35 protein-coding genes are annotated in these 44,165 nt (G+C 58.3%); 12 read left to right on the top strand and 23 right to left on the bottom strand.

From position 1 onward, the window contains the following. Window positions 1-76: 76 nt before the first annotated feature. From DWA01_RS07190 to DWA01_RS07165, 6 genes are read right to left on the bottom strand one after another with little or no spacing between them, the layout of a single operon-like run. The gene (locus DWA01_RS07190; protein ID WP_114285164.1) at window positions 77-1,093 is read right to left on the bottom strand and encodes an Ldh family oxidoreductase; all 1,017 of its coding nucleotides are present in this window, start codon (window positions 1,091-1,093) and stop codon (window positions 77-79) included. Window positions 1,094-1,108: 15 nt separating this feature from the next. Beyond that, window positions 1,109-1,765, bottom strand: coding sequence for a DUF3726 domain-containing protein (locus DWA01_RS07185; RefSeq protein WP_235008455.1), 657 nt, complete (start codon window positions 1,763-1,765; stop codon window positions 1,109-1,111). Beyond that, on the bottom strand, window positions 1,753-3,456 hold the full coding sequence (locus DWA01_RS07180) for a hypothetical protein (protein WP_235008454.1): 1,704 nt from the start codon (window positions 3,454-3,456) through the stop codon (window positions 1,753-1,755). Before DWA01_RS07180 ends, DWA01_RS07185 begins: the two co-directional genes overlap by 13 nt. 60 nt (window positions 3,457-3,516) lie before the next feature. After that, entirely contained in the window at window positions 3,517-5,076 is a 1,560-nt protein-coding gene (locus tag DWA01_RS07175; protein ID WP_114285162.1) for a BCCT family transporter, read from the bottom strand. Window positions 5,077-5,117: 41 nt separating this feature from the next. Further along, window positions 5,118-6,110 (bottom strand): membrane dipeptidase, encoded by a 993-nt coding sequence (locus DWA01_RS07170; RefSeq protein ID WP_114285161.1) that lies wholly within the window; start codon window positions 6,108-6,110, stop codon window positions 5,118-5,120. Continuing rightward, entirely contained in the window at window positions 6,110-7,561 is a 1,452-nt protein-coding gene (locus DWA01_RS07165; protein ID WP_114285160.1) for an aldehyde dehydrogenase family protein, read from the bottom strand. Before DWA01_RS07165 ends, DWA01_RS07170 begins: the two co-directional genes overlap by 1 nt. 108 nt (window positions 7,562-7,669) lie before the next feature. Here DWA01_RS07165 and DWA01_RS07160 point away from each other — a divergent pair, with 108 nt between their 5' ends. The 3 genes from DWA01_RS07160 (at window position 7,670) to DWA01_RS07145 (ending at window position 13,979) form a co-directional block, all read left to right on the top strand. Then, a complete protein-coding gene (locus DWA01_RS07160) occupies window positions 7,670-8,572 on the top strand; it encodes a LysR family transcriptional regulator (RefSeq protein WP_114285159.1) in 903 nt (300 codons plus the stop codon). A gap of 1,055 nt (window positions 8,573-9,627) precedes the next feature. Beyond that, the gene (locus tag DWA01_RS07150; protein ID WP_114285157.1) at window positions 9,628-12,075 is read left to right on the top strand and encodes a GcvT family protein; all 2,448 of its coding nucleotides are present in this window, start codon (window positions 9,628-9,630) and stop codon (window positions 12,073-12,075) included. 356 nt (window positions 12,076-12,431) lie between these two features. Then, window positions 12,432-13,979 (top strand): alkaline phosphatase family protein, encoded by a 1,548-nt coding sequence (locus DWA01_RS07145; protein ID WP_114285156.1) that lies wholly within the window; start codon window positions 12,432-12,434, stop codon window positions 13,977-13,979. Between the two features lie 357 nt (window positions 13,980-14,336). Here the strand turns inward: DWA01_RS07145 and DWA01_RS07140 are convergent, their stop codons facing one another. From DWA01_RS07140 to DWA01_RS07120, 5 genes are all read right to left on the bottom strand, one after another. Next, the gene (locus DWA01_RS07140) at window positions 14,337-15,353 is read right to left on the bottom strand and encodes an ABC transporter ATP-binding protein (RefSeq protein ID WP_114285155.1); all 1,017 of its coding nucleotides are present in this window, start codon (window positions 15,351-15,353) and stop codon (window positions 14,337-14,339) included. Beyond that, window positions 15,350-16,351, bottom strand: a complete 1,002-nt coding sequence (locus tag DWA01_RS07135; protein ID WP_200832516.1) for an ABC transporter ATP-binding protein — start codon at window positions 16,349-16,351, stop codon at window positions 15,350-15,352. Before DWA01_RS07135 ends, DWA01_RS07140 begins: the two co-directional genes overlap by 4 nt. Continuing rightward, window positions 16,348-17,544, bottom strand: coding sequence for an ABC transporter permease (locus DWA01_RS07130; protein WP_114285166.1), 1,197 nt, complete (start codon window positions 17,542-17,544; stop codon window positions 16,348-16,350). Before DWA01_RS07130 ends, DWA01_RS07135 begins: the two co-directional genes overlap by 4 nt. A gap of 5 nt (window positions 17,545-17,549) precedes the next feature. Next, window positions 17,550-18,554, bottom strand: a complete 1,005-nt coding sequence (locus DWA01_RS07125) for an ABC transporter permease (RefSeq protein ID WP_114285154.1) — start codon at window positions 18,552-18,554, stop codon at window positions 17,550-17,552. Window positions 18,555-18,666: 112 nt separating this feature from the next. After that, on the bottom strand, window positions 18,667-20,709 hold the full coding sequence (locus DWA01_RS07120; RefSeq protein WP_114285153.1) for an ABC transporter substrate-binding protein: 2,043 nt from the start codon (window positions 20,707-20,709) through the stop codon (window positions 18,667-18,669). A gap of 453 nt (window positions 20,710-21,162) precedes the next feature. Here DWA01_RS07120 and DWA01_RS07115 point away from each other — a divergent pair, with 453 nt between their 5' ends. Then, on the top strand, window positions 21,163-21,414 hold the full coding sequence (locus DWA01_RS07115; protein ID WP_136057682.1) for a hypothetical protein: 252 nt from the start codon (window positions 21,163-21,165) through the stop codon (window positions 21,412-21,414). A gap of 651 nt (window positions 21,415-22,065) precedes the next feature. Here the strand turns inward: DWA01_RS07115 and DWA01_RS07110 are convergent. After that, a complete protein-coding gene (locus tag DWA01_RS07110; protein WP_114285151.1) occupies window positions 22,066-22,947 on the bottom strand; it encodes an alpha/beta fold hydrolase in 882 nt (293 codons plus the stop codon). 316 nt (window positions 22,948-23,263) lie between these two features. Here DWA01_RS07110 and DWA01_RS07105 point away from each other — a divergent pair, with 316 nt between their 5' ends. The 6 genes from DWA01_RS07105 to iolG all read left to right on the top strand — a co-directional run bounded on the left by DWA01_RS07105 (window position 23,264) and on the right by iolG (window position 29,243). Continuing rightward, window positions 23,264-24,292, top strand: a complete 1,029-nt coding sequence (locus tag DWA01_RS07105; protein WP_336470001.1) for a LacI family DNA-binding transcriptional regulator — start codon at window positions 23,264-23,266, stop codon at window positions 24,290-24,292. Window positions 24,293-24,426: 134 nt separating this feature from the next. Further along, the gene (locus DWA01_RS07100) at window positions 24,427-25,263 is read left to right on the top strand and encodes a TIM barrel protein (protein ID WP_114285149.1); all 837 of its coding nucleotides are present in this window, start codon (window positions 24,427-24,429) and stop codon (window positions 25,261-25,263) included. A 44-nt stretch (window positions 25,264-25,307) separates the two neighbouring features. Further along, window positions 25,308-26,252: a sugar ABC transporter substrate-binding protein gene (locus tag DWA01_RS07095; protein WP_114285148.1), complete on the top strand. Its 945-nt coding sequence runs from the start codon at window positions 25,308-25,310 to the stop codon at window positions 26,250-26,252. 106 nt (window positions 26,253-26,358) lie between these two features. Continuing rightward, window positions 26,359-27,381: an ABC transporter permease gene (locus DWA01_RS07090; RefSeq protein WP_114285147.1), complete on the top strand. Its 1,023-nt coding sequence runs from the start codon at window positions 26,359-26,361 to the stop codon at window positions 27,379-27,381. Window positions 27,382-27,416: 35 nt separating this feature from the next. After that, window positions 27,417-28,178: an ATP-binding cassette domain-containing protein gene (locus DWA01_RS07085; RefSeq protein WP_235008453.1), complete on the top strand. Its 762-nt coding sequence runs from the start codon at window positions 27,417-27,419 to the stop codon at window positions 28,176-28,178. A 63-nt stretch (window positions 28,179-28,241) separates the two neighbouring features. Continuing rightward, window positions 28,242-29,243 carry an inositol 2-dehydrogenase gene (gene iolG, locus DWA01_RS07080; protein ID WP_114285146.1) on the top strand — a complete coding sequence of 334 codons (1,002 nt, stop codon included), beginning with the start codon at window positions 28,242-28,244 and terminating at the stop codon, window positions 29,241-29,243. 429 nt (window positions 29,244-29,672) lie between these two features. Here iolG and DWA01_RS07075 read toward each other — a convergent pair whose 3' ends face one another. The 10 genes from DWA01_RS07075 to DWA01_RS07030 all read right to left on the bottom strand — a co-directional run bounded on the left by DWA01_RS07075 (window position 29,673) and on the right by DWA01_RS07030 (window position 39,650). Further along, the gene (locus DWA01_RS07075; protein ID WP_114285145.1) at window positions 29,673-30,698 is read right to left on the bottom strand and encodes a trans-3-hydroxy-L-proline dehydratase; all 1,026 of its coding nucleotides are present in this window, start codon (window positions 30,696-30,698) and stop codon (window positions 29,673-29,675) included. Between the two features lie 9 nt (window positions 30,699-30,707). After that, complete coding sequence (locus DWA01_RS07070) at window positions 30,708-31,811, bottom strand: cis-3-hydroxy-L-proline dehydratase (protein WP_114285144.1); 1,104 nt, start codon at window positions 31,809-31,811, stop codon at window positions 30,708-30,710. Window positions 31,812-31,821: 10 nt separating this feature from the next. Beyond that, window positions 31,822-32,823: a 4-hydroxyproline epimerase gene (locus DWA01_RS07065; protein ID WP_114285143.1), complete on the bottom strand. Its 1,002-nt coding sequence runs from the start codon at window positions 32,821-32,823 to the stop codon at window positions 31,822-31,824. 11 nt (window positions 32,824-32,834) lie between these two features. Then, entirely contained in the window at window positions 32,835-34,082 is a 1,248-nt protein-coding gene (locus DWA01_RS07060) for an NAD(P)/FAD-dependent oxidoreductase (RefSeq protein WP_114285142.1), read from the bottom strand. A gap of 63 nt (window positions 34,083-34,145) precedes the next feature. Next, complete coding sequence (locus tag DWA01_RS07055) at window positions 34,146-35,576, bottom strand: aldehyde dehydrogenase family protein (protein ID WP_114285141.1); 1,431 nt, start codon at window positions 35,574-35,576, stop codon at window positions 34,146-34,148. 67 nt (window positions 35,577-35,643) lie between these two features. Continuing rightward, window positions 35,644-36,603 carry a dihydrodipicolinate synthase family protein gene (locus DWA01_RS07050; protein ID WP_114285140.1) on the bottom strand — a complete coding sequence of 320 codons (960 nt, stop codon included), beginning with the start codon at window positions 36,601-36,603 and terminating at the stop codon, window positions 35,644-35,646. 137 nt (window positions 36,604-36,740) lie between these two features. Then, window positions 36,741-37,463: an amino acid ABC transporter ATP-binding protein gene (locus tag DWA01_RS07045; protein ID WP_114285139.1), complete on the bottom strand. Its 723-nt coding sequence runs from the start codon at window positions 37,461-37,463 to the stop codon at window positions 36,741-36,743. Beyond that, window positions 37,460-38,122: an amino acid ABC transporter permease gene (locus DWA01_RS07040; RefSeq protein ID WP_114285138.1), complete on the bottom strand. Its 663-nt coding sequence runs from the start codon at window positions 38,120-38,122 to the stop codon at window positions 37,460-37,462. Before DWA01_RS07040 ends, DWA01_RS07045 begins: the two co-directional genes overlap by 4 nt. 12 nt (window positions 38,123-38,134) lie before the next feature. Then, on the bottom strand, window positions 38,135-38,794 hold the full coding sequence (locus DWA01_RS07035; protein ID WP_114285137.1) for an amino acid ABC transporter permease: 660 nt from the start codon (window positions 38,792-38,794) through the stop codon (window positions 38,135-38,137). A 55-nt stretch (window positions 38,795-38,849) separates the two neighbouring features. After that, entirely contained in the window at window positions 38,850-39,650 is an 801-nt protein-coding gene (locus tag DWA01_RS07030; RefSeq protein WP_114285136.1) for a transporter substrate-binding domain-containing protein, read from the bottom strand. A gap of 147 nt (window positions 39,651-39,797) precedes the next feature. Between DWA01_RS07030 and DWA01_RS07025 the strand changes: the two genes are divergently transcribed. Further along, window positions 39,798-40,457, top strand: coding sequence for a GntR family transcriptional regulator (locus DWA01_RS07025; protein WP_114285135.1), 660 nt, complete (start codon window positions 39,798-39,800; stop codon window positions 40,455-40,457). Between the two features lie 489 nt (window positions 40,458-40,946). On the opposite strand, the gene DWA01_RS07020 is transcribed toward DWA01_RS07025, so the two are convergent. Beyond that, on the bottom strand, window positions 40,947-42,701 hold the full coding sequence (locus DWA01_RS07020; protein WP_114285134.1) for a class I SAM-dependent methyltransferase: 1,755 nt from the start codon (window positions 42,699-42,701) through the stop codon (window positions 40,947-40,949). Between the two features lie 38 nt (window positions 42,702-42,739). Here DWA01_RS07020 and DWA01_RS07015 point away from each other — a divergent pair. Beyond that, window positions 42,740-44,165: tetratricopeptide repeat protein (locus DWA01_RS07015; RefSeq protein ID WP_136057681.1), on the top strand; the 1,426-nt coding region annotated here is incomplete at its 3' end.

The raw sequence follows: 44,165 nt of genomic DNA, 5'->3' as shown, positions 1-44,165 counted from the left end.
GGGCAAGTGGGCAAGTGGGTGTTTGTCCCGTAGCGGGCGCGCCACGACAAATCGAAGAAGCTGTAAAATGCAGGTGTTAGTGCGGCGGCAGCAACCCGCGGATTTTCTCCAAAGTGGCCGTGTTGACCGCGACGCCTTTTTCGGCGGCCTGGATTCGTTTTGCGGCCCGGCCGTCTCCGGGCGCCCGGGCGCCGTCCTGATCATGCATCGCGCTGAGCAGCGCCGTCATCCGGGCAGAAAAATCACCCCCGGAGGTGCCCGCCGGATCAATGGCGATAAAAAACTGACCGGTTTTGGGCGGGCCGCCGGCAGTGCCGGAAAACGGGCTGGCGTTGATGCCCAGGGTCGCACCGGTCATTGCGGCGGCCATCATTTCCACCATCAGCGCAATACCAACGCCTTTGTAGCCGCCGGAGGGTGCCATTGATCCTTTAAGGCCCGCAGCCGGATCGGTTGTGGAGTTGCCGTCCACATCCAGTGCCCAGCCTTCAGGAATGGCCTTGCCCTCGCGAGCGTGCTTCATGACCTCAGATTTGGCGATGGTGCTGGCGCTCTGGTCGATCAGAATGGCGACCTGGCCATCCGGCCCGGGCGCGGCAATTGAGATCGGGTTGGTGCCCACGACCGGGGTCTTGCCACCGGACGGCGCGATTGACGCCGGTGCATTGGTAAAGCCAATGCCCAGCAGCCCGGCCTGGGCCAGAACCTGAGTATGGCAGCCCAGCACACCGCAGTTATAGGAATTGTTGATCGCCAACACTGCGACGCCCTGTTCGCGCGCCAGCGGGATCAGCGTTTCAAAGCCCAAAGCGATGGCGGCGTGGGCAAAACCTGTGCCCGCATCCACCGTCACCACAGCCGGGCGCGGCCGGGACAGAACCGGCGTGGCTTTTCCGTCGACTTTGCCGCAGGACACATGTTCGGCATAGATCGGAATATAGGCCAGACCATGGGAAGCCACACCATCGGCTTCGGTCATCGCCGTGGCGGCGGCCAGTGGCGCAGCATTTTCCGGTGAGGTCCCGGCCGCGATAAGTCCGCGCAGGGCCAGGTCTTCGATTTCAACCAGTGTCAGTATCTCTGTAGCGGTCATTTTTGATCCGTTCTTTCAGTCATTGTCATTCAGACCGGCACCCGCGCCGAGACGGCGTGACGCGTCCGTCGCAGGCGCATAGGTGCGCTGCGCAAATACGCCAAGCCGGCGCCAGCAGGCCTCCGCCACACTGGCGCGCATTACCGGCGCTGCGGGTGTGGTCATTTCAGTTGGCGCAAAGCAGCGCAGTTCAACCGCATGGGCGGCCAGAATATCGTCGCGCCTGCCCCGGGCGCAAAGCCGGTGGCCATCTGTCGTCAGGCGGACATCGCCCCAGGTCACCGACACAGCCGCACCGAGGCGCAATGCCGCGCCTGCCGCAAAGGGCACTACCAGCAAGGGCTGGCTGACACCCCGCATCACGATGGTTTCATCATTTTCCATCTTTACCGCGCTGTCGCTCATTGCCGCGCCGGCCGTGATCGGACACAGGCGCCCAGCCGGCGCGTACCATGTGTTCTCAAGCGTAGCGGGAGTCACCCCTGCGCGCGGTTTCTGATCATTCAGCTCCAGCAAATCGGCAAGCAGTTCCGGCCCGGGGTATCCGTAGGCCGCCAACCAGCGGGTGCCTTTGGCAGCCTCTTCACACAGCCCCCAGGACAGGCCGCCACCGCGCGCGGCGCGTTTGCACATGGCTTCAATTTCGTTGAGGGAATGGCTCACGACCCACATGTCCTTTCTGTCGGATAGACCCAGAAATCAGCATCGAGGGTCGCCAGTTCTTCCGGGTATGGCGCGTTGGGATACATGCAGATCCGCACCCAGCGGTCCGAGCGCGGATCAAAATGCACCGCGCCAAAGAACGCCAGTTTACAGCGCAGCATGTCGATCGGCAGCACGTCGCTTGAAATGGTGTTGTCGCGGATTTCCGCATAGGGCGCCCGGTTGACGATCTGCACCCGGCGCACCGAGTGACGGTGTTCCGGATGGCGCAGCAAAAACTCGGCAACACTGGTGATATCGGGCCAGTGTGCCAGAGACTGATACAAGACCGCCGCATCCCGCCCCGGGGCCAGCGGTTGCTCATAATCCGCGATTGGCTCTTCGAACCTATCCCCCAGCCGGGGTTCCAGTTTTTCCTCTGAAACATACCAGGCCCGGGCGCAGTTCCGCGGCAGGCTCCAGTCGATGTCCAGCGCCCAGGCGTAAGACTGTTCGATGATTTCTTTCAGCCGCCCCAGTGGCATCGCGCCGGCAATGCGGAACGTGGCTGTGTTGTCCGCCGCCATATGGTCAGCCAGATCATCCACAAGGGCGCCGTAGGGCTCCAGCAGTAAGGAGGCCAGACATTCCTGCCCCTCCAGTGAAAGATGTGCCCCGGCCCAGTTGAAAAGTCTGTTCCAGGGCTGGTCACCGCTCAGGTCGAGCGTGTCCACATGGGCGCCGAGCCGGGTCAGATCTTCGCGAAACGCCGTCAGTTTTACGGTCTGCGCTTCATGATCTGAGTGCCAGTTTACTGCCGATTGAGCTGAGCGCCGCAACAAATCTCTGAACAGTGCAACCTCACTCTCACTGGCATGATCGAGGCGACGCACCCGCGCCAGCGCTTCTTCGCGCGCTTTGATCCAGTTGTTGAACAGAACAGGGTGGTTCAGCAGGAACGGCGCCATGCCAAGACCGGTAGAATTGCCGATGCCCATGCTGCGGGCAATATCGGGATCAAGGGTCGCGGCCTGGCCGCCAGCGCGCATATGGGCCATGTGCTGCACCAGATCACGCACAAAAGCGCGGGTCAGAAACACCGACAGCATTTCGACCTGAAACGGGGTGGCAAACTCGGGGCGGTCTGCGATCATTTCGCGATCCGCCGCGCCCAGTTTGCCGGATCCGTAAACCGCGGTGGTGCGCATCAGGTAACCCACAGCGTCAATCTGTTCCAACGCGGGCTGGCTGCCAGCGGCCAGTGAAGCGACCACATGTTCCCACAGGCGCACGGATCGGTTGGCCCGCGAGACGGAGAGCTCAGAGCCGCTGACGCGGCCAGCCTCCTGCAAGGGAATATTGGCCCGCAACCGCGCGATGTCGCCAGCGGACGGAATACCGTCAAACAAGGTGAAGGTCGCATCCCAGGCTTCAGCGATCACCCGGTCAGAGCGCTGGTCTGCCGGCAGGTCATGCGCGAAGGCAATCAGCGAATAACTGCGCTCCGGCCCGCGCGCAGTATAGACTGCATGACCGGTGCCGGCTGCGTCAATTTCAAATTCCGGCCGCTCGAAAGACCAGGCCTCCCGGGCCATACGCCGGGTCAGGACACGCATGAACGACAAGCGGGACTGATGGAAAGATCCCAAACGCGCCAGCCGCATGACCAGCGCCGGGTCCCGCGCTTCGATCATTTGTGGTCCCTGCACTATCGTAGTCATTCTGCTCTCCCCAGGCATCAAATACCGGGCGGAAAAGAAGCGCCGCCCGGTGGTCTCCGTTTATTGTTCTTTGGCTGTGGCCAGCTCTTTGCCTTTGGCCAGCGTGATGCGCAGTGCATCCCACAGTGAGGGCAGCAGAATGAAGGATACCGGCACAGCTGTGATGACGATAAAGCTCTGCAGCTTGGCAACACCGCCCGACCCGACCGAAATCAGGATGATCGCCATCAGCCCCATCGCAACGCCCCAGAAGATGCGCACAGGCATTGAGGGCAAGTCGTTCTGGCTCATGATAACTGAAATACAGTAGGTCATCGAGTCACCGGTGGTGGCGACAAAGATGATTGTCAGGATCAGGAACAACAACGAGACCAGGAAACCAAGCGGCAGTTGACCGGTAATCGCCAGCAGCGCGGCAGGCAGGTTAAAACCTTCAAACGCTGTGGACACCGAGCCGGGGTTCGCCAGTTCAAATGCAATGCCGGAGCCACCGACGATGGTGAACCAGAAGGTGGTGACCACTGGTGCGACCAGCGACAGCATGATGATGATCGAACGGATCGAACGCCCGCGCGACACCCGCGCGATGAACATCGCCATCAGCGGACCATAACCCATGAACCAGCCCCAGAAGAACACTGTCCACCAGCCAAGCCAGCCCGGAGCGCCAAAAATACCCGCTTCGCCACGGTAGAGCGCCATGTCAAAGAAGCTGCCGATGTAGGTTGCAAAACCCGAAAAATAGGATTTGAAGATAAACGCGGTCGGACCCGCAATCAGCATGAACAGCAGCAGAGCGCCGGCCAGCACAACGTTGATCCGGCTGAGCAGCTGAATGCCCCCCCTCAGGCCGGTCATCGCTGACAGCGTGTAAATCGCGACCAGACCGGCAATGACCAGCGCCTGAGTGGCGAAACCGTCGGGGATACCAAACAGATCGTTCAGACCATAGCTGACCTGCAGCCCGAGAAAGCCAATCGGACCAACGGTTCCGGCCACAACGGCGATGATGCTGGCCGCGTCCGCAAACAGGCCAATCGGGCCGTTGATCGCTTTGTCGCCAAAGAGCGGGTACAGCAGTGTGCGTGGCGCCAGCGGCAGACCTTTTTCATAGTGGTAATACATCAGCATCACCGTCGAGAGCGAGCCGAGGATCGCCCAGGCGAGGAAGCCCCAGTGCATAAAGCTTTGTGCCAGGGCAGGGTTAATCGCCGCCTCGGAGCCTGCTTCGGCGCCAAACAAGGGCGGCGAGGACAGGAAATGTGCCATTGGCTCACCGGCCGCCCAGAACACGCCGCCGCCAGCAAGCAGCGTACACATGATCATCGAGCCCCACTGAAATACAGTGAATTCGGGCGTGGCCAGTCCGCCCATAATCGCTTTGCCACCGGGCAGAACGCAAAGGACCAGACCAATCAGGAAGGTCGCCAGCAGCAGTACCTGCCAATAGAGACCGAAGTAAGTGGCCGAGAAATTAAACCCCCAGTCCACCATGGCGGACAGCGTATCAAGGCTGAACAATGCCATCAGGCAAAACAGGGCAATAAAGCCCCCCGAGATCATGAAAAGCGGTTTGTTCACCGAACTCTTTTCACCTGTTTCAATCGTGGTATCCGTCATGGTTTCCTCCCTGGTGACGGTGATGCGGCTTATGCGGCCGCTTATTCGTGCTGCGCTGTTTCCCCAGCGGCACAAAAGTTCGTCTCGTAAAAATTGTGCCAGTTGCGCCCCATGATTCCGGCCAGATCCGCGCCTTCAAACCCGACGGCCCGCAGACCATTTTCGAGTTTGCCAAAGTCGCGGTTGTCGTTGAACCAGGCGGGCATCGGCGGGAAGCCCGGCGCAGCGGCGGAGCCTTCGCCGTAGTCAATTTCTTTGCTCCAGCGCCCGACACGCATCCATTCAACCACGCTGTCCGGCTGGTCCTGACACAGATCGGTTCCGATGCCAAAATGCTCCGCACCGAACTTGTCGACGGTGCGCGCGATCATCTCGCAGAAGCTCTCCAGGGTGCAGTCAGACTTGTTCTGCAGGTGATGTGGATAGAGCGAAAACCCCATCATGCCGCCGTTTTCCGTCACCGCGCGGATGACATCATCCTTTTTGTTGCGCAGTGCGGGCGACCAGTCATAGGGATTGGCATGGGTGATGGCGATCGGGCGCTCTGAAATGTCGGCGGCCTCAATGGTTGAACGGTCCGCCGAGTGGCTCATATCGACCACAAGACCCACGCGGTTCATCTCTTTTATGACCTGTTTGCCCATCCGGGTGATACCGGTATCCTCGGCCTCATAACACCCGGTCGCCAGCAAGGACTGGTTGTTATAGGACAGCTGCATGAAACGCGCACCCAACGTGTGTACGATTTCCACCAGGCCGATATCGTCTTCGATCGGGCTCGGGTTCTGGAAGCCAAAGAACACCGCAGTGCGTCCGGTTTCGATCGCCTGGTCCACGTCGCTGGCCCACTGGCCTTTCATGATCAGATCGGGATATTGTTCAAACCAGCGGTTCCACTGCTCAAAATTCAGCACCGTCTCACGGAAATTCTCGTGATAGGCGATGGTGACGTGGATCGCGTCCACGCCGCCTTCGCGCAGTTGACGGAAGATCTTTTCCGACCAGTTGGCATATTGCAGATTATCAATCCGCATTACACGGGTAACCCGGAGGAGATGTAAGCCGTTTTGACTGTGGTGTAGAATTCTGCTGCGTAACGGCCCTGCTCGCGCGGACCATATGAGCTGTCACCACGGCCTCCAAAGGGCACATGGTAATCCGTGCCGGCGGTGGGCAGGTTGACCATGACACAGCCGGTTTTCGCATTGCGGCGGAAATGGGTGGCGCGGGCCAGGCTGGTGGTCACTATGCCGGACGTCAGCCCGAACTTTGTGTCATTCACCAGGTGCAACGCTTCGTCATAGCTGCCCACTTTGATCACGGCGGCAAGCGGGGCAAACATTTCTTCCCGGTTGATGCGCATGTCGTTGCTGGTGCCGGCAAACACGCCAGGCGACATGAAATAACCGTCCGTCGCCAACTGCAGACGCTCGCCACCACAGAGCAGCTCAGCGCCCTCGGATTTGCCAAGCTCAACATAAGCCAGGTTTTCGGTCAGCTGCTGTTCAGAGACGACCGGACCAATCTGGGTACCTACTTCCAGCGCGTGACCAACCTTCAGAGCGGAGGCCCCGGCGACCAATTTTTCCACAAAAGCATCATGCACGGTTTCATGCACGATCAGACGTGACGAGGCGGTGCACTTCTGACCCGTGCTGCCAAAGGCCCCACCAAGTGCCAGTGCCACCGCCAGATCAAGGTCCGCGTCGTCCATCACGGCCAGCGCATTTTTGGAGCCCATTTCCATCTGCACCTTGGTCAGGTTCTGAATGGCAGCAGCGGCAATGCCTTTGCCCACAGGCACTGAGCCGGTAAAGGAAATCGCGTTGATTTTGGGGCTTTCGACCAGGCGTTGGCCAATGGTGCTGCCGGCGCCCATAACAAGGCTGAACAGACCTTTGGGGATGTCCTGACGGTTGATGATTTCGCTCAGCGCGACAGCCGACGCCGGCGTCATGTTGGCTGGTTTCCACACCACCGCATTGCCATAGGCCAGCGCGGGGGCGATTTTCCAGGACGCCGTGGCCGTCGGGAAGTTCCAGGGCGAGATGATCGCGACAGTACCCACGGCTTCGCGCCGCACGTCGATTTCGATATCGGGACGAACGGAATCCGCAGTCTCGCCCATCTGCCGCAGCGTTTCTGCAGCGTAATACGTAAAGAACTGGCCGGCGCGATAGACTTCGCCTTTGCCCTCGGCCATCGGCTTGCCTTCTTCCCGCGCCAGCAATGTGCCGAGCTCTTCTGCCCGCGACATCATCTCGGTGCCAATCGCCATCAGCACATTATACTTGCGCTCAATGCCGTAAGCTTCCCATTCGACCTGAGCGATGCGGGCCTGATCCAATGTTGCGTCCAGCTGATCCGCAGAAGCCTGCGCGAACATGCCGACAAGATCGGACAGATCAGACGGGTTGCGGTTTTCGATTTCACTTTCACCAGCCAGCCATTCACCAGCAATAAGGTTCAGTTTTGTCTCGGTCATAGGGGCACTCCGTCGGTCTGCAATCAATTTTGTTGCGCTTAATATGGACTCGGCGCCACGCTTCAGTCAAAATCAAACAAATGAAGTAAATTTAAGAAGAATTGAAATATGGCACTCAAAATTGAAATGCTGCGTTGCTTTGCAACCGTGGCCCGTCATGGAAACCTGAGCGATGCCGCCGGGGTGCTCGGACGCACGCCGTCGGCGGTGTCGATGATGCTCAAACAGCTGCAAGACCATCTGGGCGAGCCCTTGTTTGAAACCGACCGCAAGAACAAGCTGACCGCGCTGGGGCAGTTTGTATTTGAGCAGGCCGACCACGAGCTGCGCCAGTTTGACAACACAGTTCACGCCATTGAGGGCTATGCCCGCGCCAAACATGGCCGGGTTCGTGTCGCCACGGTGCCCTCGGTGGCAGGCACCATTCTACCGCAGGCAATTTCAAATTTTCTCAATGAATTTCCACTGGTACACATCGAAGTCCGCGACATGGATTCCGCTTCAGTCCTGCGCGAACTGTCCCGGGACCGGGTCGATATTGGCATCGCCTCTGCCGGTGTATCCGCCGGGGCGCTGCATCGCCAGGATCTGATGTCTGATGCCTTTGGGCTGGTGTGCCGCGCGGATGATCCGCTGGCAGCCACCAGGGATCCTGTCTGCTGGGAAGAACTTGGCTCCCATCGATTTATTGCCAACGACCTGTCGCGGTTGATTGTGTCGCCTGCCTTTCACGAAATCCACGCGCGTGCCACGCTGTCGGCCCAGAATGTCACCTCGCTTCTTGCCATGGTACGGGCAGGTCTGGGGGTTACAATATTGCCGGAAATGACGGTGCGCCTGCTGCGCGCACCAGACATTATTTTCCGTCCCCTCGCCGAAGCCAGTACCGAACGCTTAATTCAGGTTCTGAAAAAGTCCGACAAACCGGCCTCCCCCGCCGCCCGTGAGCTGGAACGCGAGATATTCGCCGCCGCCGCCGCCCTGCGGGCAGCCGAACGTGCTGGCACATGACGCGACGCCTCACGGTTGAATTTCTGAGTTCCCCCGATTTCCCTTTGCGTTGTCTGACTCCGGTGCCTGAGCCGGTGCAAACCGCCATTGAAACCACATGGTCTGGCCATTTGGGAGCAGACGCGAGGCCGTATTTCCTCCGGTATCCGGCCGGAAATTCCTCGGAGCACCCCCTTCGGTTTCAACTGAAATAGCCTGAACACCGACCAATTCTGACGCTTGGGACCGTAAAAACTTTGTTGCAACAAGTCTGATTTATCGCCTGGCGGCACCCAGACAACAACTTTGAACTTTGGTGTTTCCCTTGACTATAGTTGGCCAGAACACCTGCCAGAATCTGTTGTCATCACCCCACAAACAGCGGCATTCTCAATGCTCAGTTTGGCCCGGGTGGTTTCAGATGAATGGGCCTGTTGCATCATGATGGAAACCAGCCCGGCATCCGGGGAAAGCGCACCCTTTATGACTGCGGGATAGATTACATCCGAATCCGGGGGGCAGCTGATCGGTCCTGCATAGGCGGCGAATTCCGCGTGGCGATTTTTTTCAGGCCCTGCCCCGGTAAACCGCTTCATTTCCTCATGGCAAAAACGGTCGCGAGTGTGCGCATCTGGGGATGGACTCACAATATAACCTGGGAACAACAAGATAACCTGGGAACAACAAGCGACTTGAAGATCAAGCCAGCAGGTAGCGCGGCCAGTGGCGAGGACAGATTGATTGCGATGGCTGGTCCAGCAGTGACTATGCGTGCCGCAGCATTCCGGGTTGCCGTTTCTCCGGCACCGCCCCCCCGACACTCAATGCGCTGGACTGGGCAGCATATCAGCACCATGATCTTTTTCGCCGGGAAGGTTGCCACAAATGTCTGGACGCGCCTCCCTGTGCGGCGTCAGATACCTCACCTGTGTTACTCCGGATTGGACGAAACCACCGCGTGCCGGAGCACCGCAACGGACTCTGGTGACTAAATGAAACACTGAATTAGGGCTTCCGGATACGGGGACTGCCCGCTCCGCTCTGCTGAAACATCGCGAAAGACCGAAGGAAAATATATGTCCGGATTACCATCGACAGCTCGGGTCGTTATCATCGGCGGAGGCGTCGTTGGCGTGTCCGCGCTCTACCACCTTGCCAAGGCGGGCTGGAGCGACTGCGTGCTGCTGGAAAAGAACGAGCTGACCGCCGGTTCCACCTGGCATGCGGCGGGTAATGTGCCAACGTTTTCAACTTCGTGGTCGATCATGAACATGCAGCGTTATTCGACCGAGCTCTATGCCCGCCTGGGCGAAGAGGTGGATTATCCGATGAACTACCACGTCACCGGATCGATCCGGCTGGCACATAACAAAGAGCGGATGCAGGAATTTGAACGGGCCGCCTCCATGGGCCGTTATCAGGGCATGGAGATCGAGATCCTGACCCCGGAGCAGGCCAAAGAGCGTTATCCCCTGCTGGAGACCCACGATCTGGAAGGCGCGCTGTATGATCCGCATGATGGCGATATTGACCCGGCGCAGCTGACCCAGGCGCTGGCCAAAGGCGCGCGTGACATGGGAGCAAAAATTCAACGCTTCTGCCCGGCCACCGGCGTCACCCAGCATGAAGACGGCAGCTGGACAGTGCACACCGAAAAGGGCGACATTGCGTGTGATTATGTGGCCAACGCTGCAGGCTATTATGCCCAGCGCGTTGGTGAATGGTTCAAGCCCTATGGCGGCCGCACCGTGCCGATGATGGTGATGAGCCACCAGTACCTGCTGTCCGAAGAAGTTCCCGAGGTCGAAGCTCTGACAAAGGAACGTGGAAGCAAATTGCCGCTGCTGCGCGATGTCGACAGCTCCTATTACTTGCGGCAGGAAAAACACGGCTTCAACCTTGGCCCTTATGAGGCCACCTGTAAGGCGCACTGGCACGTGGATGGCGACCCGATGCCGGAGGATTTCTCGTTCCAGCTTTATCCCGATGATCTGGACCGGATCGAATGGCATATTGAGGACGCCATGGCGCGGGTGCCGGCGCTGGCCACAACGGGCATCAGCCGGGTGATCAACGGCCCGATCCCCTATGCGCCGGACGGGCTGCCGCTGATCGGCCCGATGCCGGGTGTCAAAAACGCGTTTGAAGCCTGTGTATTTACTTTTGGCATCGCCCAGGGCGGTGGCGCCGGCAAAGTGCTGGCGGAATGGATTGTGGAAGGGCGGACCGAATGGGACATGTGGGCCTGCGACCCGCGCCGTTTTACCGATTACACCGACCACGATTATTGTGTCGACAAGGGTATGGAGGTCTACGGCAACGAATACGCCATGCACTTCCCGCACCACGAATGGCCTGCCGCGCGCGATAAAAAACTGTCCGCAGTGCATGATCGTATCAAGGCGTTGGGCGGTGTCATGGGCGCCTATAACGGCTGGGAACGCGCCAACTGGTTTGCCCTCGAGGGTGACGACACCTCAGAGGACAGCACCCGCACCTGGGATCGCGCGGGACCGTGGCAGCCGCGGATCCAGGCCGAATGCGAAGCGGTGCGCGACAGCGTCGGCGTGCTGGACCTGCCAGGGTTTTCACGTTTCAATTTGCAAGGCGAAGGCGCTGCCGAATTCCTGCGCGGCATGATCACCGGCGGCCTGCCCAAAGCTGGCCGGATGAACCTGGTGTATTTTTCCGACGACCGGGGCCGCATCCTGACCGAGATGTCCTGCCTGCGGCTCGGCGATGATCACTTTACCCTGATCACCGCCAGCGTAGCACAGTGGCACGATTTTGAGATCCTGAAACAGCCGCTGCCTGCCGGGTTGATCCTGGAGGATCAGACCACCAAAATTGGCACCATGATCGTCACCGGGCCAAAGTCGCGCCAGCTTATGGCCGGGCTGACAGATGCGGATCTGTCGCTGGGCTGGCTGAGCCATCAGAACGCCACGGTTGCGGGCAAACCTGCCTTTCTGGTGCGGGTGTCCTTTGCTGGTGAACTGGGTTGGGAAGTGCATTGCGCCAACGCCGATCAGCCGGAAATTTATGCCGCGATCCTCGCGGGTGGTGCCACGCCCTTTGGCATGTATGCGCTGAACGCGCTGCGCATCGAAAAGGGCTATCGCTCCTGGAAGGGCGACCTGTCGAGCGACTATTCTTTGTTTGAGGCCGGGCTGGCACGCTTTGTCAAACTGGACAAGGCGCAGGACTTCTGCGGCAAGGCGGCGCTGCAGGCCGAGCTCCAGCAAGGGGTGAAAAAAGCCTTTGTGACCCTGATTGTGGAGGCCGGCGACGCCGATGCACCCCCGATGTCTTGTATCTGGAAAGAGGGTGAAATCGTCGGCGAAACTACCAGCGGCGCCTGGGGTTACCGGGTCAATGCCTCGGTTGCGCTGGGCATGCTGCGCGCGGATCTGGCGGTGCCGGGCACGGAACTGGAGGTCGAGATCTACGGCCAGAAATGCCGCGCGGTAGTCCAGGCAGAGGGACCGCTGTGGGATCCGGCCAACGAACGGCTGCGGGCCTGATGGGACCGGGACGTCCAGACTGGCCTGCGGACTGGGTGCCCCGCCGGGGGGAAAGCGGCGCAGACTGATATCGCCTGTCTTTGGTGTCCGATCCTGGCGCACAGAGGTCGGTTGCGCGTGGTGATCGCGCGCTGCTGCCACATATGAGCAAGCGCCGTCTCAGAGCAGCGCGACCGCCAGGAGGGTCCTTGCGCGGATTGTGGTTATCCGTCTCTCGCTGGCAGCATCTGTCATCATACGGGCGGCAAGACGCATGTTCATTCTCACCGCAATGCCGCGCCTGTCGTTTCCAATTGACACGGCGCTGGTTTCTGGTTTTCTGAGTTGCTCCGAACGCGCAATCAGGGAAAATGCCGATGTCCGAAAAACGTAACATTCTTGTCATTCTGATCGATCAGTTGCGCGCCGATTGCGTCGAAGGCGCCCTGGCCACGCATGTCGACCTGCCCAATATTGCGGCGTTCCGGAGTGATGCGGTCACGTTTACCCGGCATTTCTCGGTCACCAACCCTTGCGGCCCGTCGCGCACCAGCATCCTGACCGGTATGTATGCGATGAACCACCGGTCAGTGCGCAACGGCACGCCGTTGGCGGACCATGTGCCCAACATCGCGCGGGAAATGCGCAAATCGGGTTATGAGCCCCTGCTGTTCGGCTATACTGACACCAGCCTCGACCCACGCCGCCATCACCCCGAAGACCCGAAATTGTCGACTTATGAAGAGGTTCTGCCGGGGTTCCGGGAAATTACTGAAATGCGTCAGGAAGAGAGTTATCCCTGGCGGGCGTCGTTGAAAGCGAAAGGCTATGAGCTGCCGGAATACGCGGATTTTTTCCATCCGGTGGCGTTTGACCCCGACAGGCCGGCACGGCCCGATGATCCGGCGTTTTACCGCGCGGAAGACAGCGACACCGCGTTTCTGACCGATGAATTCCTGCGGCACATGTCGGTGCGGCAGCATCAGGACTGGTTCGCGCTGCTGACCTATCTCCGCCCGCACCCGCCACTGGTTGCACCTGTGCCCTACAATCGCATGTATGCTGGGCGCGATCTGCCGCTGCCCGCACGCCTGTCTTCGTCAGAACAGGAAGCCAAGGTGCACCCGTTCCTGGCGGGCGCGGTGCAAAAACCACGGATGGAGAGCTTTGTTTCCGGCTGCGACGGTCAAATCGACAGCCGCAATGACGCTGACGTGCAGATGCTGCGGGCGATCTATCTGGGGCTTGCCACCGAGGTCGATGCCCATATCGGACGCATCATGACATTCCTGAAGGACAGCGGGCAGTATGACGACACGCTGATCATTCTGTCCGCCGATCATGGCGAGATGCTGGGTGATCATCACATGTGGGGCAAGCAGACCATCTATGACGCCGCCTACCGCATTCCGCTGATCATCCGCGACCCGCAAAACCCGGCGCAGCATGGCACTACGGTTGCCGCCTTTACCGAAACCGTGGACCTGACCCCCACCCTGCTGGACCTGACCGGCCGGGCGGCGCCTGCGGGCATGGATGGCTGCTCGCTGCAGCCTTTTCTTGAGGGGCGCGTGCCGCAGGACTGGCGCGATTGCGTGCATCTGGAGCTTGATTTTGGCGAACCGGACAAGAGGACAGTTTGTCAGCAGGCGACCGGGGTGTCGCTGCGCGAGGCCAATCTGGCCATCCTGCGCGAAGAGCGCTTCAAGCTGGTGCATTTCAACGGCGGCTTGCCGCCCCTGCTGTTCGATCTGGAGACGGATCCGGACGAGATGCGCGATCTTGCCGATGATCCGGCACATGCCACCACGCTGCTGCGCCTGACACGGAAGTTGCTCAGCCACCGGATGCGCCATGCCGACCGCACGCTGGCGGATATGAAGATCACCGCACAGGGGGTGGTGAATTACGACGCCGGGTCCTGAACGAGCCAGTCCGGCATCGATCTCAAGCCGGTTGCCCCGGGGTTTGGTTCCGCCCTGTCAGGCCGGGCAACTTACACTGGTTCGCCACAATTTCTATCGTGAGCGCACCGATCTGCATAGAACAGAGTCAGGGTCGTGTCCGGCGCTGGCAGGGTATTGTGTCAGCAAAGGTTGGTTATTTGGCCCAACAAGCTGAAACCATTGCAATATAATAACAATTTCAAAGTGCCCTCCCCCGACGCCACCAGATCAGACGGTAGGAAAGTGCGCAGGGTTCGCTGTGGGACGCGCTGAGAATGACACCAGATACGGATTCATGCGCTGCCTGCTTCTGCAGGCCGGACCGGGGTATCTTCCTCAGGCCGTTTGCAGGCTGCGGTCATCCATCAGTTCCTTCCAGCGGTGGCAGGCGACCTCATGGCCGGTGCTGGAGTGCTCCAGTTTCGGTTCGTCCCTGCGACAGATGTCGATGGCGAAGGGGCAGCGGGTCTGAAACTTACAGCCCGGCGGCTGGTTGGTGGGCGACGGGATTTCGCCCTCGAGCTTCTGCGCCTTGCCCCGGTCGTCGGGATCGAGCGACGGGATCGCCGACAACAGCGCCTTGGTATAGGGATGCCGGGGCGCCGCAAACAATTCGCGCGTCGGGGCGGTTTCCACCAGACGCCCCAGATACATCACCGCAACATGATCGCAGACATGCGCGACCACGCTCAGGTCATGGCTGACAAAGAGAAACGTCAGGCCCATTTCCTGCTGGATCTCCTTCAGCAAGTTCAGCACATCGGCCTGTATAGAGACATCCAGCGCCGCGACGCTTTCATCCGCCACGACGAAACGCGGGTTCGAGACCAGCGCGCGGGCGATAGAGATCCGCTGCCGCTGACCGCCTGAAAACGCGTGCGGAAAGCGCCGCAGATGTTCCAGATTCAAGCGGCATTTCGCGGCGATTTCGCGCACGCGTTCGTCGGTTTCCTCACGGGAGGCGGTCAGGCCCATCACCTCGAGCGGTTCGGCGATGATATCGCGCACCGTCATGCGCGGGCTGAGGGCGGCATAGGGATCCTGAAAGATAAGCTGCGAGCGCGAGCGGTAGTCTTTCAGGCCCTTTGCCGTGATTTCCGTCAGTTCGTGGCGCATTTCGCCGTCATCATAAGTGACCGTGCCCCGGGTGATTGGCGCCGCCTTCAGCAGCGCCTTGCCCAGCGTTGTCTTGCCGGAACCGGACTCGCCCACCAAGCCGAAAAAGCGGCCTTTTTCGATGTCGAGACTAACGCCCTCGACAGCCCGGACCACCTGTTTCGGGCCAAAAAGCCCGCCGCGCAGGGGAAAGTGGACCGACAGGTCCCGGGCGGATATCAGAATGTCGTTGCTCATTTCGCTGCGGCCCTTTCGTCAATGAGATGGCAGGCTGCCTGATGGGTGCCCGTGACCGGGCTGAATTGCGGAACCTCGGCGATGCAGCGTTGGCCCAGCGACACCGGACAACGGTTGTTGAAAACGCATCCCGGCGGGCGTTCCAGCGGTGACGGGATGTCGCCCGGAATTGGTGTCAGCGGCGTGTCGAGATCGTCAAGCCTTGGCAGCGCGGCGATCAGACCGTTGGTATAGGGGTGGGCCGAGGTTCGGATGACCTCGCGCACCGATCCCTGTTCCACCAGACGGCCCAGATACATCACCGCCACTGTGTCGGCAGTTTGCGCGATCACGCCCAGATCGTGGGTGATAAATACGATCCCCATGCCAAAATCAGTGACGAGATCCTTCATCAGGTCGATCACTTGCGCCTGAATGGTCACATCCAGCGCTGTTGTGGGTTCATCTGCGATCAGAAGTTTCGGGTTTGTCGACAGCGCCATTGCGATCATCGCCCGCTGGCGCATGCCACCCGACAGTTCAAAAACATATTGCTTGAAACGGGTGGAGGCATCGGAAATGCCAACCCGGTCCAGCATCTCGATCGAGATTTCCCGCGCCCGTTTTGGTCCCATTCCGGTGTGGATTTCGAGTTGCTCGACCATCTGATCGCCGATCGAAATCGCCGGGGCAAAGCTGGCCATCGGTTCCTGAAAGATCATCGAGATCGCGCCGCCGCGCACCACCTGCATCTCTTTGGATGATTTCAGCGCCATGACGTCAACCGGCCCGTCGTCGAGATGCAGGGTGATCCTGGTCTGCGGGCCATAGACCGCGTTCGACGGGTTCAGCTTCATCAGCGATTTGGCGGTCACGGATTTGCCCGAGCCGCTTTCCCCCACCAGCCCCATGACCTGCCCTGCATCCCGCGCAAAGGACACATTGTCGACCGCAGTGATCCGGCCCTCGTCGGTGTCAAATTGCAGGGTGAGGTTTTCTACATCAAGCAGGCGCGTCATTTCTTGGCATCCGAATAAGGGTCGGCAGCGTCGCGCAAGCCGTCACCGACAAACACAAAGGCCAACACGAGGGTTATGAAGAAGATCACCGGTATGAAATACCATTGGTAATTCAGCAGCACATCGACGCTGGTCACGTTCTGAAGCATGACCCCGAGAGAGTTCACCGGGTCTTTCAGCCCCAGCCCGATGAAGCTGAGCGCGGTTTCCGACAGCACCATATAGGGGAAGGAAATCACCAGATCGACGATGATGTAGCTGGTGAAGCTCGGCAGCAGGTGCCGCCGGATCACATGGCCCGGAGAGGCGCCGCAAAGCTGCGCCGCCAGCACATATTCCTGATTGCGCTCGGTCAGCAGATGGGTGCGGATCCGCCGCGCAAGGGTGGGCCAGCCGATCAGCCCGAGCACCATCGAGATGAAGAAGAACCGCGCCTCCGCACTCCAGACGTCAGGAATGAAAGCGGCCAGCGCCATGAACAGCGGAATACTCGGAATGGTGCGCACCGTGTCGGTTACCATTTGCAGCGCGGAATCGACCCAGCCGCCGTAATATCCCGCGACCCCTCCTATCGCCAGGGCCATGACAAAAGCAATGAACACGCCGATGGTTCCCACTGCCAATGAGGTGTTGATCGCCGTCAGGGTGCGGGAATAGATATCCTTGCCGGTCGAATCAGTGCCGAAAATGTGGATCATGCCGCTGTCGACGCCAAACAAACGGGTCTCGAAAGTGAAGCCCGGAATGCGGAAGTCCAGCGCCCTGCCCGGCAGGTTAATGTCGAAAGCCAGATAGGTGTATTGGGCGCCTTTGGTGAAATACTGCAGGTACCGGCGGGATTCGAGATCGGTCTTGACCTCTGTCACCCAGCGGAAATTGGTCTTCATCGAGCGGGTCCGCTCGTAGCTGTAGATAAAGGGGCGCAATGAGCAGCCGTTGTCATCGCAAAACTGTGGAATCTGCGGCGCGCCGTTCAGATAATCTTTGTCCCGCCCGGCAATCGTGGCGTCATACGGCGTCAGGAAGGGCGCAAAAATGCCGGACATGATCAGGAAGACCAGAACCCAGGCGCCGATGAGGGCGGATTTGTTTTTCTTGAACCGCTGCCAGATGAGCTGGTTCTGCGAGGCGGTGAAATACGCCTCTTTCCGTTTCTGGTCCACCCGGACTTCGGTCTGTGCAGTATCGGTCATGTTGTTCATCCCATAATGCTGCGTCGAACGCGCGGATCGGTGAGGGCCAGGATCATATCGGTCACAAAGTTGATTCCGACGATGCTGGCGGTCAGCAGGAAGATAATCGCACCGGCAAGCTGCTGGTCATTGGAGCGCGCCAGCGCCTCGATCAACAGCGATCCGGCCTCAGTCAGGGTCAGGATCAGGGCAACAATCGGCAACTCATTGAAGATGCGGTTCAGATCAAAGCCCAGCGAGTTGATGATCGGGCTGAGCGCGTGGCGTGCCGGATAGCGCATCAGCAGACGCCGACCGGAGACCCCGCGCGCGGCGGCGGCGGTTACATAGAGCTTGCCGATCTCGTCCGACATCAGGGCGCGCACGGTCTGGATGGCAAAGGCGGTCGCCGACCAGCTGAGGATGAACACCGGCAGCCAGACATGCGACAGGAAATCCATCACCCGGTCAACGGACCAGTCAGCATCCCGGAACTCTTTCGAGAACAGCCCGGTCATACTTTCGCCGAACACCACGGTTGAAAACAGCATGATCATCAGCGCCAGCAGGAAGTTTGGCAGCGCCAGACCCAGATAGCTGACGAGGCGCAGGCCGTTGTTCAGGTAGGGGTTGGAGGAGGTTGCCGAGATGATCCCGACCGGAATCGCGATGGCGTAGGCGACAATCAGCGAGGTCAGGCAGATGCCGAGGCTCAGCCAGAACTTTTGTCCCAGAAGCTGGCTGATATTGACGCGAAGTATACAGCTTTCGCCAAAATCGCCCTGAAACGCGTTGATGACCCAGCTCCCCCAGCGTTGGAGATAGGGCTGGTCCAGACCAAGACGAATGCGTTCGGCCTCGATGTCGGCGATAGAGATGCCGCTGCCCTGTGTGTTCTTGAACGCCAGATACCGTTCGGCGCAGTCGCCGGGCACCAGTTCCATCAGGGTGAATACGATGAACGAGACCAAGATAAGAGTAAGAACTGACAGAAAGGCGCGAATAAAAGTAAACCGGGCAAATTGCAGCATAGTCGCTCTGAGTCCTCAAGTTTGCTGTCAGCCCTGAGCAGACCCAGCTTTTCCCAGATTTCCGGGCGGCAGGTCGCCGCCCGGAATTGTTTTTCAGATCACTTGCCCCGGATCATTCGTCGAGGAACCACTGTGTCGCCCGGTAAGGATAGGTCCGGTAATATTCATAGGATTGCGTCTTGAACTCAGTGAAGTTCTTCAGCGCATTGCGGTGATAGACCGGCGCAGGGGCCTGAACCGTGCCGATGAACAGCAGGTTGGACACCAGGTTCTCGACCAGGCGTGCGCCCAGCACATCGGATTCCGGCGTTCCGGCCGGAGTGGACTGGAAGGCGTTGATGTCGGCAATCAGCTGCTTGACATACTCCGGCGGCTCGACACCGCTGGCACCATCGCTGTCCACCCATTCGGCCCACAACATACCGACGCGGCTGCCGAAGTAGTTTTCGAACGGCGGCACCCAAAGCTCGTTGTTGCCAAGCACAATGCCCATGGGTTGGCCTTTGCGCCACATCGCCACATCCAGCTGGTTGGAGGATTGCGCCGAGCGATACTCGTCCGGTGTAACTTCCTTGACCGTGGTCTGAATGCCGACCTCGGACCAGTTTTGACCGACCAGTTCGACAACCTGCCCCGCAAGACCCTGAGTGGCAAACTGCAGGTTGATAACCAGTCTTTCGCCATTGGGGAGTTCGCGGAACCCGTCGCCGTCGGTGTCCTTCATGCCGATTTCATCCAGCAGGGAATTGGCCATGTCAGGATCGTATTGCGCCATATATTGCGACCACTTGGCGTCGACAAAGTTTGGTGCCGGAGAGAAGCCGATATATTGTTTTGGCTCGCCCAGCCCGAAAAAGGCCGTTTCGTTTATTTCTACGCGGTTCAGTGCGACGGACATGGCCTGCCGGAAGCGCAGGTCGCCAAAGACTTTCCGCTTTTCCAGGTCTTCTGAAGTCACATTGAAGCCAAAGGTTGCAATGGTGATTTCCGGTTTAAGTTCAACAGTGTAGTCACCATTCTCCTGGTTTTCCAGCAGCAGGGGCGCGGAGGGCAGTTGCAGCGACTGCGATTTGTAGTCGACTTCAGAGTTTACCAGTTTGAGAATGCGGACTTCATTCTCGTTGATATAGACCTCATCCTGTTCGCTGATGTAGGGCAGTTGATTGCCCTGGGTGTCCACCTGGAAGAAATACGGGTTGGCCACAAGGCGGCGCCCCTCGGTGGTGTCGGCGATGGTGATATGGCTTTCCAGCGTTGGAACCACATCCGCCGGCAGATTGGCGACCTTTTCCGGGCTGTTGAGCAGCGGCGACGGCGTGTCGGTCCAGTCCGAATTGCCAAAATAGGCCGACAGCACTGCCAGACCGTTTTCAAACCCGGCGGCCTGCGCCTCAGCGTCCGCATCCGGATTCAGCTTTGGATCCCATTTACCAAGGAAGTGCTTTGGCTGGAAACCTTGCGCAAAGGAGGTCGCGAAATGCGCCAGCAGACCGGGTTTCGGTGCCGGCAGGTTGAAAACGACGGTCTGGGCGTCCGGCGTGTCGACAGTCATCCGCTCACCCGAGACCAGAACATAGTCTTTCGGCTTGGCAATCACATCCGGGTTCAGCGCCAGGTTGTCATACCAGTATTTCACGTCGGCCGAGGTAAACGGTGCACCGTCCGACCATTTGTGACCTTCGCGCAGGAAGAACGTCAGCTGGGTGAAGTCCTCGTTCCATTCCCAGCCCTTGGCCACGTTTGGCACGATGGTCTGAAGGTCGTCGGAAAACCGCACAAGGTTCACATGCCGGACCGAGAGGAAATCGGAGGTGCCGGCTTCGGTCGCGTTGGACAGAACATCCAGTGTACCGCCATAAGTGCCGATGGCATCATAGGGCGCCACGACCAGCGGTTCCGAGGGCAAACGGTCGGCAAGCGGCGGCAGATCGCCATTGCCGCGAATGCGCGCATTCAGGGCCGCCGCTTCCGGGTTAGCCGAGAATTCCAGTGTGCAATCCGCCAGTGTTTCAAATTCCGACAGCTCATATTGCTGGGGATAGGCGCCAGCGCCGACGCCCATCATGTCGGCCACGGTCACCGCCGGACAGACGGCGGCAGAAGCCCCGCTTGCCAGCGCGGTCAGCGCCACAACTGATAATAGCAGTGTTTTCATCTTGCTTATTCTCCCTTGCTATTCGTTTATGACCGGCTGCGCAGCCTACATGCTCGATGCAGTATCGTTCAGCACGCAATTCAAACTGCGTAGTGCCAGTTTCTCTATTTGACTAATGCCAGTTTCCCAATTTGATTATTGTAATCCAGAAATTACAGCTTGCCGAAACCGGTCCCTCCAAACCGAAAAATTCAGATCAACCCCAAAGCTGTCCTGAACAGAATTGATCAATAGAATTCCACCTGTCAATATATTTACCAAATACTTACAATCCTCGCCTGCACGCCAGGGACGAGGGATGTCTGACAGCAGCCACCGCCAAAAGACGTTGATCCGGCCGTTGCCTCCCGCTCGGGAATGCCCGCGCACGCCCGGTGCCCGTCCCGGATTGGTGACGCCTGAACCTCCCAAAACCTGACATCGGGCACAGAAAACCACCCCTGGCGCGACCTCTTGAACCAGAGCACCATGTCCCTGATCCTACGGATCATCCGCCGGCAACAGGCCACTGACAAAATGCGGCGCCATGACCATATCAGCGGGAAATTCGACGCCAGCTCCCTGCCGGTGCGCGAGACCTTGCTGCAACTCGAGGCGCGCGTGCCGGTGGTGAGCAGACTGCGGCATGGCCCGCAAGTGGCGCATTTGATTCCGATGATGACACCGGAGCGGTTTCCGCCTGCCAAGATCACGTCCGGGCTGTGATCAGGCGCGTGATCTCAACAGTTTGGTGCGCGAACCGGCAGATTCACCACCCAATTCTGTCCGTCTTCAGAGATTTTGGGTCCAGAAGATGCGTGCGCCACGCGCGTATCCGGCCCATCCGGCTGAATGCATTATGCGGCGGCTTTGCGGTGTTGCAAGTGCCGGGATTTGAAAGTCTTGCGCTTGATCTGTTCCATTGACCGGCAGGCGATATTTACATCAGAAGGAGGAGGAGATGATTGATCGCAGTGGTCTTGTCTCTGCGCGCGCGGGCGGCTCGGATCACGATGAAGCCGGACCGGAGATCAGGTCGCGGGCCTTGCGCATGAACTCGACACAAGCGACTGAGATAAAACGATTTTACGTACCTTCGAACCTGACATCCGGCCCTCGCGGGGAGAGTTCCGGCTCGTTCAGAGCCAGTTCAATAACGTTGAGCCGGCCCCCGTAAGGGAAGCGGTTCCAGACATGAACCGACATGTGATCTGAGGCCATTTTTAATCCTTTCACCAGCAACCGCGCGTCAACCGTCACTGACTGCAAACACCCTCTGAGGTGCGCATAGCGGGGTTGTTGCACTCGCAGCGAGGTCAGTTAATGGCGGCTGTGCGGACCCAGCGGTTGTTGAGGCCAGATTTTTTTGTGGTGTTTTCAGAGCAATGAAAGCACCGCGTCTGCAAAGGCCCTGGGAGCCTCTTGTGGGAAGTTGTGTCCGATCCCCTCGGTAATTACACGCCTGTAATCACCTGAGAAGTGTGGCCGGTCCAAATCCTCGATGGGCGGCGGATCGACACCATCATCCGCTCCTTGCAAAACGACTGTTGGAACCGAAATATCTGGTTGTTTTGCAAGCCTGGCCTCAAGCTCAACCAGCTGCGGGTCGCCGTCGACATCGCCAAAACGATGTCGATACGAGTGAATCACAATGTCTGCAAAGTCGGGGTTTTCAAAAGATCGCGCCGTCTCATCATATGTTGCTTGATCAACATTCCAGGTTGGTGACCAAAGTCCCCAAATATGACGGCACAGCTCCTTGCGGTTCTGTTTCAGCCCCTCTGCTCCGCGTCGGGTATTGAAATAATACATATACCAGTAACGCGCTTCTACTGCAGCAGGTGCGGGCTTCCAGGCGTTCGATATATCCTGAATATTATATCCCTTGCCGCAACTGACCAGGCCAACAACACGATCTGGCCACAACGCAGCGACGATACATGCCGCCCGACCGCCCCAGTCATAACCGCCCAGAACAGCCTGAGGGATGGACAGCGCGTCCATGAAAGCAAGAAGGTCACTGGCAAGCGCGGCTTGCTGACCAGATCGCATGGTATCAGAGTTCAGAAACCTGGTCGGGCCATAGCCACGGAGATATGGCACCAGGCATCGCACGTTTTTCCCTGCGAGGCAGCCGGCAACGTCATCATATGATCTTGCGTCATACGGAAAGCCATGAAGCAGAATTACGGGCGACCCATCCGGGGGGCCGTATTCGTGATATGCAATTTCCAGGACACCCGCACTGATTGTCTTCATCACATTCTCCGAACCTGTATTGCGTGACTTTAGAATGGCTCGATCACGTCCACAACGGTTCGATTTCTGACGCCGTCGCATGCCAGCATCCGCTAGTTTGGGCTCTGTGCGACCATCCGCTGCGGTTTGAATGAATGTCAGGAAGGGGAAGGAAGCTACATTCGCATCTGATTTCAGTCATCTTTTTTTGCAGACATTGGCATATCACTGCTCAGAATTCAGTTCGCCCAGCGCGGACTTAATCTAACTCAGCGTTGCCTGTGGTATTGCCGGCTTTCTGATGACATAAATAGTTCATTATTTCGGGGGGAATATTATGGGTCGACCGACGATTGCAGACGTTGCCGCAGAATCCGGGTTGAGTGTCTCGACTGTCAACCGCGTGCTGAACGGCAAGCAGAATGTACGAGAGGAAACGGTCCACAAAGTCTTCCGGGCGGCTGAGGCCATTGGCTACCATGCGGCGCCGCTGATCAAATACCGGCTGCAGGAGGATCTGCCCGAGGTGCGATTGGGGGTGTTGCTGCAAAAAGAGGATCAGCGTTTCTATCAGAACTTTGCCGCCGCAATTGAAAACGCAGTCAGCAGCCTGTCTCATGTCCGGGCCAGGGTGGAAATTATCAATGCCGGGTCGCAGGACCCGGACGAACAGGCCAAACTGCTGCTGAAACTCGGGGCGCGGGCACAGGTCCTGGCTGCAACCGCAGTGGATCACCATGGTATCACCGCAGCGGTGCAACGCCTGAAGGCCCGCGATATCCCGGTTTATGCTCTGCTCAATGATTTTGCCCAGGGGGTGCGGCACAATTACGTTGGGCTCAACAACCTCAAAATCGGCCGCCTCGCAGCCTGGACGATATCCAAAGCGGCGCGGCGTCCGGGCAAAGTGGCGATTTTTGTCGGCGGATTGCGCTGGCACGGGCACCAGCTGCGTGAAACCGGGTTCCGCGCTTATTTTCGCGAATACTCTCGCGAATTCACGCTGCTCGAAACACTGGTGAACCTGGAAACCCGGCAAGTGACCTATGAGGCGACGTTGGATCTGTTGCACCGTCATCCCGATCTGCGTGGCATTTTTGTTGCCGGTGGCGGTATGGAAGGCGCCATTCAGGCGCTGCGCGAAATGCGCCAGCCGGATGAGGTTGCGCTGGTGGTGAACGAGCTGACGGATCTCTCGGCCACCGGGCTGCAAGAGCACTATGTTTCGCTGATTGATGCGACACCGCTGGACAAGCTCTGCACGGCTCTGGTGGCGGATATGGTCACTGCTGCTCTGGATGGCGCGACCGATACGCCGGGTCAGATTTTCCTGCAGCCTGACCTCTATGTACCTGAGTCTCTATGATGACATTTTTGCGTCATTTACGCTGGTTTCATTGTGTCACAAATGAAACAAAATGGCGCAAATCGCCATTGATCTGATGCCCCATCCTGGACCAGTCTTGTTGCAACCACTGCAAGAAAGACCCGGAACAGACCATGGCAAAAAAGCTTTCCTTCGCATTAAACCACATGACCGTCGCGACCAAACGCTATGACGAGGTGATTGCGATCGCCTCTCATCTCGGGTGTGTTGGCGTCGAATTCCGTAACGACCTCCCTCGTGCATTATTCGACGGCGACGCACCCGGGGCCGTTAAGGCACTGGCCGCAGAAAGTGGCGTCCGCATCCTGGGTCTCTCCGAAGTCAAAATGTTTAATGACTTGTCTCCTGAGCGCGCCGTCGAGGCCCGGGCCCTGATGAAGATCGCTCGTGAACTCGGGGCAGAAAGCATCAGCCTGATCCCCCGCTGCGACGGCGAAGGTTGTGGCAATGGCGAACGCCAGGCCAATCTGCGTATTGCCCTGCGTCAAATCGTACCCATGCTGCAGGAATTTGGTCTGACCGGCCTTGTTGAGCCGCTGGGCTTTGAACACTCTTCGCTGCGTTACAAACATGAGGCCATGGATGTGATCGACGGGCTGAATGCGCGCGGCACGCTGAAACTGGTGCATGACACGTTCCATCATCACCTCGCGTCTGAAACAGAGTTTTTCGCCGGTGACACCGGCATCGTGCATGTGTCCGGCGTTGCAGACCCGACGGTCGACGTGCGCGACATGCAGGACAATCACCGCATCCTGGTGGACGCCTCGGACCGTCTCGGCAACGTGGCACAGATCCGCACTCTGCTCGCCGATGGCTATACCGGCGCGGTTTCCTACGAGGCGTTTTCGCCTCTGGTACACGAATACACTGATCCTATCGGACAAGTGTCTGCTTCGATGACCTATGTCTGCGACCAACTGGCTGCAGCAGGCATCGAAGCTAAATAAGGCGGGAAAAACCGTCTCTGGCTTCAATAACTGTGGAGGATAAAATGAAGCGTACTTTCCTTGCGGCCGCTATGGCCACTCTCATGTCGACAGGTGCCTATTCCGAATCTATCGGTGTTTCGATGGCGCTGTTTGACGACAATTTCCTTACCGTGCTGCGCAACGGTATGGTTGATTACGCTGACGGTCTGGATGGTGTCGATATCCAGGTTGAAGACGCCCAGAACGATGTTGGCAAACAGCTGAACCAGATTCAGAACTTTATCGCTTCCGGTGTTGACGCAATTGTTGTGAACCCGGTCGATACCGATGCCACCATCGCGATGACCAAAGCTGCGGAAGCCGCTGGTGTACCGCTGGTGTTTGTGAACCGCGAGCCGGTCAATGTTGACACGCTGCCTGACAACCAGGCTTTCGTTGCGTCCAATGAGCTCGACTCCGGTACGCTGGAAACTCAGGAAGTCTGCCGCCTGCTCAAAGATATGGGCAAGGGCGACGGCGCCAATGTGGTGATCATGGTCGGTGAGCTGCAGAGCCAGGCCGCCCGTCTGCGCACCCAGGATGTTCATGACGTGGTCGCAACTGCCGACTGTTCTTTTATAACCGTGATCGACGAGCAGGTGGCAAACTTCTCCCGCACACAGGGCGCTGATCTGATGACCAACTGGCTGTCCTCCGGCATCGAATTTGACGCGGTGATCGCCAACAATGACGAAATGGCAATCGGGGCGATCCAGGCGCTGAAGTCGGCGGGCGTTTCGATGGAAACCATGATCGTTGCCGGTGTTGACGCCACCCAGGATGCGCTCGCGGCAATGGCCGCAGGTGATCTCGACGCGACGGTGTTCCAGGATGCTGCAGGTCAGGGCTCCGGCGCGGTGAACGCAGCACTGGCGCTGGCCCGTGGCGAAAGCGTGGATCAGAAAGTCTACATTCCGTTCCAACTAGTGACCCCGGCCAACCTGTCCGGTTTCACCAGCAAAAACTGATACACAAAATACCAAAGCCTTGGGGAGCGCCGCATGGCGCTCCTCATTTTCGATTTTTCCGGTCTCAGTAATGCCGGGTCTGACGAGGCGTTTGGGGGAGGAAAAAATGGTAGAGTTGAAATACGAAGGCGATATTTCGCAACATTCGGGACAACGGGTCAAGCCGCCGGAACTGAATGTGCTGTATGGTCTGATCGGCATCGCAGTAATTTTTGAGGTCCTGGGCTGGATTTTTCAGGGGCAAAGTTTCCTGTTCAACGCACAGCGCCTCAGCATCATGATCCTGCAGGTCTCGGTGGTCGGCATCATCGCAATTGGAGTCACCCAGGTCATCATCACCGGCGGCATTGACCTGTCTTCGGGCTCCGTGGTCGGCGCCACCGCAATGTTCGCGATGAGTTTTGCGCAGGTCAGCAGCTACACCAGGGCGGTCTATCCGGCGCTGACAGATCTGCCGCTGCTGATCCCGCTGATTGTGGGGCTGTCCTGTGGCGTCCTGGCGGGGCTCGTGAACGGAGCCTTGATAGCCTATGCAAAAATCCCGCCTTTTATCGCCACGCTCGGTATGATGGTGACCGCCCGCGGCATCGCCAAATGGTACACCAAAGGCAAGCCGGTTTCCTTTCCCACTGACAGTTTCGCCGGGCTGGGCGAAGGCATGACACCGGTGCTGTGGTTTATCATCCTGGCGGTGCTGTTCCAACTGGCGCTGCGCTATACCGTCTATGGCAAGCACACATACGCGATCGGCTCGAACGCCGAAGCCGCGCGGATTTCCGGCATCAATGTCGAAAGACACCTGCTGCTGGTCTATGTCATCGCCGGCGCACTGGCGGCATTTGCCGGCATGGTCGTGGCATCACGCGGTCTGACTGCTCAGGCCGGAATGGGGACAATGTATGAGCTCGACGCCATTGCCATGGCAGTGATCGGCGGCACCTCACTCTCGGGTGGCCGTGGTTCGATTATCGGTACAGCGCTCGGCATGCTGATCTTCGGCGTGATCATCTCCGGCTTCACCTTCCTGCGCATCGATGCCTACTACCAGGAAATGATCAAAGGAATGATTATTGTCGCCGCCGTCGTTTATGACGTTTATCGCCAGAAAACCCGCGTTGTCGTGAAATAGGAGAACCAGAGATGCAAAATTAGGACGATTTTCTTTTGCGGACCGAAGGTCTGAGCAAACATTACGGCGGCGTTGAGGCGATGAATGACGCCAACTTCTTCATGCGACGTGGTGAACATGTTGCCATCGTTGGCGACAATGGCGCCGGGAAATCCACCATCGTGCGCCAGTTGACCGGCGTAGAGCAGCCAACCAAGGGGCGGATCTTTTTTGACGGTCACGAAGTCCGGTTTGGCGGTCCGATGGATGCGCGCGAAGCTGGTATAGAAACCGTGTTTCAGAACCTTGCGCTGGCGGATGAGCTCGACGTGCCCTCCAATATCTTCCTTGGCCGCGAGCTGACCAGATTTAATCTCGGGCCGTTTTCAATTCTCGATGAAAAGAAGATGACCGAGATCGCGCTGGAAGGTCTGAAAACCACCGGTGTGAAGATCCCACATCTGAAAAACACCATCCGGAATATGTCCGGTGGTCAACGCCAGTGTGTCGCGATCAGCCGGGCTGCGGCCTTTGCCTCCAAACTGATCATCATGGATGAACCGACTGCGGCGTTGGGCGTGGCGGAAACCGCCCAGGTGGAAGAGATCATCAAAAAGCTGAAAGCTCAGGGCATTCCACTGATCCTGATCAGCCACAACCTGCGCCAGGTGTTTGATCTGGTGGACCGGATCTTTGTGTTCCGCCGGGGCAGGATTGTCTGTTCGCTGGATGCGAAAAACACCGATGGTTCTGAACTGGTCGAGCTGATCACGGGCATCAAACACGCCGAAGATGTGCCCGGCGCGATGCCAAACTAATTTTAATCCGGCCAGTCCCTGCCTGTTTCCGGGGCTGGCCCCCTGCCCTTTGGATCCCCTCTCATGTCTCTTAGAATTGCCCTTCTCGGCGCAGGCCGCATCGGACGTGTTCACGCCAAAGCCATTGCGTCTCAGAGCAATGCAACCCTGGTTGCCGTTGCCGACGCGTTTGAAGCCGCCGCCAATGAGGTTGCCGGCGAATATGGCTGCGACGTGCGTACAGTGGATGCGATCCTGGCTGCGGATGATATTGATGCGGTGGTGATCTGTACCCCGACCAATACCCACGCCGATCTGATCGAAAAATTCGCCCGCGCCGGCAAAGCGATCTTTTGCGAGAAGCCGATCGATCTGGACCTGAAGCGGGTGCGCGAATGTCTTGCTGAGGTTGAAGACTGCGGCGCCACGCTGATGCTTGGATTCAACCGCCGGTTTGACCCGCATTTTGCCGCCGTCAAAGACGCAATCACTACCGGCAAGATTGGCAAAGTGGAACAGGTCAATATCACCTCGCGTGATCCCGGTCTGCCACCGCTCGACTATATTGATGTCTCCGGCGGTATTTTCCGCGACATGACGATCCACGATTTCGATATGGCGCGTTTCCTGCTTGGCGACGAGATCGCAACGGTGCAGGCTTCGGCCTCCTGCCTAGTTGATGCCAAAGTCGCGGAACACAATGATTTTGACACGGCCTCGGTCATCCTCACCACCGGCTCGGGCCGCCAGTGCGTGATTTCCAACTCCCGCCGCGCCACCTATGGCTATGACCAGCGCATCGAGGTGCATGGCTCTGACGGCATGATCGCGGCAGAAAATCAGCGCCCGGTGTCAATCGAGATCGCCAATGGTGACGGGTTTACCCGGCCGCCGCTGCATGATTTCTTCATGACCCGTTACACCGAAGCCTATGCAGCAGAAATCGCTGCATTTGTTGCCGCAATCAATGACGGCACCGCAGCGACCCCATCGGGAAAAGACGGTGAATTGGCACTGGCGCTGGCGGAAGCGGCGCTGAAATCTGAGGCTGAGGGGCGCGCCGTCAGCCTGACGGAACTGGTCTGAGCACGGGGGAGACATCAAAATGAAAACGCTTGATCTGATCACCATTGGCCGCACACGACTGTTTGAAAGCTAGCATTGTTGGGCTTCTTTGGGCTTCCCAGCGTGAGCGCTGTGCGCTGCGGGACCTTGCCCCCCGCACACAGCGCCACCCAGCGATGAGGAGTGGGGCATCTCATGGCGCCCTGCAGAGCGCACCGTACCGTTGTGCCCCCCTTAGCCCATGTCCCGCGCGGCGCGGCGATGCTCCGCTCAGACGCCTTTCGAAGGCGTCGTGCGCATGTGGCGTTCCTTTTCATGAACGCCATGCGCAGATGCCGTTAGGGTCCGCCAGGCGGCCGGCCAAAAAACCACCGTGGAAATCGAAAAATCGCGTGGTTTCAGTGAAACCAGTCCGTCAGGCGATCCTTCGTTTGCTGTTTGCATGGAAACCTACAGACCCCAGGTGTCGTTGATCCGGTAACCCTCTGGCCAGGGATCGTCCGGATCAAGCATATGCTGATGGATGCCTGTGACCCAACCGCGCCCGGAGATTTCCGGAATAATGGCCGGACGCCCGCCTACTTCTGCAGCCCCGGCGATCCGCCCGGTAAACGTTGAACCAATGATCGAGGTGGCGGTGAAGGTCTGCCCCTGATCCATCTGGCCTCTGGCGTGCATCACCGCCATGCGTGCGGACACCGCTGTGCCGGTGGGGGAGCGGTCGACTTTGCCCGGCTTAATCGCCACAGCAGACCGCGCGGTGTAGCCGTTTTCCGTTTCGCGCAGAGCACCGGCAAAAAGACAGAATGAAATGTGGTCCCACTCCGGGTTTTCCGGGTGGGTAAAACCAAGCTGCTCGTTCGCAGCATCGGTGATCCGGACCCCCAGCCGGGCAATGTCACGCGCCTCGTTTTCGGTGATGTCAAAGCCCAGGGACGCCGCATCCACAATGACAAAACTGTCACCACCATAAGCCGTATCGACGGTGAGTTCGCCCAGCCCTCCGACCTGCAATTTGGCATCAAGCTGGTCCACAAAGGAGGGCAGGTTTTGCACCGTGATGCGTTCGGCTTTGCCGTTTTTGCAGTCTGCGCGGACCCGGACAAGCCCGCCGGGGGCCTCTAATACCATTTCGGTGACCGGCTCGCTCATTGGGATGATGCCACTGTCCAGCAGCACGGTAGAGACGCAGATTGAGTTGGAGCCCGACATGGGCGGCGTGTCTTCGGGCTCCATGATGATAAAGGCGGCATCCGCGCGCGGGTCCTTTGGCGGTACCAGCAGGTTCACGTGGCGAAACACTCCGCCACGTGGTTCGTTCAACACGAAGTTCCGCAACACCTCATCTTTGGCAATGAAGCGGCTTTGCTGCCAGAGCGTGTCGCCCGGCGGAGGGGTTACGCCGCCGACAATGACATCGCCGACTTCGCCCTCTGCATGGCAGGACACCACATGGATGATCTTGGAACTTCGCATAGCTATCCCCTAATTGATGGTCAGAACCGCATCGCCGAGCACATCGAAATCCGGATCGATGCCAAGGCCGGGCCGGTCGCTGGCGGTCATTTTTCCGTTCACACGTTTTGGGGCGCCATCGGCGATTTTGACGGTGCCGTAGCTGTTGAAATCTGTGGCGGAGAAACAGAACTCTTCCGGAGTAGAGCGCGCCAGATGCGCGATGGTTGCGGTGGTGATGTCGCCGCCCCAGGTGTCTTCGATGGTCATCGGGATGCCCGACGCCACACAGAGGTCGCGCATCAGTTTTGCCCGGGTCAGCCCGCCCACTTTGGAGATCTTGAGGTTGATCACGTCCATTGCGTCTTCGGCGAGACCGCGCACAAGCATGCCTGGGCCATCAATCACCTCGTCCAGCACAAAGGGCAGCGCGGTGCGGCGCCGGATTGACACGCTTTCTTCATAGGTCAGGCAGGGCTGCTCAATATAGACGTCCAGATCGGACACCGCGCCGACGACGCGGGCCGCCTCGTGCCGGGTCCAGCCGGTGTTGGCATCGGCCACCAGCAGATCAGAGGGTTTCAGAACTTCGCGCGTGGCGTGAATACGCTCAATATCGTCATTGGCATTGCCGCCGACTTTCAGCTGAAACTTGGTATAGCCCTCCGCGCTGTAGCCGGCGATTTTGGCCGCCATCGCTTCGGGGCTTTCTTGCGAAATAGCCCGGTAAAGTGCGACCTCATCCTGTGCCGCCCCGCCCAGAAGGTTGTAAACGGGCTGACCTGTGACCTTGCCCAGCAGATCCCAGCAGGCAATATCGATCGGCGCTTTGGCGTAGGGGTGGCCACGCAATGCCGCATCCATAATGCGGTTGATCATGCCGATGTTCAGCGGGTCACAGCCAATCAGATGTGGTGCAAGTTCTTCCAGCCCCGCCCGCACGCCGCGTGCATAAGACGGCAGATAGGCCGAGCCCAGCGGGCAGCATTCCGCGTAACCTGACAGGCCTTCATCGGTTTTGATTTCGATTACTGTGCTGTCAAAGACGTCGATGAAATTGCCGTTGGACCAGCTGTAGCGGCCTTCTTTGAGCGGCAGATCAACCTGCCAGGCGTTGATTTCGGTGATTTTCATGGTGTTTTCCTCAGTTTACTACAAAGCCATGGGCATAGGGGTCGCGCTCATCAATGAAGATGGTGTTATAGCCGGTGACCCGCGCCCAGCCGCCGATTGAAGGGATGATTGCCTCGGTCTCCCCCAGTGTTACGTTGTCTTCCACCCGGCCCCGGAACAGGGATCCGATGATGCTTTCGTGGATGAAGTCATCGCCCTTTTTCAGATCGCCGCGCGCGGCCCATTGCGCCATGCGTGCCGAGGTGCCGGTGCCACAGGGTGAGCGGTCAATCGCTTTGTCGCCGTAAAACACCGCGTTGCGCGCCGTGGCCTCGGGATGTTGCGGCTTGCCAGTCCACAGGATGTGGGACAGGCCGGTGATCTCCGGCTTTTCAGGGTGCACAAAGTCGTATTTTTCATTCAGCGCGGCGCGCAGTTTCGGGCTCCAGCCCACCAGATCGATGGCGCGGTGATCGGCTATGTCCTTGAACGCCTCCTGGGTTTCTACGATGGCATAGAAATTGCCGCCATAAGCCACATCGACGGTGATTTCCCCAAGGCCTTCCACCTCGGCCGCAAGACCGGTCCTGTACAGAAATGACGGCACGTTGGTCAGGCGCACTTCTTCGACAAAACGGCCCTGCTGGCGATATTCCGCGATCACCAGCCCGGCCGGTGTGTCCAGCCGCAGAATGCCTGGTGTTTTGGGTGTCACCAGCCCGTTTTCAATCGCCGTGGTCACAGTGCCAATGGTGCCGTGGCCGCACATCGGCAGACAGCCCGAGGTTTCGATGAACAGGATACCGATGTCACAATCCTCGCGCGTCGGCGGATAGAGGATCGCGCCGGACATCTGGTCGTGGCCACGCGGCTCAAACATCAGCCCGGTGCGGATCCAGTCAAACTCGGCCAGAAAATGCGCCCGGCGTTCCAGCATGGTTTTGCCCTCAAGCTGCGGCGCGCCGCCGGTGACGACCCGCACCGGGTTGCCGCAGGTATGGCCGTCGATGCACATGAAAGTATGTTGTGTCATATCGTGCTCTTTCAAAAACGGTCCGGCCGGAAAGCCGTTACATCAATTGCAGTTGCTCTTTGCGTCACGAGGTCGGCCACCAGTTCACCGGTGCCGGAGGACTGGGTCAGTCCCAGGTGGCCGTGTCCGAACGCATAGGTGATCCGGGTGTTGCCAGGCGAGCGGCCAATCACCGGCAGGCTGTCAGGAAGTGAGGGGCGAAAGCCCATCCATTGCTCACCGCCCGTCTCTTTCAGCCCGGGCAAAAATCGCTGTGCCTTGTCCAGCAATACTTTGGCGCGTTTGTAGTTGGGCGGCAAGTTCAGCCCGCCCAGTTCAACAGCGCCGCCGACACGGATGCCGTCACCGATGCGTGTCACCACAAAGCCATGGCCGCCAAAGGTCAGGTGGGTGCGCAGATCAAATGCGCCGGCGGGCAGCGTGGTGTTATATCCACGCTCTGTTTCCAGCGGGATCCTGTCACCAATGCTGCGTGCCAGATCGCGTGACCAGGCACCGCTGGCAACAACCACGTCTTTGGCTTGCAGCGTCTGACCAGTTGCCGTTGTCAGCGACACACCGGTGTCATGCTGCGCCAAAGCGGTGATTTTCGCGCGCCGGATCTCGCCGCCGGCCTGGCGAAACAGCGTGATCAGATGCTGCATGTATGCAGCCGGATCAACGATATTGTGCCATTCAGGGGTAAAGCTGGCGGCACAGAACTCCGGGCTGATGCCGGGTTGGATCGCGGCGATTTCTTCCGCAGACTGCAGGTGGCGAAAGGGAATGCCGTGGCGCGCACGCGCCTGCCATGCGGGCAGGCTGGCGTTAAATTCGGCCGCGCTCTGATAGAGTTGCAACTGACCCTCATGACGCAGCAGATGGCCGGCATCCGCAGCTTTGATCTGAGCCATCAGACAGCTGCGCGAAAAATCCATCAATGCGGTTTGCGCGGCGGTGCTGGCCTCAACCCTGTCGCGCCAGCTTGCACGCCAGAACCGCAGCATCCAGGGCGCGATCTGCAACGCATAGCGCGGCGGAATGGACAGCGGGCCAAGCGGATCAAGCAGCCATTTGGGGGCTTTGCGCATGATGCCGGGGGCGGCGAGCGGCATGATGTCGGAAAAGGCAAAGGCGCCGGCGTTGCCATAAGAGGCGCCAAGGGTATCACTTTCGCGATCCACAATCACCACACGCCGCCCGCGCTTTTGCAAGCCAATGGCGCAGTTGATGCCAATGATTCCGGCACCGATCACGATGGTCTGAGAGGTATTTTCCACGTATTGGCCTGCACAAAATAAGGGAGGGCACCCCAGCCGTCATAGCGGGATGCCCGATAGGCGTCAGGGCAAAGTATATGCCGTTTTGACGGTGGTATAGAATTCGCACGCATAGGAACCCTGCTCACGCGACCCAAAGCTGGAGCCTTTGCTGCCGCCAAACGGCACATGATAATCCACACCCGCCGTCGGCAGGTTGACCATAACCATGCCGGCCTGGGCGTTCGCTTTGAAGTGGCTGGCGTATTTCAGCGACGTGGTGCAGATGCCCGACGACAGGCCGAATTCCGTGTCATTGGCCACCATCAGCGCTTCGTCATAGTCTTTGACGCGGATGACACTGGCTACCGGGCCAAACACTTCTTCGCGGTTGATACGCATGGCGTTGACGGTTTCCGTCACCAGCGCGGGCGCCATGTAAAAGCCCTCGGTCGCCCCGTTCAGCCGTTGCCCGCCAGACACAGTGCCGCCCTCGCTGCGTGCGATGTCAACATAGTCGAGGTTTTGCTGCAACTGACGCGCGTCTACCACCGGGCCCATCTGGGTGGCGGCGTCCAGCGCGTTGCCAACCCTCAGCGCGGCGGTTTTCTCCGACAGGGAGGCCACAAAACGCTGATAGATGCCTTCGGTCACCACAAAGCGGGAGGACGCGGTACAGCGCTGGCCGGTTGAGAAGAACGCGCCGTTCAGGCAGGTATCGACCGCAATATCCAGGTCGGCGTCATCCAGCACCACCATGGGGTTTTTACCGCCCATTTCCAGCTGGACCTTCTTGAGCCGCAGGCCACAGGCCGCAGCAATGCCTTTGCCGGTGCCAACGGACCCGGTAAACGAAATCGCATTGACCTTGGGGCTGTCGATCAGAGCCGGCCCCACTTCGGAGCCTTTGCCCATCACCAGGTTGAACACGCCCTCAGGCAGGCCCGAACGGGACAGGATTTCGGCGATAGCGTGGGCACACCCGGGCACCAGAGCAGCGGGTTTCAGGATCACCGCATTGCCAAAGGCCAGCGCCGGCGCGACTTTCCATGCCGGAATAGCAATGGGGAAATTCCACGGTGTGATCAGACCGACAACCCCGACCGGGCTGCGGGTCACATCGACTTCAACGCCGGGACGGACCGAGGCCAGGCGGTCGCCGCGCTGACGCAGGGCTTCACCGGCGAAGAATTTGAAGATCTGCCCCGCGCGGGCGGCTTCGCCAATGCCTTCGGCCAGGGTCTTGCCCTCTTCGCGTGACAGCAATGTGCCCAGCTCTTCTTTGCGGGCCAGGATTTCACTGCCGACAAAGTCCAGCACGTCAAACCGTTGCTGTGGTGTGCTTGCGGCCCAGACTGGCGCGGCGGTATTGGCGGCGTCGATGGCGCGTTCAACGTGCTGAAGGGGGGCCTGCGCGGCATGGCCCAGGATGTCGGACACATCAGACGGGTTTACATTGGCGACACTGTCGGAGGTTTGCTCCCAGTTGCCACCGATGAAATTTGGAAATTCCATATGAACCTCTGCCGGTTGTGCCTGGATTTTGCAGGCAACAGCCGTATTTGTGATTGTTGAGAGTGGATCAGGCGAAGTGGCTGGCGACACCGGGCTGCTTGGACCAGGCCGCGTACCAGGTTCTGAACAGAGCAAGCTGGGTTTCAGCATAGACGCGCTGGCTGTCAGAGAGCCGGTCCGCCGGGTTGAAATGAAGCGCATATTCGGCGCTGCCTTCCATCACCATCAAGTGCTTGTAGTAGAGCACCAGATCCGGGCTTTCGTCATAAGAGGACAGCACTGCCAGCGCCGCTTCCAGCTCCAGCGCATGTTTGCGGGCCTCCATATCGCCGGCCGCAGCTTTCTGGCTCAGTGCGACAAGTTGCAGGATTTCCTTTGGCAACACATTGCCGATGCCAGTGATCGCGCCACCTGCGCCACAGTTGACGAAACCGTGGAACACATTGGTGTCCACGCCGATCATCAGCGTGACATCCTGGTCCTGGCTGGTGATGTGCTCGGCCGCGTAGGTCAGATCGGCAGAACCGCCGAATTCTTTGAAACCGATCAGCGCCGGGTATTGGGCCCGCAGCTCAAAGAACAGATCTGCTTTGGTGGCAAAGCCATAATAGGGGCTGTTGTAGATCACTGCCGGCAGGTCGGGGGCCGCTTCCAGGATTGCGGCGAAATGGGCGCGCTGGGCGGCGGGGGATGCGCCACGGGACAGAACGCGCGGAATGACCATCAGCCCGTGTGCGCCGACTTTTTGGGCGTGTGCTGCATGTTCAACCGCGATGGCAGTGTTGATCGCGCCGGTGCCAACGATGACTTTCAGCCCGGCCTCCACCAGACGCGCCACGCCTTCCTGGCGCTGTGCATCCGTCAAAAGCGGCCAGTCGCCCATTGAACCACAATAGACCACCGCAGACATGCCTGCGTCGCACAGCTCCTGGCCTTTACGGACCAGGGCGTCAAAATCCGGGCTGAGATCAGCCTTGCAAGGTGTCATCAGCGCAGGCATGCAGCCGGTAAAGATATTCGTATTCATAGTGGTCTCCGTCGTTTTGAGTGCAGGCCGCGGCGTCTGGGAGCTCCCGGGCCCGGGCAATATTGGGGCGTTAGCCGGCCCGGGTGGGCGCGACTGGTTTTGAGGGTTCAGGTATTCAACTGCGGTGAAACGCGTCTCTATCGTACGTTTGCGAGGAATTTCCGCGTGTGTGCGGATGTAGCGTCGCCAAAGATTTGTGCCGGTGGCCCGATCTCTTCCATGACGCCCTGGTGGAAATAGGCGACGCGGTCCGAGACGTCGCGCGCAAAACTCATCTCATGGGTGACACAGATCATCGTCATGCCCTCCTCGGCCAGCAGACGCATGGTATCAAGCACCTCGCCCACCAGTTCCGGATCCAGCGCCGAGGTGGCTTCATCAAACAGCATGTAACCCGGTTCCATTGCCAGCGCGCGGGCAATGGCGAGCCGTTGCTGCTGCCCCCCGGACAGGGCATTGGGATAGACATTCAGCTTGTCCGCCAGGCCCACATGCTCCAGCTGTTTTGCCGCAATATCGAGGGCCTCGGCGCGGGATTTCTTGCGCACGATACGTGGCGCCAGGGCCACATTCTCCAGCGCTGTCAGATGTGGAAAGCTGTTCCACTGCTGGAAAACCATTCCCATATTCTGGCGCAGCTTGTTGATGTCGGTGCCCTTGGCATGCACATCAACACCATCGACCGTGACCTGACCTTGCTGGATCGGTTCCAGCCCGTTGATGCAATAAAGCAGCGTCGATTTCCCGGAGCCGGAAGATCCGATGATGCTCAGAACTTCGCCTTTCTCGACCGACAGATCGATCCCTTGCAACACATGCAACGCGCCGTAATATTTATGCAGGCCGCTGATTGTAATCATTGTTCCCACCTTTCTTCGAGCCGCGCCGCGTAGCGCGAAATTGGATAAGACAGCGCGAAATAGAATGCGCCGGCGAGTGCGAGAATAAGCAGCGGTTGCTGGGTACGGGTGATCAGAATTTGCGATGCTTTGAGCAGTTCCACATAGCCAAGCACCGAGACCAGGGCGCTGTCCTTCATGACGCCCAGCGCCACGCCGACCCAGGCTGGAAAAACCGCCCGCATGCCAATCGGCATCACCACGTGGCGCAGATCCTGCCAGTAACTCATGCCAAGCGAGCGCGAGGCGCGGCGCATAGGAACGCCGACCGCTTCAAAGCCACCGCGCGCGACACTGGCGACCAGCGCGGCAGTGTAGATCGCCAGGATCACCACACCGGAGCCAAACGGGGCAAGGTTCAGACCGACCATTGGTGCGAAGTTATAAAACAGTACAAGCTGGATCAGCAGCGGCACGGAACGGAACACGTCGAGCACGGGGCCCAGGGTCAGTGTGGCCAGAAGCTTGCCTTCAAACAGCAGCCAGCCAAAGATCACGCCCATACCCGTTCCAATTGAGATCGCGATAACCGAAATCCACAGGGTGCGCAGCGCGGCTTCGCCAAGAAAGAGGAAGTCCCTGGGACCAAAGCCACTAAAAAAACTGAGAGTGTCGTTCATTTGACGTCCTCCTTAGTAGCGGAACAGGCGTCTGGCGATCAGATGCGCTGCCCCGAGGAATATTTTGACGATCACGTAGTAGATCACAGCTGTGACGGAGAAATACTCAAAGATCCGGAAGGTGGTGGAGGCCAGGGCCTGGGTCTCGCCTGACAATTCGCGGAAACCCACCAGCATGCCCAGTGACGACATCAACACCGCCCACACCATTTGGTTGGTCATCGGGTAATAGACAATTCTCAGAACCTGAGGGATCACGATGCGCAGATAGGCCTGGGGCGCGGTCATGCCCAAAGATCTTGCGGCCCGGATCTGGGTCTCGGGAATGGCCTGCAAACCGCCGCGGAAGTTTTCAGCCAGATAGCCCGCGTTGTTAAAGGTAAGCCCGGCCAGAACGATGGTATAAGGTGACAGATACAGGCCTAAGGCACCAAGGCCAAAGGCAAAGAAGAACAGTTGTATCAGGGCCGGCGTATTGCGTGCGACCTCAATCCAGGTGGTGGCAAACCAGCGCAATGGGCCCCTGACATGCAGGCGGATCAGCGCCAGCGCCATGCCAATGCAAATCCCAAGCAACATCGACAACACCGCCACCTGCAGCGTCAACATACCAGCTTCAAGCAAGCCTGGAAGATTGTTAAAAACAGGTTTCCAGTGGAAATTGTAGTTCATGAAGAGCCCTCCGTCTCCCTTGCCCGAAGGCAAGGGAGGGCAGTTGCGATCTGGGTCAGTACATTACACCCGGGATGCGCAGTTCAGGGGCGTCGCCACCGACAAAATTGTCCCAAAGTTCCGCGTAGCGGCCGGAGCGGACCTGATGGGTGACAAACAGATTCAGGTAGTTCAGCCAGGTCACGTCTTCACGCGGGCCCACAACAGAGGTGTAATCCGTAGTCCAGGGCATGCGCGGACCTGGGATCAGGCTGTCATATTGCGAGGTGATCGGAGCCACCGCAGTGTTGGTGGTGATGCCCACATCGGCCCGGCCCTGCGCCACTGCCAGAAACACTTCGTTTTCGGACTGATAGCTCTGGTACAGGTCTTCGGTGCCCCATTCTTTGGCGTATTTCAGGAATTCCTGCTCGGGCACAGTGCCAACCGCAGCCGCAACACGTTTGCCTCTGAGATCTTCAAATGTTTCGATCCCGGTGTCTTTTCCGACCACGCCCTGGGCGTAATAGATCGCGTAAGGAATAGAGAAACCAACGGTTCTGGCACGCGCCAGAGAATCTGATGTGCCACCAAAGACCACGTCAGCGCGCCCGGTGACGATCACCGGCAGGCGCTCGGCCCAGGTCAGAGCCAGAATTTCAAAATCGACTTCCAGCGCCGCGGCGAGATCTTTGCAATATTCAACATCAAAACCTGCGGGCTCGTTGTTGGCATCCCGGTATCCGATCGGCGGAAAGTCCAACACCACACCACAGCGCAGCACACCTGCATCAATGACGTCGTCAAGCGTGTCTGCAGCCACCGGCGCGGCGGTTGTCAAAGCAAGTGCACCAATCGCGATAAATTTCTTCAGCATGAAAATCCCTCCCTGGATTTAAGTCGAATCGTTTCGACCTTGGTGACATTTAATATTATATATTGGATCCAATTTGCAATATGAAATATATTGAACTTCAAGTCCGCTGCGCCAGCCGATATAGTGACAGTCCAACAGGAGACTGAAATGAAACTGGAATCCGTCGATATATCTCAAACGGCATCTGCATCTGCGATCGTCTTTGAGGCGCTGAAGAGGGCCATTATCAAGGGCGAGCTGAAAGATGGCGAGCCGTTGCGCCAGGATGAAATCGCACGATTGTTCAATACAAGCCGTATTCCGGTGCGCGAAGCTATCTCGCGTCTGCAAGAACAGGGCCTGGTGAAATCGCAACGCTATAAAGGCGCTGTTGTGGCGGGGATCGCTCCGGAAGAAGTCAGCGAAATCTTTGATTTCCGGGCTCTTCTGGAAGGCCACGTTATCGAACAGGCTGTGCCCAGAATGTCGAAAGAGACGCTGTCAGCCGCCCGGAGCTATTGTGAAGAGTTTGTGGCTTCCTCAGATCCGATGGAATGGGGCGACCTGAACCGGAAGTTCCACAGCGCATTATATCAGGCCAGCGGATTGTCCTACCACAACGGGGTGGTCAATGCCGCGCTGGACCGCGTAGATCGTTATCTGCGCGCGCAGCTGACATTAACTGATGGGATGGAACGGGCGAACATTGAACATATGGGCATTTTGGAAGCCTGTGAAAAACAGGACGCAAAAATGGCCTGCGACAGGACACGGCAACATATTCTTGGCGCCAAGAACACTCTCATCAACCACCTGAAGTCCAAATAGAAACTCAATTACCGACGGAACGAAGAAGCGCTTCCGACCAGCTGCAATCGCCGGAAAGATTGCGTTTTCGCTTCAAAGGAACAATGGCCCGATCTTTCCGATAGGATGTGGCAATGCTGGTTTGATGCAGACAAGGTGTATGCCAGGGCCATCGCAATGCCCGTGGAACTTGCATTGGCAATTCTTGGTCGGTGCCCGTATCGAGCATGTAAATACGAAACGGGATGGTCTGGCGAACGCTGGTGGTCAGCACCAGAAAGATGGCGGCGATCCAAATTCGCAGATCCGGTTGGCCGCGTGCAATGGAGTTTTCGCAGCAAACGTGACCTGGAGACGACATTTCCGCGCTGCACACTGCCAGGGCCAGGGCCCCGTAGAGCGCCCATGGTATTGGCGTAGCTCTTACGCTGCCGCAGCGTGGACAGTACGACAGGAAGGCCAGCCCATTTCTTAGAGGAAGATACGCGCAAACCCTGGACAGAGTTCTCTTTAGCCGCGCACTTTGGCAACGCAATAAAGATTTTGTGTCAGAAAATCCCGGTCCTCCAGATATGGGTAGCGGTGGCGGATCCGGTCGGTCAGCCGCTCTGAGCCGGTTTGCGGGCGCGAAGCGATCTCCTCTGCGATTTCAATATCGAAGTGTTGCCGGGTAATTTCTATCAGTTCATCCAGCCGCAGCCGGTTCAACCCGCGGGCAATATAATGTGCGGGATCGGGTTCGTATTCAACATGGCCCCAGTCTGTCATTTCCAGTTGCCCTGGATTACTCATATCAAGGGCGCTGACCGTTTTTGGCGGCAAATGATGACCATTCCAGGAATAAAAATTGTGGTGATTGTAAAGCAATACGCCACCTTTGCGCAGGCGCAGCGCAATATCAGCGAAGATCTCTTCAATCCCGTGCAGATGCTCAGTGACATTATGCAAAACGGCGATGTCAAACTGTCTGGACAGGCCATAGTCACCGATGGGCATCGGAGACACGGTCCAGGGTTCTATGCGGGCCTTGATGTCATTGGGCGTCCAGCCGAATGGCATCTTGTTGACGGCAGTCAGGTTCTTAACCCTGTCCATGTCCGGTTTGATGATCGGATCCATTCCGACATAGGATTTGGCGCCGGCCGTCAGGTATCCAAGCCCGTGCAGACCCGGTCCGCAGCCAACATCCAGAACGTCTTTTCCACGGACCAGATCGCGTACTTTGCTTGCCCAGCCCATATATCCAAACTGAAAGGCCTGGTTCAGGATTTCCGGTGAAAACGCAGTCCCGCGCCAGCTCTTGTCTGCATTGTTCAGCCAGAATGCCCGTAGGCTAAGCGCCGCGCTTTTGTGAAAATGCGTAGGGGGTTTTCGATACGACCATTTGTCATTGTGAACAGCAACCATTTCAGAAAATGTTCCCAATTTCCCGCGGTCCACCTCTGATGTGCTCAGCTCCGTCTCCAAGTTTTCCCAGATTTTAAGATGAGCCGGATCCGGCTGTAAAACTGACAATTTCCCGTAGGCCTGCTGCCACGCGCCGCTTTCAACCAGATCGGCAATTCCGACCAACAGGAAGGGAGCCGGATCGACCATTCCCCTGAAGCCGTTCAGAAACTCGCTGCTGGTATCGGCCGCCAAAGGCACGCGCGATAAATCTGCAATATTTACCCCGGGCGTTAGAGCTATCGCTTTGTTCTTGCCTGTGACGGAGCTGGGCAGGATTTCGAAAACCTTGGCATACAGCAAATTATTAATATAGCTCACCATCTTATGAAACTTCGGGTTGGCGCCGTTTATGACAATCAAACGCGCGTCCGGTTTCAGGGAAAGTGAAAATATCTCCAGACACTCCTGCAGCGTCTCTGCTGATTTCGGAGAATCCACGACGCATAAATCAATCGATGCGCCTTCCCACTGACAATCAGCAAAATTCGACTTGTGGGTCGTGACCTCCAACCCGCGCGCCTTCAGGATATTCTTGTACAAATCTTCAAAACTATCACCCGGCGCCAGAACACCGGGCGCCCGGCGATCATGATCTTTGGTCCAGACAAAATTGTCGATGGCGTGAAGTTTTGCTCTGCCGGCAATCTCAGCGCTCAGCGCCCCCATCCAGGGGCCCAGTTCAACTGCGACGGCATCTGGCAGCAGTTCTTGTGCGAAGTTTCGGACAAACTCCACGTCGATATCGCTAACCATGCGTGGCAGGGCCTGGCGGCTATCGAGGTGTTGACTATTGCCGAATCGGGATGTGCTCGACATATTTTTCCCACCAACATTTGTTTAAAGATTGGGCTCTATTGGAACACGATAACGAACTGTTTCTGAGCGGACAAGTCCGCAGCGAGATCGCTTCACTCTGTTCTACAGGCGAATACCTGGCGGCGTATCTTCGGCTGAAAGACTCTGAACTTGCACCGGAAACCAATCCGGGACCATGGGAATATCTTGCGCGGATGTGCATGGATGCCGGGCTGGGGCAACTGGCGCACACCCTGCGTCGCGCCCTGTGGGAAGCAGGTGTGCGAACCGGAGAAGTTGCAATCGGAGAAGCCAGCCGCGCGCTGAAATTCAACCGCCCGTCATTCGCAACCTATTTCATCGAAGAGGTTTTTGGTGAGATCCCCGAGGACGTGGAGGCGCGGATTTTACTCGCCCGGTCCAAGGCAAAGTCAGACCCGGCAGGTGCACACGCGCTTCTGAGGGATATGGCTTTTGACGATGTGGACAAAGCAATTCTCGCGATTGACCTGCTGCGCGAAGCAGATGAACTGGTGGTCGCAGAAGAATATTTTACAAAAGCCAACCGGATGTTCCCCGACGAACCGCGGATATTTACGCGCGGGGCACGCATTCGAGAGAGCCTTTCTGACTGGGACGGCGCCATCGAATTATGGACCCGCGTCGCAGAATTTTCCGAGGACAACCGGTCACGCGCCAAAAGCGAAATGGTGCGCCTGAATTTGAGAATGGAGCGCGTCAGCTCTGCGCTGGCGAATGCGGCAGAACACGCGGCAATGCAGGCGCCACTGATTGAGCGGCTGCAAATTGCGCATGCCCTGGAACAGGAGGAACTCTATAGCGCTCTGCTGGCGAATGCAGCGCGTCAGGAACTGTCCGGAGGCGCTGCTTCCACAGATTGGCCACGGATTGCCCAAATTCTGTTGGATCAGGGGCGGATCGGACTTCTTTTCTGGCTGAATGCCCGCACGATCCCAATCGGAAACCTTGCCATAAGCATTCTGGTCTCCGTCAAACCCAACAGGAAATCTCTGGCTCTGGCCGGAGGCACGGTTCACCAGGCAGCAAAACTGCGCAGCCCGGATTTCTTGTTTCCGCTTGATCAGTTTTTTGACGACGCGCCGATACCGGGAGGCCGGCAATCGTTTGATCCGAAAAGCGGAACGGTGCTGCTGGTGAACAGCACTTTGGCGGCCGGAGGCGCGGAACGTCAGCTGGTTATTCTGGTGTCCGCGCTGCTGAAAGCGGGCCTGTCAAAGAACCAAATCCACGTCGCATTGTTCTCCGCCGCCAAAGATCGCGGTCATGCCCATTTCCTTGAACAACTGCAGGACCTCGGAGTAAATGTCATTGTTATGCGGCAGTACCAGGCGCTGAATACTCCGTTCCCGGAAGCTCTTCGCGGCCCGCTCTCGGTTTTGCCAACACCGCTGCGAAATGATGTTGGTTCGTTGTGGCAGTTGGCAACCGAAATCCGGCCGGAAG

The organism is Candidatus Halocynthiibacter alkanivorans (assembly GCF_003333265.1).
GTDB classification, from domain to species: Bacteria; Pseudomonadota; Alphaproteobacteria; order Rhodobacterales; family Rhodobacteraceae; genus Halocyntiibacter_A; species Halocyntiibacter_A alkanivorans.
Note: the sequence above shows the minus strand (reverse complement) of the source record. Positions and strands in the feature narration are given on the sequence as shown.

Bases quoted from the DNA above. Each gene is read 5' to 3' on its own strand.
- DWA01_RS07165 (WP_114285160.1), bottom strand. From the start codon at position 7,561: ATGACCGAGACAAAACTGAACCTTATTGCTGGTGAATGGCTGGCTGGT.
- DWA01_RS07135 (WP_200832516.1), bottom strand. From the start codon at position 16,351: ATGACGCGCCTGCTTGATGTAGAAAACCTCACCCTGCAATTTGACACC.
- DWA01_RS07065 (WP_114285143.1), bottom strand. From the start codon at position 32,823: ATGACACAACATACTTTCATGTGCATCGACGGCCATACCTGCGGCAAC.
- DWA01_RS07190 (WP_114285164.1), bottom strand. From the start codon at position 1,093: ATGACCGCTACAGAGATACTGACACTGGTTGAAATCGAAGACCTGGCC.
- DWA01_RS07120 (WP_114285153.1), bottom strand. From the start codon at position 20,709: ATGAAAACACTGCTATTATCAGTTGTGGCGCTGACCGCGCTGGCAAGC.
- DWA01_RS07045 (WP_114285139.1), bottom strand. From the start codon at position 37,463: ATGATTACAATCAGCGGCCTGCATAAATATTACGGCGCGTTGCATGTG.
- DWA01_RS07170 (WP_114285161.1), bottom strand. From the start codon at position 6,110: ATGCGGATTGATAATCTGCAATATGCCAACTGGTCGGAAAAGATCTTC.
- DWA01_RS07185 (WP_235008455.1), bottom strand. From the start codon at position 1,765: ATGTGGGTCGTGAGCCATTCCCTCAACGAAATTGAAGCCATGTGCAAA.
- DWA01_RS07180 (WP_235008454.1), bottom strand. From the start codon at position 3,456: ATGACTACGATAGTGCAGGGACCACAAATGATCGAAGCGCGGGACCCG.
- DWA01_RS07090 (WP_114285147.1), top strand. From the start codon at position 26,359: ATGGTAGAGTTGAAATACGAAGGCGATATTTCGCAACATTCGGGACAA.
- DWA01_RS07020 (WP_114285134.1), bottom strand. From the start codon at position 42,701: ATGTCGAGCACATCCCGATTCGGCAATAGTCAACACCTCGATAGCCGC.
- DWA01_RS07050 (WP_114285140.1), bottom strand. From the start codon at position 36,603: ATGAATACGAATATCTTTACCGGCTGCATGCCTGCGCTGATGACACCT.
- DWA01_RS07160 (WP_114285159.1), top strand. From the start codon at position 7,670: ATGGCACTCAAAATTGAAATGCTGCGTTGCTTTGCAACCGTGGCCCGT.
- iolG (WP_114285146.1), top strand. From the start codon at position 28,242: ATGTCTCTTAGAATTGCCCTTCTCGGCGCAGGCCGCATCGGACGTGTT.
- DWA01_RS07140 (WP_114285155.1), bottom strand. From the start codon at position 15,353: ATGAGCAACGACATTCTGATATCCGCCCGGGACCTGTCGGTCCACTTT.
- DWA01_RS07035 (WP_114285137.1), bottom strand. From the start codon at position 38,794: ATGAACTACAATTTCCACTGGAAACCTGTTTTTAACAATCTTCCAGGC.
- DWA01_RS07150 (WP_114285157.1), top strand. From the start codon at position 9,628: ATGTCCGGATTACCATCGACAGCTCGGGTCGTTATCATCGGCGGAGGC.
- DWA01_RS07145 (WP_114285156.1), top strand. From the start codon at position 12,432: ATGTCCGAAAAACGTAACATTCTTGTCATTCTGATCGATCAGTTGCGC.
- DWA01_RS07175 (WP_114285162.1), bottom strand. From the start codon at position 5,076: ATGACGGATACCACGATTGAAACAGGTGAAAAGAGTTCGGTGAACAAA.
- DWA01_RS07110 (WP_114285151.1), bottom strand. From the start codon at position 22,947: ATGAAGACAATCAGTGCGGGTGTCCTGGAAATTGCATATCACGAATAC.
- DWA01_RS07070 (WP_114285144.1), bottom strand. From the start codon at position 31,811: ATGAAAATCACCGAAATCAACGCCTGGCAGGTTGATCTGCCGCTCAAA.
- DWA01_RS07025 (WP_114285135.1), top strand. From the start codon at position 39,798: ATGAAACTGGAATCCGTCGATATATCTCAAACGGCATCTGCATCTGCG.
- DWA01_RS07055 (WP_114285141.1), bottom strand. From the start codon at position 35,576: ATGGAATTTCCAAATTTCATCGGTGGCAACTGGGAGCAAACCTCCGAC.
- DWA01_RS07125 (WP_114285154.1), bottom strand. From the start codon at position 18,554: ATGCTGCAATTTGCCCGGTTTACTTTTATTCGCGCCTTTCTGTCAGTT.
- DWA01_RS07075 (WP_114285145.1), bottom strand. From the start codon at position 30,698: ATGCGAAGTTCCAAGATCATCCATGTGGTGTCCTGCCATGCAGAGGGC.
- DWA01_RS07100 (WP_114285149.1), top strand. From the start codon at position 24,427: ATGGCAAAAAAGCTTTCCTTCGCATTAAACCACATGACCGTCGCGACC.
- DWA01_RS07030 (WP_114285136.1), bottom strand. From the start codon at position 39,650: ATGCTGAAGAAATTTATCGCGATTGGTGCACTTGCTTTGACAACCGCC.
- DWA01_RS07095 (WP_114285148.1), top strand. From the start codon at position 25,308: ATGAAGCGTACTTTCCTTGCGGCCGCTATGGCCACTCTCATGTCGACA.
- DWA01_RS07040 (WP_114285138.1), bottom strand. From the start codon at position 38,122: ATGAACGACACTCTCAGTTTTTTTAGTGGCTTTGGTCCCAGGGACTTC.
- DWA01_RS07105 (WP_336470001.1), top strand. From the start codon at position 23,264: ATGGGTCGACCGACGATTGCAGACGTTGCCGCAGAATCCGGGTTGAGT.
- DWA01_RS07130 (WP_114285166.1), bottom strand. From the start codon at position 17,544: ATGACCGATACTGCACAGACCGAAGTCCGGGTGGACCAGAAACGGAAA.